General features: G+C 72.1%; 41 protein-coding genes (1 of these 41 running past the window's edge). 17 read left to right on the top strand and 24 right to left on the bottom strand.

Annotation, left to right across the window (positions count from 1 at the left end; all coding sequences use genetic code 11):
- From rfbC to AC4IJH_RS24565, 3 genes are all read right to left on the bottom strand, one after another.
- A protein-coding gene (gene rfbC, locus AC4IJH_RS24575) for a dTDP-4-dehydrorhamnose 3,5-epimerase (protein WP_490854002.1) crosses the window boundary here: on the bottom strand, nt 1-192 show its 5' portion. 420 nt of this gene lie to the left of the window's left edge; only the first 192 of its 612 coding nucleotides appear in the window; it begins with the start codon at nt 190-192; the stop codon falls past the left edge of the window.
- A 94-nt stretch (nt 193-286) separates the two neighbouring features.
- Nucleotides 287-2074 (bottom strand): hypothetical protein, encoded by a 1788-nt coding sequence (locus tag AC4IJH_RS24570; protein ID WP_490854001.1) that lies wholly within the window; start codon nt 2072-2074, stop codon nt 287-289.
- Between the two features lie 2 nt (nt 2075-2076).
- Entirely contained in the window at nt 2077-4332 is a 2256-nt protein-coding gene (locus AC4IJH_RS24565; protein ID WP_490854000.1) for a bifunctional glycosyltransferase/CDP-glycerol:glycerophosphate glycerophosphotransferase, read from the bottom strand.
- 239 nt (nt 4333-4571) lie between these two features.
- Here AC4IJH_RS24565 and AC4IJH_RS24560 point away from each other — a divergent pair, with 239 nt between their 5' ends.
- Complete coding sequence (locus tag AC4IJH_RS24560) at nt 4572-8096, top strand: bifunctional glycosyltransferase/CDP-glycerol:glycerophosphate glycerophosphotransferase (RefSeq protein WP_490853999.1); 3525 nt, start codon at nt 4572-4574, stop codon at nt 8094-8096.
- 14 nt (nt 8097-8110) lie between these two features.
- Here the strand turns inward: AC4IJH_RS24560 and AC4IJH_RS24555 are convergent, their stop codons facing one another.
- Nucleotides 8111-9547 (bottom strand): hypothetical protein, encoded by a 1437-nt coding sequence (locus AC4IJH_RS24555; protein ID WP_490853998.1) that lies wholly within the window; start codon nt 9545-9547, stop codon nt 8111-8113.
- 78 nt (nt 9548-9625) lie between these two features.
- Complete coding sequence (locus AC4IJH_RS24550) at nt 9626-11134, bottom strand: glycosyltransferase family 39 protein (protein ID WP_490853997.1); 1509 nt, start codon at nt 11132-11134, stop codon at nt 9626-9628.
- 244 nt (nt 11135-11378) lie between these two features.
- On the opposite strand from AC4IJH_RS24550, the gene AC4IJH_RS24545 reads away from it, so the two are divergent.
- The gene (locus AC4IJH_RS24545) at nt 11379-13103 is read left to right on the top strand and encodes a glycosyltransferase (protein WP_490854019.1); all 1725 of its coding nucleotides are present in this window, start codon (nt 11379-11381) and stop codon (nt 13101-13103) included.
- Nucleotides 13104-13137: 34 nt separating this feature from the next.
- A complete protein-coding gene (gene galE / locus AC4IJH_RS24540) occupies nt 13138-14106 on the top strand; it encodes a UDP-glucose 4-epimerase GalE (RefSeq protein WP_490853996.1) in 969 nt (322 codons plus the stop codon).
- 156 nt (nt 14107-14262) lie between these two features.
- Here galE and AC4IJH_RS24535 read toward each other — a convergent pair whose 3' ends face one another.
- The 6 genes from AC4IJH_RS24535 to manB form a co-directional block, all read right to left on the bottom strand.
- Complete coding sequence (locus AC4IJH_RS24535; RefSeq protein WP_490853995.1) at nt 14263-15282, bottom strand: glycosyltransferase family 2 protein; 1020 nt, start codon at nt 15280-15282, stop codon at nt 14263-14265.
- A gap of 9 nt (nt 15283-15291) precedes the next feature.
- The gene (locus AC4IJH_RS24530) at nt 15292-16443 is read right to left on the bottom strand and encodes a glycosyltransferase (protein WP_490853994.1); all 1152 of its coding nucleotides are present in this window, start codon (nt 16441-16443) and stop codon (nt 15292-15294) included.
- Nucleotides 16440-19304 (bottom strand): bifunctional glycosyltransferase/CDP-glycerol:glycerophosphate glycerophosphotransferase, encoded by a 2865-nt coding sequence (locus AC4IJH_RS24525; protein ID WP_490853993.1) that lies wholly within the window; start codon nt 19302-19304, stop codon nt 16440-16442. The genes AC4IJH_RS24530 and AC4IJH_RS24525 overlap by 4 nt, the downstream gene beginning before the upstream one ends.
- Nucleotides 19305-19757: 453 nt before the next feature.
- Entirely contained in the window at nt 19758-21077 is a 1320-nt protein-coding gene (locus AC4IJH_RS24520; protein WP_490853992.1) for a hypothetical protein, read from the bottom strand.
- On the bottom strand, nt 21074-21790 hold the full coding sequence (locus tag AC4IJH_RS24515) for a polyprenol monophosphomannose synthase (RefSeq protein ID WP_490854018.1): 717 nt from the start codon (nt 21788-21790) through the stop codon (nt 21074-21076). Before AC4IJH_RS24515 ends, AC4IJH_RS24520 begins: the two co-directional genes overlap by 4 nt.
- A 205-nt stretch (nt 21791-21995) precedes the next feature.
- Nucleotides 21996-23078 carry a mannose-1-phosphate guanylyltransferase gene (gene manB / locus AC4IJH_RS24510; RefSeq protein ID WP_490853991.1) on the bottom strand — a complete coding sequence of 361 codons (1083 nt, stop codon included), beginning with the start codon at nt 23076-23078 and terminating at the stop codon, nt 21996-21998.
- Nucleotides 23079-23247: 169 nt separating this feature from the next.
- On the opposite strand from manB, the gene AC4IJH_RS24505 reads away from it, so the two are divergent.
- Together AC4IJH_RS24505 and AC4IJH_RS24500 are read left to right on the top strand one after the other, a co-directional pair.
- Nucleotides 23248-23742 (top strand): GtrA family protein, encoded by a 495-nt coding sequence (locus tag AC4IJH_RS24505; protein WP_490853990.1) that lies wholly within the window; start codon nt 23248-23250, stop codon nt 23740-23742.
- 330 nt (nt 23743-24072) lie between these two features.
- Nucleotides 24073-26406, top strand: coding sequence for a bifunctional glycosyltransferase/CDP-glycerol:glycerophosphate glycerophosphotransferase (locus AC4IJH_RS24500; protein WP_490853989.1), 2334 nt, complete (start codon nt 24073-24075; stop codon nt 26404-26406).
- An 80-nt stretch (nt 26407-26486) separates the two neighbouring features.
- On the opposite strand, the gene AC4IJH_RS24495 is transcribed toward AC4IJH_RS24500, so the two are convergent.
- The gene (locus AC4IJH_RS24495) at nt 26487-27095 is read right to left on the bottom strand and encodes a TetR/AcrR family transcriptional regulator (protein WP_490853988.1); all 609 of its coding nucleotides are present in this window, start codon (nt 27093-27095) and stop codon (nt 26487-26489) included.
- A 144-nt stretch (nt 27096-27239) separates the two neighbouring features.
- Here AC4IJH_RS24495 and AC4IJH_RS24490 point away from each other — a divergent pair, with 144 nt between their 5' ends.
- The 3 genes from AC4IJH_RS24490 (at nt 27240) to AC4IJH_RS24480 (ending at nt 29218) form a co-directional block, all read left to right on the top strand.
- The gene (locus AC4IJH_RS24490; protein WP_490853987.1) at nt 27240-28142 is read left to right on the top strand and encodes an ABC transporter permease; all 903 of its coding nucleotides are present in this window, start codon (nt 27240-27242) and stop codon (nt 28140-28142) included.
- Nucleotides 28135-28914, top strand: a complete 780-nt coding sequence (locus AC4IJH_RS24485) for an ABC transporter ATP-binding protein (protein WP_490853986.1) — start codon at nt 28135-28137, stop codon at nt 28912-28914. The genes AC4IJH_RS24490 and AC4IJH_RS24485 overlap by 8 nt, the downstream gene beginning before the upstream one ends.
- Nucleotides 28915-29044: 130 nt before the next feature.
- Entirely contained in the window at nt 29045-29218 is a 174-nt protein-coding gene (locus tag AC4IJH_RS24480) for a hypothetical protein (RefSeq protein ID WP_490853985.1), read from the top strand.
- A 25-nt stretch (nt 29219-29243) separates the two neighbouring features.
- Here AC4IJH_RS24480 and AC4IJH_RS24475 read toward each other — a convergent pair whose 3' ends face one another.
- Both AC4IJH_RS24475 and AC4IJH_RS24470 read right to left on the bottom strand, forming a co-directional pair.
- Nucleotides 29244-29426 (bottom strand): hypothetical protein, encoded by a 183-nt coding sequence (locus AC4IJH_RS24475; protein ID WP_490853984.1) that lies wholly within the window; start codon nt 29424-29426, stop codon nt 29244-29246.
- A gap of 267 nt (nt 29427-29693) precedes the next feature.
- The gene (locus AC4IJH_RS24470; protein ID WP_490853983.1) at nt 29694-34715 is read right to left on the bottom strand and encodes an NAD-glutamate dehydrogenase; all 5022 of its coding nucleotides are present in this window, start codon (nt 34713-34715) and stop codon (nt 29694-29696) included.
- Nucleotides 34716-35190: 475 nt separating this feature from the next.
- Here AC4IJH_RS24470 and AC4IJH_RS24465 point away from each other — a divergent pair, with 475 nt between their 5' ends.
- On the top strand, nt 35191-35757 hold the full coding sequence (locus AC4IJH_RS24465; RefSeq protein ID WP_490853982.1) for a DJ-1/PfpI family protein: 567 nt from the start codon (nt 35191-35193) through the stop codon (nt 35755-35757).
- A 167-nt stretch (nt 35758-35924) separates the two neighbouring features.
- Here AC4IJH_RS24465 and AC4IJH_RS24460 read toward each other — a convergent pair whose 3' ends face one another.
- Nucleotides 35925-36623: an HAD family hydrolase gene (locus AC4IJH_RS24460; RefSeq protein WP_490853981.1), complete on the bottom strand. Its 699-nt coding sequence runs from the start codon at nt 36621-36623 to the stop codon at nt 35925-35927.
- Between the two features lie 54 nt (nt 36624-36677).
- A complete protein-coding gene (locus AC4IJH_RS24455) occupies nt 36678-37184 on the bottom strand; it encodes a DUF6912 family protein (RefSeq protein ID WP_490853980.1) in 507 nt (168 codons plus the stop codon).
- 355 nt (nt 37185-37539) lie between these two features.
- Here AC4IJH_RS24455 and AC4IJH_RS24450 point away from each other — a divergent pair, with 355 nt between their 5' ends.
- Nucleotides 37540-38004 (top strand): Rv3235 family protein, encoded by a 465-nt coding sequence (locus tag AC4IJH_RS24450; RefSeq protein ID WP_490853979.1) that lies wholly within the window; start codon nt 37540-37542, stop codon nt 38002-38004.
- Between the two features lie 67 nt (nt 38005-38071).
- On the opposite strand, the gene secA is transcribed toward AC4IJH_RS24450, so the two are convergent.
- Nucleotides 38072-40897 (bottom strand): preprotein translocase subunit SecA, encoded by a 2826-nt coding sequence (gene secA / locus AC4IJH_RS24445; protein ID WP_490853978.1) that lies wholly within the window; start codon nt 40895-40897, stop codon nt 38072-38074.
- 297 nt (nt 40898-41194) lie between these two features.
- Here secA and AC4IJH_RS24440 point away from each other — a divergent pair, with 297 nt between their 5' ends.
- Together AC4IJH_RS24440 and AC4IJH_RS24435 are read left to right on the top strand one after the other, a co-directional pair.
- Entirely contained in the window at nt 41195-41782 is a 588-nt protein-coding gene (locus tag AC4IJH_RS24440) for a GNAT family N-acetyltransferase (protein WP_490853977.1), read from the top strand.
- Nucleotides 41783-41879: 97 nt separating this feature from the next.
- The gene (locus AC4IJH_RS24435) at nt 41880-43076 is read left to right on the top strand and encodes a winged helix-turn-helix domain-containing protein (RefSeq protein WP_490854017.1); all 1197 of its coding nucleotides are present in this window, start codon (nt 41880-41882) and stop codon (nt 43074-43076) included.
- A 39-nt stretch (nt 43077-43115) separates the two neighbouring features.
- Here AC4IJH_RS24435 and AC4IJH_RS24430 read toward each other — a convergent pair whose 3' ends face one another.
- The 7 genes from AC4IJH_RS24430 to mtnA form a co-directional block, all read right to left on the bottom strand.
- A complete protein-coding gene (locus tag AC4IJH_RS24430) occupies nt 43116-43871 on the bottom strand; it encodes a response regulator (RefSeq protein WP_490853976.1) in 756 nt (251 codons plus the stop codon).
- Nucleotides 43872-44104: 233 nt separating this feature from the next.
- Complete coding sequence (hpf, locus tag AC4IJH_RS24425) at nt 44105-44800, bottom strand: ribosome hibernation-promoting factor, HPF/YfiA family (protein WP_490853975.1); 696 nt, start codon at nt 44798-44800, stop codon at nt 44105-44107.
- 330 nt (nt 44801-45130) lie between these two features.
- Nucleotides 45131-45838 (bottom strand): ComF family protein, encoded by a 708-nt coding sequence (locus AC4IJH_RS24420; protein ID WP_490853974.1) that lies wholly within the window; start codon nt 45836-45838, stop codon nt 45131-45133.
- Nucleotides 45839-45960: 122 nt separating this feature from the next.
- Nucleotides 45961-47847, bottom strand: coding sequence for an LpqB family beta-propeller domain-containing protein (locus tag AC4IJH_RS24415; protein ID WP_490853973.1), 1887 nt, complete (start codon nt 47845-47847; stop codon nt 45961-45963).
- Nucleotides 47837-49996 carry an MtrAB system histidine kinase MtrB gene (gene mtrB / locus AC4IJH_RS24410; RefSeq protein WP_490853972.1) on the bottom strand — a complete coding sequence of 720 codons (2160 nt, stop codon included), beginning with the start codon at nt 49994-49996 and terminating at the stop codon, nt 47837-47839. The genes AC4IJH_RS24415 and mtrB overlap by 11 nt, the downstream gene beginning before the upstream one ends.
- Nucleotide 49997: 1 nt before the next feature.
- Nucleotides 49998-50675: a two-component system response regulator MtrA gene (gene mtrA, locus AC4IJH_RS24405; protein WP_490853971.1), complete on the bottom strand. Its 678-nt coding sequence runs from the start codon at nt 50673-50675 to the stop codon at nt 49998-50000.
- The gene (gene mtnA / locus AC4IJH_RS24400) at nt 50672-51844 is read right to left on the bottom strand and encodes an S-methyl-5-thioribose-1-phosphate isomerase (RefSeq protein WP_490853970.1); all 1173 of its coding nucleotides are present in this window, start codon (nt 51842-51844) and stop codon (nt 50672-50674) included. The genes mtrA and mtnA overlap by 4 nt, the downstream gene beginning before the upstream one ends.
- Nucleotides 51845-51996: 152 nt before the next feature.
- Between mtnA and AC4IJH_RS24395 the strand changes: the two genes are divergently transcribed.
- From AC4IJH_RS24395 to AC4IJH_RS24375, 5 genes are read left to right on the top strand one after another with little or no spacing between them, the layout of a single operon-like run.
- Entirely contained in the window at nt 51997-53295 is a 1299-nt protein-coding gene (locus tag AC4IJH_RS24395) for a DUF7847 domain-containing protein (protein ID WP_490853969.1), read from the top strand.
- 4 nt (nt 53296-53299) lie between these two features.
- Nucleotides 53300-53992, top strand: coding sequence for a DUF4129 domain-containing protein (locus AC4IJH_RS24390; protein WP_490853968.1), 693 nt, complete (start codon nt 53300-53302; stop codon nt 53990-53992).
- The gene (locus AC4IJH_RS24385) at nt 53989-55239 is read left to right on the top strand and encodes a DUF4350 domain-containing protein (RefSeq protein ID WP_490853967.1); all 1251 of its coding nucleotides are present in this window, start codon (nt 53989-53991) and stop codon (nt 55237-55239) included. The genes AC4IJH_RS24390 and AC4IJH_RS24385 overlap by 4 nt, the downstream gene beginning before the upstream one ends.
- A complete protein-coding gene (locus AC4IJH_RS24380; RefSeq protein WP_490853966.1) occupies nt 55220-56185 on the top strand; it encodes an AAA family ATPase in 966 nt (321 codons plus the stop codon). The genes AC4IJH_RS24385 and AC4IJH_RS24380 overlap by 20 nt, the downstream gene beginning before the upstream one ends.
- Before the next feature lie 8 nt (nt 56186-56193).
- Entirely contained in the window at nt 56194-57504 is a 1311-nt protein-coding gene (locus tag AC4IJH_RS24375) for a DUF58 domain-containing protein (protein ID WP_490853965.1), read from the top strand.
- Nucleotides 57505-57671 lie beyond the last annotated feature (167 nt).

Below are 57671 nucleotides of genomic sequence, written 5' to 3'. Positions count from 1 at the left end.
AACATCGGCGAAGTGGATGCCGCGCAGCACGCCGCGGCGGGACACCGAGCAGTTGGCCTGCGCGGCGCTGAGCCGGTGTCCGGCCGCGGCGTGGAAGTCCTCCGCCCGCAGCCACTCGTGAAAGGTCCCTCTGTCGTCGGTGAACACCCGGGGCTCCATGACCCAGGCACCTTCGATCGCCAGCGCGCGCAACGGCCGGCACCTCCTCGCTCGGTGTGTACCCATCACACTGTCACTGCGGAGAGTAGTGCTACGACTACACTGCGTCGAAATCGGGGTGTCGGGCTCAGCCCCGGCCGGCGGGCCGCCAGATGACGTAGGTGTAGGGGTGCTTGGGGACCACTGCGGTCATCGACCAGCCGGGCGGGGCCTGTGGCCAGCTCGCGGCGGGCGGCCCGCCGGGCGGGGTGCACACCACGGCGGCGCTCGCCCGGGCGGGCGGCGGACGGCGGTGCAGATCGCGCACCCACACCTGCCCGTCGTACAGCGCGAAGGGCTGCACCGCCCGCAGCCGCCACTCGGCGCAGTCGTCCATGGCCAGCCGCTCGTCGCCGCGCAGCCCGCCCAGGGAGGTGAGCCCGGTGGCGTTCCAGCGCTGCTCGTCCTCGCTGGGGGCGGTGACCCGGCCGGCGATGACCACGCAGGAGAGCGCCGCGAGCAGCGCGCACAGCGCGGGCAGGAGGGCGGCGGCGCGGCGGGTGAGCGCGAGCAGGGCCAGGCAGGCCAAAAGGGCCAGCGCGGCCGCGGTGGTGCGCCACAGGTGGAAGGCCGTCCAGTCGCCGGCCAGCAGCGAGGCGTCGGGCAGCCCCCACAGGATGAACCGCCCGCGGTGCAGCTCACCGCCCGCCCGCAGGGACATCGCCGCGCCGCACACCACGGTCAGGGCCGCGGCGGCGGCGGTGTGCGCCAGGACGCAGCGGCGCGGGGCGCGGACCAGCGCGGTGGCGCCGACGAGGAAGAGCGGCACCATCAGGACGGACAGATAGCGGGCGTAGACGTAGTGGTCGAGCCTGCCCTCCTCCAGCGCCGCCGAGGACAGCAGGGCGATCGCCCCGAGGGAGGCCAGCAGCAGCGCCGCCACGGCCCGTTCGGCGCGGGGGCGGCGCGCGGTGGCCAGCGCCGCCGCGCACACGGTGATGCCGACGGCGCCCACGCCCCAGGAGGAGATGCCGAAGTACCAGATCTGGCCGAGCAGCCGGGCCGCGGTGCGGGTCAGCAGGGCCGGGTCCAGCAGGCCTTCGAGGGCGGCGCCGCCGACCTCGCTGGAGGGGGTGTCGGGGAAGAGCGCGCGCAGGAGGGCGGCCAGGAGCCGGGCGCCCGCCGCGCCGGCGGCGAGCGCGGCGGCGGCCGTCAGCACGCTGCGGCGCGGGGCCCAGCGCCGCAGGGCCGCCACGGCGATCAGTACGGCGGTGAGCCCGGCCGTCACGCTGCCGCGGTCGTGGGTGGCCATGGCGGCGGCCGCGGTCAGGCCCAGCCCGGCCGCGTACGCGCTGCGGCGGCGCGCACTGCCCTCGGTGAGCCAGCCGTGCGCGCACAGCAGCCAGGCCAGGACGAGGACGGGCAGCACGACGTCGGTCATCGCGTACAGCGAGTAGAAGACCACCGGGGACAGCAGCGCGGCGGCGCTCGCCAGGCCGAGCGCGAAGGGCCGTGGCCGGCCCGCTCTGCGCAGCGCCAGGTGGGCGAGCGGCAGGACCAGGGCGTTGACGAAAGCGTTCAGGCCCAGGACGAGGTGGTAGCCGGTGACGGGGTCGTCCGCCAGGCGCAGCACCGGGGAGATCAGCAGCGGGTAGCCGCCGGGGATCAGCACCCCGGCCGGGACGCTGGTGGTGGGGTGCCCGGCCAGCACCTTGGCCAGCGCCAGGTAGGAGCCCTCGTCGGGCTGGACCCGGGGGAAGTCCTGGCCCCAGGACAGCCACAGGCGCAAGGCCACCTGGACGCAGTAGGCGGCGGCCACCAGCAGGACCCACCGCCGGCGGCGGCCCGCGCCGTCCGTGCGCGCCGCGGGCCGTCCGGTGCGCGGCCCGGCGGGCGGGCGCAGGGCTGGGGCCGCCGTGGCGGTGGGTGCTCGCACGCTCAGCTCACCGCGACCGGCGAGGCCGCCGGCACGAAGCCGCGCGCCCCCTCGGCCTCCTTGGGGTTGGGCGCCACGGTGCGGTCGGCCATCGGCACCACGGGCAGCGGCTCGTCCTCGCCGAGGAAGACGCGGCGCACCACGCGCTCGGCGGCCAGCCCGTCGTCGTACGGGCAGAAGCGGGCGCGGAAGGCCGCGCGCAGCTCGGCGGAGCGCGGGCCCTGCCAGTGGCCCGAGCGGAAGGCCTGGGCGATGGCGCTCTCGTCGGCGGCCACCACGCCGGGGGTGTCGCCCATCTCGCCGGAGAGCAGGTCGAAGTAGACGCCGCGGGCGCGCCGGTAGGCCTCCCAGTCGGCGGAGTGCACCACGATCGGCCGGTCCAGGCAGGCGTAGTCGAACATCAGCGAGGAGAAGTCGCACAGCAGCGCGTCGGAGGCCAGGCACAGCTGCTCCACCGACGGGTGGGTGGAGACGTCCAGGATCTTCCCGGTGGCCTGGAGTTCGTCCAGCGCCCGGCTCGCGTCGTAGAAGTAGTGGGCGCGCACCAGGAGTTGGAAGCCCTCGCCCAGCTCGCCGGCCAGGCGCTCGATGTCCAGGGGGGCGTTGAAGCCGCGCTCGTAGTCGCGGTGGGTGGGGGCGTACAGGACGGCGGTGGTGCCCGGTGCGATGCCCAGCTCGGCGCGGGCGCGGCGGACGTCCTCGGCGGTGGCGGTGAAGTAGATGTCGTTGCGCGGGTAGCCGGTGGGCAGCGTCTGGTAGTCGCTGGGGTAGACGCGCTCCCAGACCTCGCTGGAGTGCTGGTTGGAGGAGACGCTGTAGTCCCACTGGTCGGCGTGGCCCAGCAGCCGCAGGAAGCTGATGCCGCTGGCCGCCGCGGGGTGCCGGCGCAGGTCCATGCCCATGGACTTAAGGGGCGTGCCGTGGTGGGTCTGCAGATAGACCTGCTCGGGGCGCTTGAGGACGGTGCCGGTGAAGTTGGCGTTGTTGACGAGGTACTTGGCGCGGGCCATGACCTCCCAGTAGCGGCGGGAGTTGACCAGGACGTGGTCGACGCCGTCGGGCACGTTCTCGCGGTTCTTCTTGTCGACGACCCACACGCCGCGCAGGTGGGGGGCGATCTCCTGGGCCTTGCGGTAGACGGCCGCGGGGTTGCAGGCCACGCCGCGGTTCCAGTAGACGCCGTAGACGACGAGGTTGTCGTCCACGGGGCGGCGCAGCTGCAGGTGGTAGTAGCGCTCGTAGATGCCGCGGGCGGTGGCGTTCTTCTTCGCGCGCAGCTTCTTGGTGGCCGAACTGCGCAGCGCCGCCGCACCCTTGACCGAGCGGTACAGGCCGTAGGAGGCGATGCCGGGCGGCAGTTCGGCGCCGGCGGGGCGGTGGCGGCGCAGACAGCGGGCGGCGGCGCGGAAGAAGTCGGCGCGGTCGGCGACCGGGATGCGGTTGCCGTCGTTGAGCAGTTCCATCAGCCGCCGGGACATCTCCTCGAACAGCGGCCGGCGCAGCGCCTCGGCCGAGCCGCCCTCCTCGCCGGCGAACGTGCCGAGCAGGGCGAAGAGTTCGTCGTAGCGCTCGGTGATCGCGAAGTGGTGGCGGCCGGGGGTGGTGCAGGCGCTGCCCTTGCGGCGGCGGCGCCAGGTGACGCAGACCCGGTCCAGGCAGGCCACCCGATCCGCGGCCAGCAGCGCCTCGTAGACCACGGGTACGTCCTCGTACGGGCCGTCGGCGAAAGCCAGTTGGCGCCCGGTCCACAGCTCGCGGCGCACCACGCGGTTCCAGGAGGCGGGCCTGATCCGCAGGCAGTCGGGGCGCTGGGCGGCGGTGAAGACCTCACCCGACAGGGTTTCGAGCAGCTCCCGGTCGGGGCCCGCCGAAACGCTCTCCCAGACGTTGACCACGTCGTGGCCGTAGAGCAGGACGTCCACGTCGCCCGTCTCGCGCAGGCGCTGGTCGATGGCCGAAAGCGCGTCGGGGGCGAGGAAGTCGTCGCCGTCCAGGAAGAGGAGGTAGTCGCCCTTGGCGCGGGCCGCTCCCGCGTTGCGCGCCGCTCCGGCGCCGGCCGCCCGCTCCAGCCGCACCGGCACCACGCGGGCATCCGCCCCGGCGTACTCCTCGATGATGGCGCCGTCCGCGCCCGGCGAGCAGTCGTCGACCGCGATCAGCTCCACCTCCCGCACGGACTGGGCGAGTACGGAGTCCAGGCAGCGGCGCAGGAATCCCTGAACGCCGCGGGCGGGGACGATGACGCTGAAGCGGGGCATGGCCATCCCGGGGGTCGAGACAAAAATTGCCCCCCGAGGGTAACCACGCGATTACGCAGTGTCGATTTCCCCTGGCGGCGCCGCTCACCCGTTCAGCGGAGCGGCGGTGACCGCACCCCGGCCGCCTCGGTTGAACTTCCGCCCCCGGTGTTCGCCGCCCGCGCCGCGATGCCCGGCCGGGGGCCCGGGGTTCGCCCCCGGCCCAGCCCCCTTCGCCCGGTAAAGGTGTGGTCCCCTTCATGGCTCCCCGGCTCACTGTCGTCGTACCGATCTACAACGTGGAGGAATATCTGGAGGAATGCCTGGAGTCGGTGGCCGCCCAGACGATGACCGATCTCGATGTGGTGCTGGTGGACGACGGTTCGACGGACGGGGGCCCGGCGCTGGCGCAGGCGTTCTGCGAGCGCGACGCGCGCTTCAGGCTCGTACGGCAGGAGAACGGCGGGCTCGGGCACGCCCGCAACACCGGTGCCCGGCACGCCGATCCGCGCACCGGCTACCTCGCCTTCCTGGACAGCGACGACATCGTGCCGCCGCGCGCTTATGAGCAACTGGTGGGCCTGCTGGAGGAGTCCGGCTCGGACTTCGCGACCGGCAATGTGTGGCGGCTGACCTCCGAGGGCCGCAGCCAGGCCTGGCAGCACAAGGACATGACGCGCACCGTCAAGGGCACCCACATCAGCAAGGACTTGACGTTGCTGTCGGACCGGGTGGCCTGGAACAAGGTGTTCCGGCGCAGCTTCTGGGACCGGCACGCGCTCGCCTTCCCCGAAGGCGTGCTCTACGAGGACACCCCGGTGACCATCCCCGCGCACTTCCTGGCGCGCAAGGTGGACGTGCTGCACGAGCACGTCTACTACTGGCGCATCCGGGAGGGCTCGATCACCCGCCGCCGCACCGACGTCAAGGGCGTACGGGACCGGATCGCGGCCGTGGACGGGGTCAGCCGCTTCCTGGCGGACCCCGAGCGCACCTCCTTCACCCACCACAAGCGGGACTACGACCGCTCGGTGCTCACCGACGACCTGCTGTACTTCATCGAGGCGCTGCCGATGGCGGGCGAGGAGTACCGCCGGCTGTTCATGGAGCGCACCCGGGACTTCTTGAGCCGGGTGGACCCCGCCCTCTTCCGCACCCTGCCCGTCGAGCACCGGATGCGCTGGGAGCTGATCCGCCAGGACCGGCTCGCCGATCTGCTGGCCTTCCTGGAGCACGAGAAGCGCAACAACTCCGGCTTCTCGGTTGCGGGTTGGCCCCTGCGCAAGCGCGCCGTGCTGACCTGCGGCGAGGGCCGGCGGGTGCGGCTGCCGGCGCAGACCAGCCGGCTGGAGAAGAAGGACTTCCCCGTGCGCGCCCGGCTCCAGGAGACGGTGTGGCGGGACGGCAAGCTGGTGCTGCGCGGCTACGCCTACATCCGTAACGTGGACGCCTCGGCGCGGCTGAAGTCGCTGAAGACGGCGGTGCTGGTCTCGGGGCGGCGCAAGCTGCTGCTGCCGGTGCGCTCGGTGCCCGCCCCGCAGGCCACCTACAACTCCCGCCAGGAGACGCACTGTTACGACTGGTCGGGCTTCGAGATCACCCTCGACCCCAAGCGGCTGGCCGGCGGCGGGCGGCTGCGCCCCGGCCAGTGGAAGCTGGGGATCGTGGTGGCGGGGCAGGGCGTGGTGCGGGCCGCCGCCCTGCGCGCGTACGAGACCGGCTCCGGCGCCTCCCCCGTGCCGTACGAGGTCAGCGACGGGGTGCGGGTGGTGCCCTGGTACAAGGACGGCCGGCTGCACGTGTCGGTGGAGGAGATCACCCGGCGGCTGACGGGGCTGCGGGCCAAGGACGGCGGCGCGGCCGAGCTGGAGATCTCGGACGCCTCCGCCCGGCCGCCGGTGGCCCTGCGGCTGACCCGGCGCGGCTGCGGGACCACGGTGGAGCGCGAGGTGAGCGCGGCGCCGGGCGGCGCCCCCAAGGGCTCGCGGCTGACCGTCCTCCTCTCCCCCGACGCCCTGGTGGCCGCCCCCGCCGCGAACGGCCCGGTCCCCAAGGAGGTACGGCCCGAGGAGGGCGCCACCTGGGACCCCGTGCTGGTCTACGCCGACGGGCGCACCGCCCGCATCTCGGCCGACCCGCTGGAGCCGGCCGGGCGCTACCACGACGGCGGCGGGCGGGAGTTGGTCGTCACCGCCACCGCGGCCGGCAATCTCGTACTGCACCAGCGCCCCGCCGAGCCGGTCGCCGACCGCTTCACATGGCGCGAGGACGGCGCGCTGCGCCTGGCGGGCACGCTGCCCGGCGGTGCGCCGCGCGACCTGGAGCTGGTGCTGCGGCACAGCCGGCACGCGGCCCTGGCGCGCTTCGCCGTCGCCCGCGACGGGGACCGCTTCAGCGCCGAGGTGAGCGCGGACGCGGTGCCCGCGCCCACCGGGGACCGGCCGCTGCGCGAGGGCCGCTGGTACTTCTCCTTGCGCGAGGCCGGGGTTGAGGACAGCCGCGAGATGTGTCTGCGGGTCTGCCCCACGGCCTTCGTCACGCTCCCGGCCGAGCGGCCCGGTGGCGGGCGGGCGCTGACGGTGCAGCGCCGCTTTCACGACGTGGCGTTCCTGGAGGTGGGCCCGGCGCTGCCCGAGCGGGACCGCGGCCCCTACCGGCAGCGGGTGCTGCGCGAGCGGCACTACCCGGCCCAGCGCTCCCGCGCGCTGCGCGAGGCCGTCCTCTACAGCAGCTTCGGCGGCCGCTCCTACTCCGACTCCCCGCGCGCGATCCACGAGGAACTGCTGCGCAGGGGAACGGAGTCGGAGCACCTGTGGGTGGTGCGCGACGGCGGGTACGAGGTGCCGCCCACCGCGCGGGCGGTGCAGCTGGGCAGCGCGCAGTGGCACGAGGCGCTGGCCCGCAGCCGGCACATCGTCAGCAACACCCAGCTGCCCGCGTGGTTCCGGCGCCGCCCGGACCAGTTCGTGCTGCAGACCTGGCACGGCACCCCGCTCAAGCGCATCGGCCAGGGCCTGGCCGGCACGCTGTGCGCCGACCTCGTCCACCTGTGGCCGCAGCCGCGCCTGGGCCACCAGTGGAGCCTGCTGCTGTCGCCCAACGCGCACAGCACCCGCCTGCTGGGCGAGGCGCTGTCCTACGAGGGCGAGATCGCCGAGACCGGTCTGCCGCGCACCGACCTGCTGTTCGCCGAGGACCGCGAGAAGCTCGCCGAGGCCCTCAAGGAGCAGCTGGGCATCCCGCGGGGCAAGAAGGTGGTGCTGTACGCGCCCACCCAGCGCGACGACAAGGCCTACGACGCCGAGCACTACCAGCTGCATCTGCCGCTGGACGTGGCGCGCGCCCGGGCGGCGCTGGCCCGCGACCACGTACTGCTGGTGCGCAGCCACCCCCTGGTGGCCGACCAACTCCCCTTCGGCGACGACGAGTTCGTACGGGACGTGTCGGGCTTCCCCGACGCGATGCCGCTGCTGCTGGCCGCCGACGTGCTGATCACCGACTACTCCTCGCTGGCCGTGGACTTCGCCAACACCGGCCGCCCGATGCTGTTCCTGACCCCCGATCTGGACAGCTACCGGGACACGGTGCGCGGCTTCACGCTCGACTTCGCCGCGCAGGCGCCGGGCCCGCTGCTGTCGGACACCGGCCAGGTGGTGGACGCGCTGCGCTCCCTGGAGTCGGTCGCCCGCGAGAGCGCCGGCGCCTATGAGCGGTTCCGGTCGGCCTTCTGCCACCTGGACGACGGCCGGGCCGCGGCAAGGGCGGCGGACCGGCTGGCGTTCTGAGCCAGGGCCTGTCGTCAACGTCCCGTCGTCCGCCCGGAGGGCGGGCCCGGCGGCGTCCGGCGCGTGCGATCGCAAGGCGGAGAATCGCCCCGGTACTGGGTGTACCGGGGCGAGCCCGACAACACGGCGAGGTGCCGTGCCAGGTGCCGCCAGGCAGGCGGGACGTTGACGACGGGCCGCGGCCGGGGCCGCGGCACCCGCCGCTGGACGAGCAGCCAGGCCAGTACGGGCATCCCGTACAGCGGCAGGAACCACACCAGGACGATCAGGCGGTCCCCCCAACTGGTCATGTCGGGGTGGGCCGCCTGGTTGAGGACCCCGCTCGCGGCGGTCGCGGTGACGGCGACCGCCCAGCGGGGGCAGCAGCGCCACAGCGCCCAGGCCGACAGCGCGAGCGCCACCAGCAGCAGGGGGGCCATGAGCTGGAGGCGCAGCCACTCCGTCCAGAAGTGGGCCTCCAGGACGAGGAAGTCGCCCCAGGGGTCGGGGACATCGGGCTCGGTGAAGTGGACGGAGGCCAGGTCCTGCAGGCTCTCGTCCGTGGAGGGCCAGCCCAGCGCGGTCACCGCCGCGGTCATGGCTGCCGCCAGGGCGGCGGCGGCCGCGGCCACGGCCGCCTCGACGCGTACCCCCGCCGGTCCGCCCCGTGCGCGGCAGCGCCTGACCACGGCGAACAGGCCGTAGCCCACGGCCAGCGCGGCGCACAGCTGCATCGCCTGGGAGTACTTGACGAAGAACATCGCCACCGCGGCACACAGCGCCAGCGCCGCGCCCGAGGCCGCCTTGCCGCGGGCCATCCGGGCGCAGCCCAGGGCCAGGGCAGCGGCCAGCGTCATGGTGGCGCCCTCGGCCAGCACCCGCATCGACGTCTGGGCCGAGGGCAGCGCGTAGTAGAGCACCTGGGTCAGCAGGACGGCGGGCCGCGGGGCGCCGATGGTCCGCGTCGCCAGCGCGGCCAGGACGCCGCCGAGCGCGGTGAGCACGATGGAGGCGGTCAGGACCCCGGCGGGGATGCCGAGGGCGGCGATGAAGGGCGCCAGCAGGAGCGGGTAGCCGGGGCGGGCGTCGAAGAAGTACGCCATGCGCTCGGGGCCGAAGGCGCCGGAGGGATGGCGGTGCTCCAGTGCCGGGGTGTGGGTGGCGGGCCAGTCGATGCCCTCGCGGCAGCGGTGCCAGGCCTCCGGCCCCTGGCCGGGGCGGCGGTAGCGGGCCGGGTCCAGGCGCTGGGCCCGTTCGGCGGAGACGGCCTCGTTGTCGCAGACGTAGTCGATGGCGCGGCGCATCGCCCGGGTGTCGGACTCGCCGGTGAGGTGCAGCGCGTAGTGGAGGTAGCGCGCCGAGTCCGGTGAGGTGCGGCCCATGGGGGTGACCGTCTGGCACAGCGCGAACACCGCGGCGATCAGGAGCAGCCATACAGCGGTGCGGCGGGCGGTCTTCGGCGGCTGCGTCATGGCTGGAGAACTGGGCGGCACCGGCCAGGTCACACTCGGGTGCGCCGTCCGGGTGCCGGGGGCGCGCAGAAAGGGGGCTCAGCGCCGTACGTAGAGCGCGACCTCGCCGCCGCGTGCCCATTCGGCGTACTGCTCGCGAAAGAGTTCGTGCAGCAGCTCCCACCTGGCGCTCTCGCCGTCGTTGGCGGCGAACCACTCGGTGCGCTCGATCCGGGCGTGCGCGACCACCCACACCCGCTCGGTGCGCAGCAGCCGGGCGCGCAGCTCCTTCAGCGGCGCCTCGCGCCCGTACAGGGTCCCCGAGGCCGGGCCCGAGGTGCCCAGCCGCAGATCGCGCAGGCCCTGGAAGGACGCCGGGTAGGTGAGCATCAGGCGCCGCTCGTAGGCGGGGACGAAGAAGACCGCGTCGCCGGGGCGGGCCTTGTGCGCCACCAGCGCGCAGACCGCGGCCAGGTCGTCGGGGCGGCTGGTGGGCAGCCGCTCCCTGTGGTGGTACGGCAGCTGCCACAGGAAGGCGGCGGCGACACAGGCCGCGCCCGCCGCCGCCAGGACGCCGCGCGCAGGCGCGGTGGGCAGCATCCGTACGAGCCGTTCGGCGCCCGCCGCCGCCAGCGGGGCCACGCCCGTCACCGCGAACAGCACATAGCGGTCGCTGAAGAGCGGGCGGACCTGCGAGAGGAGGAAGAGCAGGGTCGGCGGGAGCAGGGCGAGGGGGGCGGCGACGGCGGTCAGGCCCAGCGCGTGCGGGCGGCGCGGCAGGGGGCGCAGGAGGGCGACGGCCATCAGGAGCAGGGTCACGGCGGCGACCAGGCCCGCCGGGCCGATGAAGGCGTACACCAGCTCCCTGGCCTCGCGCTCCCCCGGGGTGGACAGCCAGCCGACCTGGTCGCTCTGGCCGCGGGAGAGCGCTACCAGGGGCAGCAGGGCGGCGGCGACGGCGCAGACGGCCAGCGCCCAGTGGCGCAGCACGCGCAGGGGTACGCGCGAGAGCAGCAGGGTCAGCGCGTGCGCGAGGAGCAGCAGCAGGGCGAACTCGTGCAGCAGGGCGGTGAGCGCGGTGACGGCGGCGTAGGCGGCCCAGCGGCCCGCCCCCGCCCCCGTCGCCTCGCCCTCGACGGCGCGGGCCAGCAGCAGGGTCGAGAGGGCGGCGCCGGCGGCGACCAGGGCGTAGGAGCGGCCCTCCTGGGCGTAGTGGCCCACCAGCGGCGACACGGCGAACAGCAGCCCCGCCCACAGGCCGACGCGGGGGCTCGCCAGGCGGCAGCCCAGCAGCGCCAGGGTCCCGGCCGTGGCCACCGACGCCAGGACGGAGGGCAGCCGCAGCGCGATTTCGTCCGCGCGCACCGTGAGCACGGCGTGCATGAGCAGGTAGTACAGGCCGTGCACCGCGTCGATGCCGCCGAGCAGATGCCAGATCTCGGCCAGGCTGCGGCGGGCGACCTGGAAGGTGGCGGCCTCGTCCCGCCACATCGTGCCGCGGCGCAGCCCCCACAGGCCCAGGGCGAGCATGACGGCGCAGGGGACGAGGACCGCGACCGTCGTTTTCCGGCCTATGAGGTCCGGCGACAACAGGTGCGTTCTACGCATACACCGCATCCTGCGGCGGCGATTCGATCACGGCATGTGCTGGAGCCCTTACGGAGCAATGACACTGGGCACGGATCAAAGGGTGTCCAAGTCCTGTTCTCCAGCCCGTCACCCCGACGTCAACAAAGGGGAAAACCGTGACGCGAGTGCAACCGCACGGCGGCCGTCGGACTCTTTTCCCCAAAGAGGCCGAAGCGCATCGGCGCCAGTGATCACGTCGACCCGAAATGTAGATTTAGTGACTGTGCAAGAAGCCCTTGAGCCGCGGCCCGGGCCCACCCTCACGCCGAGCGCGCAGGTCAGCATCGTCGTCATCGCGTACAACGACGCCCCGCACATCGGTGCGGCGGTGCGCTCCGCACTGGCCCAGGGCGACGCGGTCACCGAAGTGATCGCCGTGAACGACGCCTCCACCGACGGCACCGGACCCGCGCTGGACGCCCTGGCGCACAGCGAACCGCGGCTGCGGGTGATCCACCGCGCCCGCAACAGCGGCGGCTGCGGCACCCCGCGCAACGAGGGTCTGGGCGCCGCCACCGGCCGATTCGTGATGTTCCTGGACAGCGACGACGTACTGCCCGCCGGCGCGGTCGACGCCCTGCTGAGCGCGGCGCTGCGGCACGGCGCCCCGGTGGCGGCCGGCGCGTGCGTGCGCCGCGAGCTGCCCGATCTGCGCGAGGTGCGCTGGCAGCCGGGCCTGTACCGCGAGGCCGCCGTGCACCCCACCCCCGAGGACCGGCCCGCGCTGGTGCGCGACACGCTGTGCGTCAACAAGCTCTACGACCGCGCCTTCCTCGCCGAGCACCGCATCGCCTTCCCCGAGGGCCGCTTCGTGTACGAGGACTTCGTCTTCACCGCGCGGGTGCTGGCCGCCGCCCCGCGGATCGCGACCGTGCCCGACAGCGTCTACATCTGGCACGTGCGCCGCAGCGCCGCCAAGCCGTCCATCTCCCTGGACCGCAAGGACATCGCCAACTGGCAGGCCCGCATCCAGGCGCACCGCACCGGCGTACAGATCCTGCTGGACGCCGGCGCCGTGCGGCTGGCGCACGCCGCCCGCACCAAGTTCCTCGACCACGACCTGCGGATGTACCTGCGCGAGCTGCACACCCGCGGCGAGGACTACCGCGAGCAGTGGTGGCGCCTGACCGCCGAGTACCTCGCCGGTTTCGACGCCGCCGAGGTGGACGCCGCGCGGGCCCCGGCCCGCTGGGCGGCGCGGGTGCTGCTGGCGAGCGAGCAGGTACGGGACCTGCCGCGGCTGACGCAGCTCGCGGCCCGGCCGGGGCGGCTGCTGCCCCCGTACGCCCGCGACGGCCAGGGGCGGCCCGTGTGGTCCCGGGACCTGCCGCAGGTGGTGCTGGACGGCCTGGGCCAGGAGGCGGCGGGCGGGGCCGCGCCGCTGGACCGGCTGCCGGTGACCATCGACGCCGAGCCGGTGCTGGGCACCCGCTGCCTGCTGCGGCTGCGCCTGCACGAGCTGTACGGGCAGCTGGCCGCGGCGACTCCGGTCAGCGTCGACATCGAGCTGCGCCGTCGCGCCGACGACCGCCAGGGCCCGGTCCACACCGTGGCCCTCACCCCCGCGCCACCCGCCGACTCCCCTGATTCCGGGGCGAGTTGGACCGGCGAGCTGCTGGTGGACCTCGGCTCGCTCGTCCAGCGGGGCGCGCGCGGCCGCACCGAGCCCGACCCCTGGGACCTGGCCGCCACGGTGCGCTGCGCCGACGGCACGTCCCTGACCGCCTCCCTGCGGGCCGTCGGCCCCGGGCTGCGCCGGGCGGTGCTGCCCAGCCGCCGGTACCTGATCGTGCTGGTCCAGCCGTACGCCACCACCGGCGGCGCGCTCGCGCTGCGGATCACCTCCGGGCTGCGCGGCGCGTGGGGCGTCGCCGCGCGCCGGCTGCGCGGCCGGGCGGGCTCGCTGCTTGGCCGAAAAACCTTGCCGAAGAGCCCGGTTGCACACTGACCCCGTCCTTATCTCCCAACCCTAAGATGGCGATATGTCTTACTTGATCACGGGCGGTGCCGGGTACATCGGCGCCCATGTCGTACGAGCCATGGTGCAGGCGGGCGAGCGGGCCGTCGTGCTGGACGACCTGTCCACGGGCGTGGCCGCCCGGGTCCCCGAGGGCGTCCCGATGGTGGTCGGCTCCACCCTGGACCGCGCCCTGCTGGACCGCACCATCGCCGAGCACAACATCAGCTGCGTGATCCACCTGGCCGCCAAGAAGCAGGTCGGCGAGTCGGTCGAGATGCCGCTGCGCTACTACCGGGAGAACGTCCACGGGCTGCAGACCCTCCTGGAGGCCATGGCCGCGGGCGGGGTGGGCCGGTTCGTCTTCTCCTCCTCCGCCGCCGTCTACGGCATGCCGGACGTGGACCTGGTCACCGAGGACACGCCCTGCCTGCCGATGAGCCCGTACGGCGAGACCAAGCTGGTCGGGGAGTGGATGGCGCGCGCGGCCGGCAAGGCGCACGGCATCAGCACCGCGTGCCTGCGCTACTTCAACGTGGCCGGCGCCGCGAGCCCCGAGCTGGCCGACACCGGGATCTTCAACCTCGTCCCGATGGTCTTCGAGAAGCTGACGGAGGGGAAGGCGCCGCGGATCTTCGGAGACGACTACCCCACCCCGGACGGCACCTGCATCCGCGACTACATCCACGTCGCCGACCTCGCCGACGCCCACCTGGCCGCCGCGCGCAAGCTCGCCGAGCCCGGCCCGGTGCGCGATCTGACCCTCAACATCGGCCGCGGCGAGGGCGTTTCGGTCCGCGAGATGGTCGACCTGATCAACGAGGTCACCGGCTACGACACCGCCCCCGAGGTCACCGCCCGCCGCCCCGGCGACCCGGCCCGCGTCGTCGCCGCCGCCGACCGCATCGCCACCGAACTCGCCTGGAAGGCCCACCACGACGTCCGCGCCATGATCACCTCAGCTTGGGCGGGCTGGCAGCTGCATCGCGCGTAGCGCGGCAGTTGGGCCGTACGCGGGACCTGAGGCCGTCGCGGCGGGTTCTTTTCCACCGCGACGGCGAGCAGCCGGGCGACATCGCTGCGCCCCTTAGGGGGCGCGGGGCCGTGTCGAGGTGCGGCTCCGCCGCGTAGCGCCCACCGGCCCGCGGTGTCATGACGGCTCCCCCGGCGGAGCCGAGCGCGCCTCGGACCGTACGGCGAGGGCCAGTTCGGCGGCCTTACCCGCGCGCAGCAGCTCCGCGCGCAGCAGCAGGCGGGCGGGGAGGGCCGCACGGACCCCGTCCGTGAGGTAGGCCTCGACCAGCGGGCGGGCCGCCGCGACGGCGGCCTCGCGGGCGCCCGCGTCCAGGGCGAGATACGGCGCCCCGAAGGGCGCGAGGATCTCGCCGTGGAAGTGGCGCACCATGAGGGCGTCGCGCTCCGCCCCCGCGGGCACCGCGGCGGCCACCCCGGCGAGCACCGTACCGATGTACGCGAGGTGCTCGGCCCAGTCGATGTCGTGCCGGGCCGCCTGCTGCCAGCTCGCGTTGGAGCCGTCGCCGTCCCGGCCCTCCAGGTAGTAGCAGTCGTAGTCCGCGAGGACGGAGACGGTGCGGGCGCGCAGCAGGGCGTGGATGCCGAAGGGCAGGTCCTCGCCCAGCAGCCGCCCCTCCACGAAGCGCAGCCGGTGCTCCTGGACGAAGGAGCGCCTGAAGAGCTTGTAGGCGGCCAGCGTCCAGTAGACCGGTGAGTCGTGGACGGAGACGGCGGCACACGTGGTGCGCAGGTCGACGGGGGCAGCGCGCCCGCCCACGCCCACGATGCGCCCGTAGACGACGTCCGATCCGTGCTCCTCGGCCAGCGCCGTCAGGCGCTGAAGCGCCTCGGGCCCCAGATAGTCGTCGGAGTCGAGGAAGAAGAGGTAGCGGCCGGCGGCCCGGTCGATGCCCACGTTGCGCGGCCGTCCCGCCCCGCCCGACGCCGTCTGGTGAATCACCGTCAGATGCGGGTGGCCGCGCGCCTGTTGGTCCAGCCACGCCCCGCTGCCGTCCGTCGACCCGTCGTCGACGGCGATCACCTCGATGCGGTCGCCGCCCAGGCTCTGGGCGAAGACGGAGCCCAGGCAGCGGTCCAGGAAGCGCAGGGTGTCGTGCACCGGCACGATCACCGTGACCAGCGGCCGCCCGGCCATCGGCGCCGCTCAGCGCTCCAGCAGGGCGAACAGGTCCTCCCAGCGCCCCACGATCCGGTCGGTGGCGTACCGCTGGACGTTCTCCCGCGCGGCCCAGCCCATCGCATCCCGCAGCTCCCGGTCGGTGATCAACCGCTCGATGTGGCGGGCCAGTTCGGCGGTGTTGCCGACCGCGGCCAGCAGCCCGTCCTCGCCGTCGCGGACGATCTCGTGCACGCCGGGCGCGCAGTCGAAGGCGGCGCACGGCACGCCGGAGGCCATCGCCTCCATCAGCGACAGCGGGAAGCCCTCGGCGCGCGAGGCCTGTGCGAAGACGGCGGCGCCGCGCAGCGCGCCGGCCACGTCGTCGGTACGGCCCATGAACTCCACCGAGCCCTCCAGCCCCAGCGCGTCGCGCTGCTTGAGGAGGAGTTCCTCGTCCTCCCCCGAGCCGTAGATCCTCAGGCTCCACTCGGGGTGGCGGGGCGCGAGCAGCGCCCAGGTGTCCAGCAGCAGGTCGACGCCCTTCTCGTCGGCCAGCCGCCCGATGCTGGCGACGACCTTGGCCGAGCGGTCCGAGGGCTGCTCGGGCATCACCGGCAGCGGGTTGGGCATGAAGTCGGCGTTGTCCATGCCCTGCCGGATCCACAGGTCGGCGTCCTCGCGGGTCAGCGCGAGCATCCGGTCCACGTCCGCGTAGTACTTCCGTACGCGCCCGAAGCGGGAGGAGCGGCGGCAGGCCTCGAAGGACTCGTGGCTCATGCCGATGACCGGCATCCCGGCGGTGTCGGCCAGCGCCACCCACTCCATCGCCCACACCTGCGTGACGATGACCATGCCGCCGGGGCGGGCGGCGTTGAACAGCGCGGTGAGCCGGGCGGCCTGGTCGAGCATCCCGGCGTCCCGCTCGGCCCGCCTGCGCCGCTCGGCGAGGTTGACCCGGCCCTTGATGCCGCGCGCCGGGCCGACCTTGGGCGGGTGCCGGTCGTAGAGGGTGGTGGTGGCGTACGGGAGGTCCTCGCCGAGGTCGGCACGCAGGCCCTCGGGGGCGGGGACGATGCCGACGACGTGCACGGTGTGCCCGCGCCCGGCGAACAGGCGGGCCATCTGGTGCGACCAGGTGGTCACCCCGCCCATCTCGTCGACGTTGTTGGAGACGATGAAGATGTCGCGCGCGCTCACTTGCCCACCCCCGGGGTGAAGAACTTCTCGACGATCCGGCGGGCCGCGTCCCCGCGGTCCAGCTCGCCGAATTCGGCGGTGAAGCGGCGCCGGGCCTCGCGGTGCCCGGCGTCCGCCTCCTTGAGTCCGTCGACCGCGGCGAACAGCTCCTCCTGGGTGGCCAGGACCGGCCCCGGGGCCTTCTGCCGCAGGTCGAAGTAGGTGCCGCGGGCCTCGTTCGCGTACTCGTCGTAGTCGTAGGTGAAGAAGAGCATCGGCCGGTCCAGCAGGGCGTAGTCGAACATCACCGAGGAGTAGTCGGTGATCAGCCCGTCGGCCAGGGTCAGCAGCGGGGTGATGTCGTGCTGCCCGGTGACGTCGATGACCTTGCCGCGCACCGAGGGCGGCAGCACCACGTGGTTGAGGTAGTGCGAGCGAATCAGCAGCACGAAGCGGTCGCCGAAGCGGGCGGCGAACTCGTCCACGTCGAAGGGGAGTTCAAAGCCGCGCACCGATCCGCGGGCATCGGCGCGGAAGGTCGGCGCGTACAGCAGCACGGTCTTGTCCGCGGGGATGCCCAACTCATCGGCCAGCGGCCCGCGTTCACGCTCGCCCGAGGCTTCCTCCGCCCGGCGGGCGGCCACCAGCGCGTCGTTGCGGGGGTAGCCGGTGCGCAGCAGCACCTCCTCGCGCAGCCTGAAGGCGCGCGCCAGGGTCCGTACGTCGTGCTCGGAGCGGACCAGGAAGTGGTCGAAGCGGTCCAGGACCTTCTGGTAGGCGTCCTTCTCGGCGCGCGGCTGCATCTTCAGCCGTGGCTCGTCGAAGCCCATGCGCTTGAGCGCGGAGCCGTGCCAGGTCTGGATGTAGGTGGTACCGGGGCGCTTTTCCAGCCGCAGCGGGAAGCCCTGGTTGTCGATCCAGAACTCGGCCTGCGCCAGCGCCCGCAGATACGGCCAGCTCCAGCGGCGCACCAAGGTGGCGTCCTTGGGGAAGCCGTCGGGCTTCTTGCCGTCGTAGGACCACACCGCCTCGAAGTCCACGCCCTGGCGGCGCATCTCCTCGTAGATGGCGCGGGGGCTGTCGCTGTACTGCTTGCCCAGGTGGCTCTCGAAGACCACCAGGCCCTTGCGGTGCGGGAGCTTGCCGAACACCTCGTGGTAGACGCGGAGTTTGGTGGCGCCGGAGTTCATCTCGCGTCTGGCCCGCAGGGCCTTGCGCACCCCGCGCTTGGCGAGGGCGGCGGCCGGGCTGTGCAGGGCCCGGCCCAGGGCCTCCTGGGTGCCGCGGGCCGCCCTGCCCTGAGCGTCCAGGACGAAGGAGAGGTGGCCGCGCTTGGAGACGGAGGGCTCCACGCGGTCGGCGACCAGCCGGGTCAGCCGGGGGCGTACCCGCAGCGCGTGCGCGCCCTGGAGGTCCACGCCGCCGACCGTGATGCGGCTGCGGGTGACGGCGCCGTCCACCTCCAGTACGAGCCTGAGGTCCCACACCGCGTCGATCACGCCCAGTGGGCGCAGCCGGCGGGCCAGGTCCAGCTCGGCGTCCCAGTCCACGCCGCCGGCGCCCACCCGCAGGGTGGTCAGCGGGAAGTGGAAGGTCTGCAGGCTGCGGCGGCGGGCGGCCAGCTCCAGGCGGCCGCGGACCGTGGCGCCGGGGATGATCCTGCCGAGCGGGTTGACCACCCGCCCGGCCAGGCGGACCGTGCCGCGCCCGTCGTCCTCGTAGGAGGTGAGCTGGTTGCGCAGGAAGAGCTTGCCGACGGGGCGGGTGTGGTAGCCGAGGTCGGTGACGTCCAGGACGCGGCGGCCCTCGGGGTCCTCCAGGTGCCGCTCGCTCCAGTAGACGCGGCCGTCGCGCTCGGCCAGCGGCGAGGAGAGCTTGTCGCGGTTGATGAGGGTGTCCACCGCGGGCATCAGGCCCGCCCAGTCCTCCTTGGCCAGGAGGTAGGCGCAGATCGCCTGGATGGGCTGGACCTTCTCGTACGCCTCGGGGGCGATGCCGGCGAGATAGCCGTTGGCCATCGCGGCGAACTCGCGGCGGTAGTCCTCGTCCATCAGCGGCAGGTCGCGCAGGTGCAGCACGAGGTCGTGCTTGAGGAACTTGACGTCCTTGTGGAACTTCAGCTCGGTCAGGCCCTCGCGCTCCAGCAGGTCGTCCACCCTGCGGTGGATGGCCATGCGGTGCGCGAAGTTGGCGATCTCATGGCGCCGGTTGCTGATCGACTTGGTGGCGGCCTTCTCGAAGACGTTCCAGAAGTAGACGTGGTTGGGGATGAGCGTGATGCGCCGGGCGGCGACATAGGCCTGCGCGGAGAAGAGCAGGTCCTCGTAGTGGATGCCCACAGGGAAGGCCAGGCCCGCGTCCAGCAGGAACTGCCGGCGGTAGCACTTGTTGGTCGACAGGGTGTCGAAGACCAGCAGGTCGGGCAGCTCGGAGATGGACTCGATGGTGCGGGTGCGCGCGTAGAGCCAGGGGTACCACTCGATCCGCTTGGTGTGGCGGGAGTCGACGTGGTCGCGTACGCACATGCCCGAGACGAGGTCGGCGCCGCTGCTCTCGGCGGCCTGGAGCATGTTGCGGCAGGCGTTGCGCTCCAGGACGTCGTCGCTGTCCAGGAACATCACGTACGTGCCCAGGGCGTGCTGGACGCCGTGGTTGCGGGGGGCGCCGCAGCCGCCGCTGTTCTCGGGGAGCTGCAGGGCGCGCACCCTGTCCGGGTGGGCGGCGGCGAGCTCCTGGGCGACGGCGAAGGATCTGTCCGTGCTGCAGTCGTCGACGATCACCACTTCGACGCCGTGCAGCGTCTGGTCCAGAACGGACCGGACGGCGATCGGCAGCCGGTCGGCGTCGTTGTAGACGATCACGACCACGGAGACGTCAGGCACGGGCACCCCAATCCTCTTTTCATCACCCTGCGGGCAGTCCAAGCTACCTTGCGGCCAGGTGTTCGCCATCCCGGCTCCGGGCGCCCGCAAGGGGACCTCCGCAAGAAGTACACAGGGGTTCAAGAGTGCGGAAAGAACTGCTTAAGCAGGGGTTTTCCCACCGCCCCACGCCGCTGCCGCGCAACCCGTCCGGCCTGGGGATCACCGGCGTGCGGCCGGTCCGGCGCGGATATGGGAGCGCGATGTTCCGCATGCCCCTTTCTTCCCGGCAATCCCGCAATTGTGCGGCGCGGAAAACACGCCGAATCTGTGGCCGAAAGATGGAGCAGCGGTATACGGACCATTGCAGCGATGACACAGGGAATTCACAGCCTTCCTCGATGTCGCACTTTTTCCCGACGATTCGGCCGTCGGTGTACGGCGCCACTCCAAGGGGGGAATTCTGACGCATCATCAGGTCGACGCCGTCGCGTCCCGCCGCTCCCCGGCGCGCTGGAGGACCTGGTGGACCAGGACCGGCAGGCCCGCCGCCACGATCAGCCACACCGGCGCGTACAGCCGCTCGGCCTGGAACCACACGGGGTGCGCGACGACGGTGGCCAGCCCCGTACCGCCGAGCCCGATGACGACCAGGGCCAGCGGCGCCGATCTGCGCCACAGCCCCCATACGGCCAGCGCCAGCGCGAAGAGCAGGAGAGGGGCCATGGCCTCCTTCTGGAGCCACTGCCACCAGAAGTGGTAGTTCAGCCGGAGCAGGTCCCACCAGGGCTCGGCCACCTCGGGCCGGGTCCAGTGCTTGCTGAAGGTGTCCTGGAGGGTGTCCGCGGTGCCGGGCAGGTCCAGCAGCCGTCCGGCGGCGGCCACCGCGGCGGCCGCGGCGGCGGAGATGCCCAGCAGCCAGTACGTCCCGCGGTGCCGGGTGCGGCGTACGCCCAGCAGCATCACGAGCGTGACGGCCGTCATGCACACCGCGGCCAGCTGCGCGCTGGAGTACTTCACCCCCGCCGACAGGGCCAGCGCCCCCGCGTAGACCATCGCGCCGGGGCCGGTTCTGCCGCGCAGCATCGCCACCGCGCCCAGCAGCATGGACGCCAGCAGCGCCAGCAGCGGCCCCTCGGCCAGCGGCTGCGAGCCCCAGGCGGCCAGCGGTGTCACGTAGTACAGGCACTGGCCGAGCAGGGCCAGGCCCGGGGAGAGGCCCGCCTCGCGCAGCGCGGATCTCAGGAAGAGGCCCCCGGCGAGGGTGAAGGCCAGGGAGACGGCGGTCAGGCCCGCCTTGGCGCCGAACAGGCCCACGAAGGGGGCGGCCAGCAGCGGGTAGAGCGGCCGGGTGTCGAAGATGCGCTCGTAGCGCGCGTCGGTGGGGCCGAGGCCGTTGGGGGAGGCGGCCATGCAGCGGTCGAAGGCGGCCGGGTCGCGCGGGGCTCGGTAGCGCATCTCGTCCACCAGCTGGGCGCGGTAGCGGCGGTCGGCGTCGTCCCGGCAGTAGGCCTCAAGGGCCTTGTGCTGGGCCTGTTCGCGGTCGTCGCCGAGGTACTCGTAGGCCTGGCGCGCATAGCGGTAGGAGTCGTTGGAGAAGGTGGTCGCGGGGAAGGCGAAGATGTGCAGCACCACGAAGACCACCGCGGCCACGGCGGGCAGCAGCCGCGCCGCCCTGCCCGGGGACGGCAGCAGCCGGTGCCGGGGGCCGCGCTCCAGGGGGAGCGGCTCGGCTATCTCCCGCCGCTGCGCGCCCTGCTCGTCCAGGGGGCCTGACGGCGCTCCGGCGCTCACCCGCGGCCCCGCCCGCGCAGCTGGTCCAGCCGCAGCCGCCAGGGCAGCACGGCCGACTCCAGCTGGACGGCGGCCGACATCTTGGAGGCGCCGATCTGCCGTTCCTCGAAGTGGATCGGGATCTCCAGGGCGGTGAATCCGGCGCCGACCGCCCGGTGCTTGAGCTCGACCTGGAAGCTGTAGCCGCTGGAGCGCACGGAATCCAGGTGGGCGGCGCGCACCGCGTCCGCGCGCCACAGGACGAATCCGGCGGTGACATCGCGCAGCCCGGTCTGCAGCACCGTGCCGACGTAGCGGTTGGCCCAGCGCGAGAGCAGCCTGCGGTGCAGTCCCCACTCCTGGGCCAGCCGGCCGCCGCAGACGTACCGGCTGCCGACGACCAGCCCGGCGCCGGTGGCCAGTGCCCCGCCCAGCATCTGCGGCACGTACTCCACCGGGTGGCTGCCGTCGGCGTCCATCTGCAGGACGTACTGAGCGCCGTCCCGGACCGCCCGGGACATGCCCGCCGCGTACGCCCGGCCCAGGCCGTCCTTGGCCGTGCGGTGCAGCACCTGGATCCGGTCCGGGTGCTCCTCGGCCAGCCCCTCGGCGATCTCGCCGGTGCCGTCGGGGCTGTTGTCGTCCACCACCAGCAGACGCAGCCCGGGCAGGTCCAGCGCCATCAGGGCGGCGGCCATGCCGGGGAGGTTGCCCGCCTCGTTGTAGGTGGGCATCACGACGGTCAGCGGTGTACGGGCCCACTCCTGGGGCAGCGGCACGGGGCGCCGGCCGGCCGCGGCGAGCGGCGCCGGGGAAGGGGCGGAAGCTTCGGTGGCGGCCACGTGCATCGTCTCTTTCGTGAGGGGCTGCGGTGCGAAGTGGGCTGTGCGGGCAATCCGTTCGGGGAGGTCGTGCGGTACGGGGGCGGCGGGGGGCCGGTCAGCAGTCGGCGGAGAAGCGCACGGAGCCGTCGGGCAGGCGCGCCTGGCACCACACCCGCAGCCCGGCGCGCAGTTCGTTGCCGGCGCCCACCACCGCGCCGTCGCCGATCACCGCACCGTCCAGGACCGTACGGGCGCCGATGCGGGCCCCGGCGCCGACGAGGCTGTCGGTGATCTGCGCGCCCTCGGCGATCTCGGCGCCGTCCAGCACGACGGAGCCCTCCACGACCGCGCCCGCCGCGACGCGCGCCCCGGCGCCCAGGACCGTGCCGCCGCCGAGCTTGGCGCCCTCGGCGGCGTACGCGCCCGGCAGCAGCAGGTGCTCGCCGGTCGGCCCCGGCACCGCGGGCGAGGCCACCACGCCGCGCACGAGGTCGGCGGAGGCCTGCACGAAGGCGGCGGGGGTGCCCAGGTCGAGCCAGTACGTACGGTCCACCACACCGTGCAGATGGGCGCCGGCGGCCAGCAGAGCGGGGAAGGTCTCGCGCTCCACGGAGACCGGGCGCCCGGTGGGAATGGTGTCGATCACCTCGCGGCGGAAGACGTAGCAGCCCGCGTTGATCTGGTCGGTGACGATCTCCTCGGGGCTGGTGGGCTTCTCCGTGAAGTCCAGCACCCGGCCGTTGTCGTCGGTGGGCACCAGACCGAAGGCGCGCGGATCGGCCACCCGGGTGAGGTGGAGGGTGACGGCGGCGCCCGCCTCCTGGTGGCCGCGGACCAGGGCCTCGATGTCCAGGCCGGTCAGGATGTCGCCGTTGAAGACCAGGACGGGGTCCTGGGGGCCGCAGGTCAGCGCGTCGGCGGCGCTGCGGATGGCGCCGCCGGTGCCCAGCGGTTCCTTCTCGGTGACGTACGTCAGCCGCATCCCCATCGCCGAGCCGTCGCCGAAGTAGGGCTCGAAGACCTCGGCGAGGTAGGAGGTGGCGAGGACCACATGCTCGACGCCGGCGGCCTTGATGCGCGCCAGCTGGTGCGCCAGGAAGGGCACGCCGGCCGCCGGGACCATGGGCTTGGGGGTGTTCAGCGTGAGCGGGCGCAGCCGTGTGCCCTGCCCCCCGACGAGCAGTACCGCTTCCCTCATGCCTGCGTCCCATCTGCCCAAAACGGAGATTGCAGACATTTACACTACAGTAGGTATTTGGCGCTATTGCGGTCGGAGAGTGGCGACGAGGGGCGCCATACGGCAGACCGAAGACCCTGGAGACGAATCCGTGGAACCGACATCACCGATAAACAAGACTGATTCCGGCATGCGCAGGTTGCCTGCGCTGGTCCGTGAAGTCGCGAAGTTCGGGACCGTCGGCGGCCTGGGGATTCTGGTGAATCTCGGGGTCTTCAACCTCTGCCGGGCCGTCACCGACCTCCAGGTCGTACGGTGCAGCGTGATCGCCACGGTCGTGGCCATCTGCTTCAACTACGTGGGACTGCGCTACTTCACCTACCGCGACCGCGACAAGAGCAAGCGCACCCGCGAGATGGTGCTCTTCGCCGCCTTCAGCGCGGTGGGCCTGGTGATCGAGAACGGCGTGCTCTACACCGCCACCTACGGCTTCCACTGGGACAGCCCGTTCCAGAGCAACTTCTTCAAGTTCCTGGGCATCGGCGTCGCCACGCTCTTCCGCTTCTGGACCTACCGCGCGCTGGTCTTCAAGCCGGCCGGCGTCACGGCGCCCAAGGCCGAGGCGTACGGACCCGACGGCGCACCGGAGGCAGCGGCGCGGGAAACCGCGCCCTCCACCACCTGAGCCCCTGTGCGACCATCTGGGTGCCGGACCACCGGCCCCCGGCCCCGCCGGCCCCCGGAAAACCGCCCCGGCCGTGAGAAACACGACAGAGCGGAACGCACCGGGATGATCAACTTGGCCGGCCGCAGTACCCCTGATTCGGTTGCATTCGGTTTCCGGCGTGCCCAAAGGGTCCGTATTTAATCCTGCGCGTGATGAGACCCACACAACTTTCGGTTACGAAGAGGCAACCATCAACCGAATACATCTGTCACATGACCGACAATGATTGCGGCCCTCTCCGGGCTTTACTGCTTTCTGTACTCGGTTCGTCACGAGGAGTAGCCCCACATGCCCGAGATAGACCGCGCCGTGAGCCCGCGCTTCAGCATCGTCGTGCCCGCGTTCAAGGTTCAGGGTTACCTGCGCGAGTGCATGGACTCGGTGCTGGACCAGGACTTCACGGACCTTGAGGTCATCGCGGTCGACGACTGCTCCCCCGACCGCAGCGGCGCGATCCTGGACGAGTACGCCGCCCGCGACGAGCGGGTCCAGGTGCTGCACCTGGAGCAGAACGTCGGCCTGGGCCTGGCGCGCAACGCCGGCCTGGAAAAGGTCACCGGCCAGTACATCCTCTTCCTCGACAGCGACGACACCCTCGTGCCCGGCGCGCTCAGCGCGCTCGACGAGCGGCTGGCCGCCACCGAGGACCCCGAGATCCTGATCTTCGACTACGCCCGGACGTACTGGGACGGCTCCGTCAAGCGCAATCTGCGCTCCGAGCTGCTCTCGGAGTCCGGTCCGGCCTCCTTCTCACTGGCCGAGCGCCCCGAGATCCTGGACCTCCTGCAGATCGTGTGGAACAAGGCGTACAAGCGCGAGTGGGTGGAGAAGCACGGCTTCCAGTTCCCGGTCGGCTACTACGAGGACGCCCCCTGGACGTTCACCACGCTGATCACCGCCGAGACCATCGCGGTCATGGACCGGGTGTGCCTGCACTACCGCCAGCGCCGGCAGGGCGGCAACATCCTGCGCACCACCAGCCGTAAGCACTTCGACGTCTTCGACCAGTACGCCCGGGTCTTCAACTACCTGGACGCGCACCCCGAGCTGAGCCGGTGGCGCCCCCACCTGTTCCGCAAGATGGTCGACCACTACCTGACCATCCTGGACAAGCCCGGCCGCCTCCCGCAGAACGCCACCGCGGAGTTCTTCCACCGCGCCGCGCGCGACTACCAGCGCCTGCTGCCCGCCGGCTTCGTGCGCCCCACCGGTGTCGCGGGCAGCAAGTACGCCCTGCTGGCCAAGGACGCCTACCCGGCGCTGGCCGGCCTCAAGGTCGCCGGCAAGCTCCAGCGCACGGTGCGCAAGCACGCCGGCAAGAAGGTCAAGCAGGCCAAGCGCAAGGCCATGGACCTGCGCTACCAGGCCCTGATGCGCCAGCCCCTGGACGAGAACCTCGCGGTCTACGCGGCGTACTGGAACCGCCTGCCGGCCTGCAACCCCCTCGCGATCTACGAGAAGGCCAAGGAGCTGGCCCCCTCGGTGCACGGCGTGTGGGTGGTCAAGGAGTCGCTGGCCGACCAGGTGCCGGCCGGTATCGACTACGTCGTGGTCAACTCCCCCCGCTACTGGGAGGTCATGGCCCGCGCCAAGTACTTCGTCAACAACGTCAACTTCGCGGACAACGTCGCCAAGCGCGAGGGCCAGATCCACCTGCAGACCCACCACGGCACCCCGCTGAAGACCATGGGCACCGACCAGAAGCGCTACCCGGCCGCCGCCAAGGGCATGAGCTTCCGCAAGCTGCTGGCGCGCGCCGACCGCTGGGACTTCTCCGTCTCCTCCAACCAGCACACCACCGAGCAGTGGGAGCGGGTCTACCCCTGCAACTTCGAGTCGGTGGACGCCGGTTACCCGCGCAACGACGTGTACTACCGCGCGAGCGCGCAGGACGTCCTGGACATCCGCGAGCGCCTGGGCATCGCGCCGGGCAAGACCGCGATCCTGTACGCGCCCACCATGCGCGACTACCAGGTCGGCTACGTCCCGCGCCTGGACCTGGAGAAGATCTCCCGCGAACTGGGCCCGGACGTCGTCCTGTTGGTCCGTACGCACTACTTCTACGACCAGGACACCAGCCTGCAGGCGCTCCAGGAGCGCGGCGCGCTGATCGACGTCTCCGGCCACCCCTCCGTGGAGGAGCTGTGCCTGGCCGCCGACGCACTGGTCACGGACTACTCCTCGATCATGTTCGACTACGCGAGCCTGGACCGCCCGATCGTCAACTACGTCGACGACTGGGACACCTACGTCCGCTCCCGCGGTGTCACCTTCGACCTGCTCTCCGGTGAGCCGGGCGACACCCCGGGCGTCATCGCCACCACCGAGGACGAGCTCATCGAGGCGTTCCGCAGCGGCAGCTGGGACAGCGAGGAGGCCACCAAGCTGCGTGCCGCCTTCCGTGAGCGCTTCTGCCAGTGGGACGACGGCAACGCCGCCGAGCGCGTGGTGCGCCGGGTCTTCCTCGGCCAGGACATGGCCCAGCAGGCCCTGCCGATGGAGGAGCGCACCATCGCTCCCTCGCCGCGCGCCGCGGCCGCCGAGGCCGGGCTCGCCCAGCTTCCCGGCCAGCGCGGCGAGGCGGACTCCGAGGCCGCCTCGGGTGCCGAACTGGCGGGCTGAACCAGGTAGTTGACGACGAAGGGGCCGGGCGGTGATCGCCCGGCCCCTTCGTCATGCCCCGGCCCCCGCGGGCCGCGCCGTCACCGCGCGCCCAGCGCCGAGGCCACCGCCCCCGCCAGCTCGTCCAGATACCCCTGGGGCAGCTCGTCGCGTACGACCAGCAGCCGCCAGTACAGCGGGCCGGTCAGCAGATCCAGCGCGAGGCGCGCGTCCACGCCCTCGGGCAGCTCGCCGCGCGCGACGGCACCGGCCACCACCGCGGCCGCCACGCCCTCCTGGCTGTCGTGCAGGGCCGTGCGCAGCGCCTCGGCGATCTCGGGGCTGCGCGCCGCCTCGGCCAGCAGGTCGGGGATGATCTGCGCGGCCATCGGGTGGCGCAGCGCGCGGGCCGCGACCTCCAGCAGCATCCGTACGTCCCCGCGCAGCGTGCCGGTGTCCGGGACCGGCAGGCCCTCGGCGGCCACCGCGGTGACCACGTCCAGGACCAAGTGCAGCTTGGAGCGCCACCTGCGGTAGACGGCGGTCTTGCCCACTCCGGCCCGCCGCGCGATGCCCTCGATCGACATCCGCGCGAATCCGACGGCCGCCAGTTCCTCGAAGACCGCGGCGCGGATCGCGGCGGTCTTGTCCTCGCGCAGTACGGCCGCGCCGGCCGGGGCCCGGCGGGGCGCGGGTGAGTCCTTTGCCATGCCTTGAGCATAGCGTCACGACGCTACGGTTGCGTTTCGACGTGGGCCGGCCCTACTCTCGACGACGCGACGATACGGACCCGTTCCGTCGTCGTACTGCTGCCGACCGCCCGGCGCCCCGCGTTCCCGTACGAAAGCGGCCCCATGACCCAGACCCTCGCTCCCCCGCCCCCCGCCGCCCCGGACCCCACGCTGCGCGCCCTGGCCGAGCGGCACGGCCTGACGGTGAGCGGCGCCCGCCCGCCCCTGCCCCGCTACACCCGCGAGCTGTGGCACCGGCGGCACTTCATCGCCTCCTTCGCCACCGCCCGGCTGACCGCGCAGTACTCCACGGCCCGGCTCGGCCAGCTCTGGCAGGTGGCCACCCCGCTGCTCAACGCGGCCGTCTACTACTTGATCTTCGGTGTGCTGATGGGCACCCGGGGCGACATCCCCGACTACGTCCCGTTCCTGTGCACCGGCATCTTCGTCTTCACCTTCACCCAGTCCACCGTCCTGGCCGGCACCCGCGCCGTCTCCGGCAGCCTGGAGCTGGTGCGCGCCCTGCACTTCCCGCGCGCCTGCCTGCCCATCGCCGTCACCCTCCTGCAGCTCCAGCAACTGCTGCTGTCCATGGGCGTGCTGGCGGGCATCGTGCTGGCCTGCGGCGTCCCGCTGACCTGGCACTGGCTGCTGATGGTCCCGGCGCTCGCGCTGCAGAGCGTCTTCAACGCCGGGCTCGCGCTGATCATGGCCCGGATCGGCGCGCGGACCGCCGACACCGCCCAGCTGATGCCGTTCGTGCTGCGCACCTGGATGTACGCCTCCGGCATCTTCTACAGCCTGACCACGCTCACCAAGGACGCCCCGCACCTTCTCGCGGTGCTCCTGAACGCCAACCCCGCACTGATCTACATCGACCTGATGCGGTACGCCCTGATCGACAGCGTGCGCGCGGACTCCCTTCCGCCGCACGTCTGGCCGCTGGCGCTCGCCTGGGCCGTGGTCATCGGCACCGCCGGATACGTCTTCTTCTGGAAGGCCGAGGAGGAGTACGGCCGTGGATAGCACCCCCGACGCCTCGCGCACGCCCACCGTCATCTGCGACGACGTCCACATCGTCTACAAGGTGCACGGCACCGGCGGCGGCCGGGGCAGCGCCACCTCCGCACTGAGCCGCATCGTGCGCCGCTCGGCCCCGGCCGGCGTCCGCGAGGTGCACGCGGTCAAGGGCGCCACCTTCGTCGCGTACGAAGGCCAGGCGATCGGCCTGATCGGATCCAACGGGTCGGGAAAGTCGACCCTGTTGCGCGCCGTCGCCGGTCTGCTGCCGCCCGCGCGCGGCCGGATCTACACCCACGGGCAGCCCTCGCTGCTGGGCGTGAACGCCGCGCTGATGAACGATCTGACGGGCGAGAAGAACGTCGTCCTGGGCGGCCTGGCGATGGGCATGTCCCGCCAGGAGGTCCGCGAACGCTACGCCGGCATCGTGGAGTTCTCCGGCATCAACGACAAGGGCGACTTCATCACCCTGCCGATGCGCACGTACTCCTCCGGCATGGCGGCCCGGCTGCGGTTCTCCATCGCCGCCGCCAAGAGCCACGACGTGCTGATGATCGACGAGGCGCTGGCCACCGGCGACCGGAGCTTCCAAAAGCGCTCCGAGGCCCGCATCCGCGAGCTGCGCCAGGAGGCGGGCACGGTCTTCCTGGTCAGCCACAACAACAAGTCGATCAGGGACACCTGCGAGCGGGTGCTGTGGCTGGAGGCCGGCACCATCCGCATGGACGGCCCCACGGACGAAGTCCTCGCCGCCTACGAGCAGTTCACCCGCAAATAGCGGCTCCTGCGGGCGCAACGGCGCAGCATCCGTCCGGCCTCACCCGCACGAGGGACGGCTCGCATCCACCGGAGCGCGCGTGGGCAGCCTTGCCGATGGCCCGAATTCCCCTGCGCAGGAAGGCATGTGCATGCGCCGTCGGCTGACCGCTGTACTGTTCGCGACCCTCGTCATGACCGCCGGGTTCACCGCTCCGGCCGTGGCCGGACCGCTCCCCGTCCTCCCCGCCGCCGAATCGCTGATCACCGAGGGCCTCACCATCGAAGGCCCCCTGGTCAACAACCTTGTACTGCCGCAGCTCTGACGCTTCATCACGGCGCGCGGCCCGTTCACCGGTTCTGCCACCACATCAGCAGCGCGGTGACCGCCGCGCTGCCCGCGGCGTAGGCGGCACCGCGCGCCGCCTGCCCGGAGAGCATCCGTACCCGTCGTACCCACGCGCCGTGCGGAGCCGGGACCGGTCCGCCCGGTGACTGCTGCGGCTGTGCACTGACATCCCTAGACTCACTCATGGGAGTCCCCTTGTCGTGAAGGCAGGTTGGCGTCCCAGCGAAAGAGCCCCACCGTGCCGATGGTTGCGAGCCTCCAGGTACGGCGTCGGGCTCTTTCGCCTGTCTCGACGTTATCGCTGGGTACCCGGTGTGCGGCACGAGCTGTATGTGTACAAAACCGGGGCCCCACTTTGACACTCTGCACAGCGACACACGAACGGCCCCGGAGCATGTGCCCCGGGGCCGTCCCCGGTCTCAACCGGCGCCATCACGCCGGGTGTTGGTCTCTCAGCTGTGCGTCCGCAGCAGCGTGCGCATGGTCCGCATGGCAACCGAGAGGTTCGCCAGGTCGAAGGCGTCCGAGCCCTGGATCTCCTCCAGGGTCGTACGGGCCCGGCCCAGGATCGCGGCGTTCCTGGCCTCCCAGGCCTTGAAGCGCTGCTCCGGGGTCGAGGTGCCGTTGCCCTCGGCGAGCACATCGCTGGTCAGCGCGGCGTGCGCGGCGAAGAGGTCCTCGCGGATGGAGGCGCGGGCCATGGACTGCCAGCGGTCGTTGCGCGGCAACTCCAGGATGCGGTCCAGGAGTTGGTTGATCCGCAGCCGGTCACCCAGGTCGTAGTAGACCTCGGCGACATCCATCGGCTGCTTGCCGGAGCGGTCCGCGATCGCGACGATGTCCAGCGCCGGGAAGACGGAGGAGAAGCCCGCCACCCGGGTGGCCAGCTCGTCCGGCACGCCCGCCTGGGTCAGCTCGTCAAAGATGCGCTGGTGCCACTCCAGGTCCGAGCCGCGCAGCAGCTTGGGCAGTTCGGCCCAGACCCCTTCGACCCGCTCGCCGAAGAAGTCGATGGTCTCCGACAGCTGAAGCGGCTGCGGGCGGTTGTTGAGCAGCCAGCGGGTACCGCGCTCCACCAGGCGCCGCGAGTGCAGCCGGATGCGGGTCTGCAGATCGGCGGCGACCTTGTTGTCCAGCGCCTCGACCTCGTCCCAGACCTGGCCGAGCCGGAAGATCGCGCGGGCCGCGGTGTGCGCCCGTACGACCTCTTCCAGCGAGGCGCCGGTCTCCTCCCGCATGCGGTGCAGGAAGCTCGTACCGCCGCTGTTGACCGTGTCGTTGACCAGCACCGTGGTGATGATCTCGCGGTGCAGCGCGTGGTGGTCGACCTGCTCAGTGAAGCGGGTGCGCAGCGCGGTGGGGAAGTAGGCGTGCAGCAGGCGCTGGAGGTAGGCGTCGTCGGGCAGCTCGGTCTGGATCAGCTCGTCGGCCACCGTGATCTTGGTGTACGCCAGGAGCACCGCGGTCTCGGGCTGGGTCAGCCCGCGCCCGGCGTTGAGCCGCTCGCGGATCTTCTTCTCCGAGGGCAGGAACTCCAGCGCCCGGTCCAGGTGGCCGTCGCGCACCAGGCGGCGGATGAACCGCTGCTGGGCGTGGAGCATGCTGGGCGACTGGGCGATGGCGAGCGCGAGGGCGGTGTTCTGCGCGTAGTTGTTGCGCAGCACCAGCGCGCCGACCTCGTCGGTCATCTCGGCCAGCAGCTTGTTGCGCTGCTTGACCGTCATGTCCCCGTTGGCGACCACGGAGTTGAGCAGGATCTTGATGTTCACCTCGTGGTCGGAGGTGTCCACACCGGCGCTGTTGTCGATCGCGTCGGTGTTGATCCGCCCGCCCTTCTCGGCGAACTCGATACGGCCCAGCTGGGTCAGGCCCAGGTTGCCGCCCTCGCCGACGACCTTGACCCGCAGGTCCTCGCCGTTGACGCGGATCGCGTCGTTGGACTTGTCGCCCACGTCCGCGTTGGACTCCGGGGAGGCCTTCACGTACGTACCGATGCCGCCGTTCCACAGCAGGTCGACCGGCGCCTTCAAAACGGCCTGCATCAGCTCGGCGGGCGTCATCTTCTTCACGCCGGCGTCGATGCCCAGCGCCTCGCGGACCTGCGCGTTGATCGGGATCGACTTGGCGGTACGCGGGTGGATGCCGCCGCCCGGGGAGAGCAGCTTGGCGTCGTAGTCGGCCCAGGAGGAGCGGGGCAGCTCGAACAGGCGGCGGCGCTCGGCGTAGGAGGTGGCCGCGTCCGGGTTCGGGTCGATGAAGATGTGCCGGTGGTCGAAGGCGGCGACCAGGCGGATGTGCTCGCTCAGCAGCATGCCGTTGCCGAAGACGTCACCGGACATGTCGCCGACGCCGACGACGGTGAAGTCCTCGTTCTGGGTGTCGTGGCCCAGCTCACGGAAGTGCCGCTTGACCGACTCCCAGGCGCCGCGGGCGGTGATGCCCATGCCCTTGTGGTCGTAACCGGCCGAGCCGCCCGACGCGAAGGCGTCGCCCAGCCAGAAGCCGTAGGACTCGGCGACCTCGTTGGCGATGTCGGAGAAGGTCGCGGTGCCCTTGTCGGCGGCGACGACCAGGTAGGTGTCGTCCTCGTCGTGGCGTACGACGTCCTTGGGGTGCACGACCTCGCCGCCGACGAGGTTGTCGGTGATGTCCAGCAGACCGGAGATGAAGGTCTTGTAGCAGGCGATGCCCTCGGCCAGCCACGCGTCGCGGTCCACCGACGGGTCCGGCAGGCGCTTGCCGACGAAGCCGCCCTTGGCGCCGACCGGCACGATCACGGTGTTCTTGACCATCTGCGCCTTGACCAGGCCGAGGATCTCCGTACGGAAGTCCTCGCGGCGGTCGGACCAGCGCAGCCCGCCGCGGGCGACCTTGCCGAAGCGCAGGTGGACGCCCTCCACGCGCGGGGAGTACACCCAGATCTCGTACGCCGGGCGGGGCGCGGGCAGGTCCGGGATGGCCTGCGGGTCCAGCTTCATGGACAGGTAGGAGTGCGGCTGCCCGTCCTGCGCCTTCTGACCCCTCTTGTTGCTTCCCTCGCCGGCGCTCTGGAAGTGGTTGGTGCGCAGCGTCGCCTTGATGACGGTCAAAAAGGCCCGCAGGATGCGGTCCTCGTCCAGGGAGGCGACCTGGTCCAGCGCGCCGTCCAGCTCCTCCAGCAGCCCGTCGGTCAGCTCCGTACCGGCCCGCTGCCGCTCCGGGGACATCCGGGCCTCGAAGAGGGAGACCAGCAGGCGGGTGGTGTGGACGTTGTTGGAGAGGGTGTCCTCCATGTACGTCTGGCTGAAGGTCGAACCGGCCTGGCGCAGGTACTTCGCGTACGCCCGCAGCACCATCGCCTGACGCCAGTTCAGACCGGCCCGCAGCACCAGCTTGTTGAAGTTGTCGCTCTCGGCGCGGCCCGTCCACACCGCGCCGAACGCCTCCTGGAAGCGCTCGCGGTAGTCGTCGCCGTTGAGGCGCTCGGGCATCCGCAGGCCGAAGTCGTAGATCCAGGCGGTGGTGCCGTCGGTGCGGCGCAGCTCGTGCGGACGCTCGTCGACGACCTCGACGCCCAGACGGTTCAGGACCGGCAGGACCTTGGACAGCGAGACCGGCTCACCGGTGCGGTAGATCTTGAAGCGGCGCTCGCCGGGGCCCGCGCCGACCGGCTCGTACAGGCTCACCTCGAAGTCGCGCCCGCCGCCCGCAGCGGTCAGCTTCTCCAGGTGCTGGAGGTCGGCGACCGCGCTGCGCGGCGGGTTGTCGGCCTTGTAGCCCTCGGGGAAGGCGTTGTTGTAGCGGCGCAGCAGCTCGGCGGCGCGCTCCTCGCCGACCTCGGCGGTCAGCGCCTCGGCGAAGCCGTCGGCCCAGGAGCGGGCGGCCTCCACCAGACGGGCCTCGATGCGGTCCACGTCGGCGTCGGTGAGGTCGGGCAGCGAGGCGCCGGGCTCGACCCGTACGACGAAGTGCAGCCGGGAGAGGATCGACTCGGTGTTCCAGGCGGTGAAGTCGACGTTGGTGCCGCCCAGTTCCTCCTTGAGGATGTCGATCAGGCGCAGCCGTACGCCGGTGGTGTAGCGGTCGCGCGGGAGGTAGACCAGCGCGGAGTAGTAGCGCCCGTACTCGTCCTGACGCAGGTACAGCCGCAGCCGGCGGCGCTCCTGGAGGTAGAGGACGGAGGTGGCGATCGCGCGCAGCTGGTCGACCGGGGTCTGGAACAGCTCGTCGCGCGGGTAGGTCTCCAGGATCTGGAGCAGGTCGCGGCCGTCGTGGCTGTTGGGCGAGAAGCCCGCGTCGTCCAGCACCTGGGCGACCTTGCGGCGGATGACCGGCACCCGGCGTACGGACTCGGTGTACGCGGCCGAGGAGAACAGGCCCAGGAAGCGGCGCTCACCGACGACGTTGCCCTGGGCGTCGAACTTCTTGACGCCGACGTAGTCGAGGTAGGAGGGGCGGTGCACGGTGGCGCGGCTGTTGGCCTTGGTCAGGACCAGCAGCTTGTGCTCACGCGCCTTGGCGCGGGCGTCCTTGGGCAGCCGGTTGAACGACGGGGAGGCCGGCCGGGTGAGGTGCGAGAAGGGGTGCTGGCCCTTGTCGGCGCCGCCGTGGTCCGGGTCGGAGCGCAGGATGCCCAGGCCGGTGCCGGGCACGGCCGTCAGTACGTCCTCCTCGGTTCCCCCCTCGCCGGGCGCCGAGGTCAGCTCGTACTCGCGGTAGCCCAGGAAGGTGAAGTGGTTGTCGGCCAGCCAGCGCAGCAGCTCGCGGGCCTCCTCGATCTCCTGGTCGCGCAGGTCGTCCGCGGTGGGCTCGCCGGGCAGCTCCTCGGCGATGCGCAGCGCGGACTCGCGCATCTTGTCCCAGTCCTCGACGGCCTCGCGGACGTCGGACAGGACCCGCAGCAGATCGGCGGTGATCTGCTTGAGGTCCGAGCGGTCGGTCTCCCGGTCGATCTCGACGTGGATCCAGGACTCCACCAGCGCGTCGTGCGGCAGCTCGCGGGCCTTGCCCTTGCCGGTGCTGCCGTGCGCGTCGCAGGTGTTGTCCAGCACCTCGATGAGCTTGCCGGTCAGGTCACGGCGGACGATGACCTGCGGGTGGATCACGACGTGGATGCCGCGGCCCTGGCGGGAGAGCTCGTTGGTGACGGAGTCGACGAGGAAGGGCATGTCGTCGGTGACGACCTCGACCACGGAGTGGCTGCAGGTCCAGCCGTTCTCCTCGACGGTCGGGGTGTGCACCCGTACGTTGGCGGTGCCCTGCGGGCGGTTCTCCGCGAGGCGGTAGTGGGAAAGGGCCGCGCCGAAGACGTCGACCGGGTCGCGGTCGGTGAGGTCCTCGGCAGCCGTGTGCAGGTAGTAGCGCTGGAGGTATCCCAGGAGGGTCTCCGGGTCGAGGCCCTGTACCGGGGTCTGTCCCCCGGCCGGGCTGCTCTCAGCGACCCGGGCTGCCCTGGCGAGCAGCTCGGTCTTGGCTTCGTCCAGCTTGTTCTGCATGTCCTCTGGCTCCTGTCGCGCGCCGTTGCGTGACGTCGTGGAAGAACTCCGCAAATGGGGCGGAATCGGCGGAATCTGCGGGAGCGGTACAACGTCGCGACGCGGGGTTTCCGGTCAGGATCGACGCTATGCCGCGGGGCGAGACGACCGGGCGACTATTCGCCAACATTGACAAAATCGACATCCGGTCCGGATTGCGAAGATCAACGACCGCCCGGTCACTGTGGTGCCCCGGGCGCCAGGCGAGGGCCTTGCCGCCCCCGCGGGATATCGCGCTGATCACGGTGCAAGGCTATCGCTCCCGGCACCTGTGTCGTCATGCGCAGTGTGTGGAGATAACCACTTCCTTGCCCTTGACGTACCCGCACCGTTTCGGACAGCGACCGGAACCCCGCACGGGGTCTTGGCAAGCGCGGCGAACCGGAGGACGTTGAGCGGGAAGGCGAGCACGGCACACAGCGCGGAGGTGGACGGCATGGCTGCCAAGATCCTGATCGTGACCGGTGACGCGGCGGAGTCCCTGGAGGTCCTCTACCCCTACCAGCGACTGCGCGAAGAGGGGTACGACGTCCATGTCGCCGCCCCCACCCGCAAGACCCTGCGCTTCGTGGTCCACGACTTCGAGCCCGGCTTCGACACGTACACCGAGAAGCCCGGCTACACCTGGCCCGCCGACCTCGCCTTCGCCGAGGTGGACGCCGGGCAGTACGTCGCCCTGGTCGTCCCCGGCGGCCGGGCGCCCGAGTACCTGCGCAACGACCCGGAGCTGCGCAAGCTCGTCAAGGCCTTCTTCGACGCCGACAAGCCGGTCGCGCAGATCTGCCACGGCCCCCTGCTGACCGCCGCCATCGGCGGCCTCAACGGCCGCCGCCTGACCGCCTACCCGGCCCTCGAACTCGACATGCAGGCCGCCGGCGCCACCTTCCAGGACTCCGAAGTCGTCGTCGACGGCACCCTCGTCTCCTCCCGGGCCTGGCCCGACCACTCCAGCTGGATGCGCGAGTTCCTCACCGTCCTCCGCGCCAAGGCCCCGGTGACGTAGCGCGATCAGGGTCGAACTCCAGCCGCTCCTCGCGGACGAGCCCAGCGAAATCAGCCCCTCCGGCGTTTGAGAAGGCCCGGCCGGCAGGCCCACGTTCCAGCCCGTCCGGCGCTTGAGGACCCCTAGGGCCTGTCGTCAAAGTCCCGTCTGCCTGGCGACGCCTGGCCCTAGGAGGCCAACCCCCGCGCCACCTCCACCGCTTCCGCCAACGTATCCACGATCGGCACCCCCGCCCCTGCGGCGACAAGGCTGTCCCGGGAGTGCGACCCACCCGTATAGAGCACCGCCAGCGCCCCCGCGCCCCGCGCCGCCACCGCGTCGTCCGCCGCGTCCCCGATCACGACCGTGCGCTCCGGCTCCACCCCGTCCCCCGCGAGCGCCGACAGATGCCGCACCATGTGCGCGCTCTTGCTCCCGCCGGACGGCCCCGTCCGCCCCTCCACCCGCACGAAGTGCGACTCGATGCCGAACTCCCGCACGATCGGTATCAGTTCGTCGTGCCCGTACATGCTCAGGATCGACTGGCTGCGGCCCGCCGACTGCCACCCCTCCAGCAGCACCTCGACCCCCTCGGCGAGCCCGCAGGCCGCCCGCCGCAGGGTGTAGTGCCGATGGAACGCCTCGTCCATGAGCTCCCACTCGGCGTCCGTCGGCAGCCGCCCCATCAGCCGCTCGTAGAACTTGGGGATCGGTACGCAGTACAGCTCGCGGTACCGCTCCAGCGTGATCGGCTCCAGCCCGATCTCCGCGAACGCGGCGTTGGTCGCGCCGATCACCGCGTCGAGGTCGTGAAAGAGCGTGCCGTTCCAGTCCCAGACGATGTGCGTCGCGTGCTTCCCCGTACCAAGCCCTGTATCCAGCCCCATATCAAGAAGGTACCCGCGCCCACTGACACCGCGACCGGCCCCCGCCCTCCGGCCTCACTCCACGAGGTGGGGGATCTCCTGCACCCCGAACCACATCAGGTCGTGGTCCTCCGCCCCGTCCACCGTGAACTGCGCGTCGTCATCGCCCAGATCCGCCGCCCCCAGCGCCGCCGCTGCCGCCGCGACATCCGCCTCGGCGTCGTCCGCGTCCACGTGCACCGCCGCCGCCTTGCCCATCGGCACCGGCCCCGCGATCCGCACCTCGCCCAGCGCCGCGGGGTCCAGCCCCCGGTCCGGGTCGGCCACCGCCGCGCCGTCCGGCACGTCCACGGCCACCACGACGCGCCGCCGCGCGGCCTGCGGATCGGCCGCCAGCCGCCGCAGGGAGGCCTGCGCCGCGCGGTTGAGGGCCGCGTACTCCAGCTCCTCGATGTCGTCGGAGACGTACCACTCGCGCAGGGCGGGGGTGACGGCGTACGCGTGCAGCGGGCCGGGGCCCAGCTCTCCGGCCTGGTGCGCCTCCGCCAGAGCAGGAAGGGTCATAGGTACATAGACGCGCATATCCGCCGCTTTCACTCGCTCCACCCAGGCTCGCGAACCACAGGCCGGCAAGCCTTGGCACCGTGGTGAGCACCGCAGTCGTGGACCCGCAGCCGTGGAACCGCGCAGTCAGCATACGGGCGAGAGTCCCCCATCGTGCCCCGGAGCCCCGCGGCGCCCCGCGCCCGGCGCACCGCACCCCCGCTCCCGCCCCGACCGGCCCGCCGCGTCCTCCATCCCCCTGATAGGTGAACTTTCCGCCCGCCGCGGCCGAGCCCATCTCCCCTTGCCGCCCCTTCCGCGCCGCCGGTAGAAGTTCCCCGACACGAAGCTACCGCCCGGTAATTCCGGGCCCGGCACAACGGGGGCGATCAGCATGGACAGGCGCTCGTACAAGGACCGGACCTCCTCGGCACCGCGCAGGGCGGCCGGTCCCGGCAGGACCAGGTCCGCGCCCCCGTCCCGCCGCGACAGCCGGCGCCCGGGCGGCGCGCTCAGGCGCCCGGAGCGCGACCGCCTGCCCCGCTACTGGTTCGCCGAGCGCCTGCTGCTCACCCTCAGCGGCCAGCGCCCCGTCCACGTCCTGCTGGGCCACGCGCTGCCGATCGCCTACGACCGGCTCATCGAGCTGGCCCCGCACGCCCCGCTGCGCCCGGCCGCCGCGTACGCCGGCACCCCTGCCGTACGCCACTGCGACGAGTTCCGCCCCCAGGACGGCGTCATCGAGGCCTTCGCCCGCATCGTCTCCGGCGAGCGGCTGCGCGCCCTGGCCTTCCGCCTGGAGCTCGGCGAGGACGCCCGCTGGCGCTGCGCCGCCTTCGAGCTGGAGTCCCGTACGTAGAGCGGACGCAAGAGGGCGGTCACCGAAGTGGTGACCGCCCTGCGCACCGTGCAGTGCCGGTATCGATCTACTTCTTGCGGCGACGCCCGCCCTTTTGGGCCTTGCGCCGCTCGGCGCGCGTGAGGCCGTCCGACTCCGAACGGGCCGGCGCGCCGTCCTCGTCGCTGGCGAAGTCGCCCTCGACCACGCCGCCCTCACCGTCCACCGTCGGGGCGGAGAAGTGCAGCCGGTCCGGGCGCTGCGGCGCCTCCAGGCCCTTGGCGTGGATCTCCGGGCGCCCGGCGCCCGCGGGGACGGCGTCCTGCGCGTCCTTGTCCAGCGAGGTCTTGGCGTCGGCGTCCACCGGGACCTCCTCGACCTGCTGCTCGACCTGGACCTCCAGGTTGAACAGGTAGCCGACGGACTCCTCCTTGATGCCCTCCATCATGGCGGTGAACATGTCGAAGCCCTCGCGCTGGTACTCCACCAGCGGGTCCTTCTGGGCCATCGCGCGCAGGCCGATGCCCTCCTGGAGGTAGTCCATCTCGTAGAGGTGCTCGCGCCACTTGCGGTCCAGGACCGAGAGCACCACGCGGCGCTCCAGCTCGCGCATGATGTCCGAGCCGAGCTGCTCCTCGCGCGCGGCGTACTGCGCGTGGATGTCCGCCTTGACCGCGTCGCCCAGGTACTCGGCGGTGATGCCGGCCCGGTCGCCGACCTCCTCCTCCAGCTCCTCGATGGTCAGCTTGACCGGGTAGAGCTGCTTGAACGCGCCCCACAGGCGGTCCAGGTCCCACTCCTCGGCGAAGCCCTCGACCGTCTCCGCCTGGACGTAGGCGTCGATGGTGTCGTCCATGAAGTGCTTGATCTGGTCCTGGAGGTCCTCGCCCTCAAGGACGCGGCGGCGCTCGCCGTAGATGACCTCGCGCTGGCGGTTGAGGACCTCGTCGTACTTCAGGACGTTCTTGCGGGTCTCGAAGTTCTGCTGCTCGACCTGCGACTGGGCGGAGGCGATGGCGCGGGTGACCATCTTGTTCTCGATCGGTACGTCGTCGGGAACGTTGGCCATCGCCATGACGCGCTCGACCATCTGGGCCTTGAACAGGCGCATCAGGTCGTCGCCCAGCGACAGGTAGAAGCGGGACTCGCCCGGGTCGCCCTGACGGCCGGAGCGGCCGCGCAGCTGGTTGTCGATACGGCGCGACTCGTGGCGCTCGGTGCCCAGCACGTACAGCCCGCCGAGCTCCTTGACCTCCTCGAACTCCGCCTTGACCGCGGCCTCGGCGCGCTCCAGGGCGGCGGGCAGCGCGGCCGCCCACTCCTCGACGTGCTCCACCGGGTCCAGGCCCATCTGGCGCAGCTCGGCCTCGGCGAGGTCGTCGGGGTTGCCGCCGAGCTTGATGTCCGTACCGCGGCCCGCCATGTTCGTGGCGACGGTGACGGCGCCCTTGCGGCCGGCCTGGGCGACGATGGACGCCTCCCGGTCGTGCTGCTTGGCGTTGAGGACCTCGTGGGCCACGCCGCGCTTGTTGAGCTGCTGGGAGAGGTACTCCGACTTCTCCACGGAGGTCGTGCCGACCAGGATCGGCTGGCCCTTCTCGTGCTTCTCGACGATGTCCTCGACGACCGCGGCGAACTTCGCGGGCTCGGTGCGGTAGATCAGGTCGGCCTGGTCCATGCGGACCATCGGCTTGTTCGTCGGGATCGGGACGACGCCGAGCTTGTAGATCTGGTGGAACTCCGCGGCCTCGGTCATGGCCGTACCGGTCATGCCGGAGAGCTTGTCGTAGAGGCGGAAGAAGTTCTGGAGGGTGATCGTGGCGAGCGTCTGGTTCTCGTCCTTGATCTCCACCCCTTCCTTCGCCTCGATGGCCTGGTGCATGCCCTCGTTGTAGCGGCGGCCGGCGAGGATACGGCCGGTGTGCTCGTCGACGATCATGACCTCGCCGTCGATGACGACGTAGTCCTTGTCCTTCTTGAACAGTTCCTTGGCCTTGATGGCGTTGTTCAGGTAGCCGACGAGGGGGGTGTTCACCGACTCGTAGAGGTTGTCGATGCCCAGCCAGTCCTCGACCTTGGCGACACCGGACTCGTGGATGCCGACGGTGCGCTTCTTCTCGTCGACGTCGTAGTCGCCGCTCTCCTCGATGCCGCGCTGCGGGTTGCCGGCCTCGCCCTTCTTCAGGCGCTTGACCAGCTTGGCGAAGTCGCCGTACCACTTGGTGGCGGAGTCCGCGGGACCGGAGATGATCAGCGGCGTACGGGCCTCGTCGACCAGGATGGAGTCGACCTCGTCCACGACCGCGAAGTTGTGGCCGCGCTGGACCAGCTCGTCCTTCGACCAGGCCATGTTGTCGCGCAGGTAGTCGAAGCCGAACTCGTTGTTCGTGCCGTAGGTGATGTCGCAGTTGTACTGCTCGCGGCGCTGCGCCGGCGTCATGTTGGCCAGAATGCAGCCCACACTCAGGCCCAGGAACTTGTGGACCCGGCCCATCATCTCCGAGTCGCGCTCGGCCAGGTAGTCGTTGACCGTGATCAGGTGGACGCCCTTGCCGGACAGCGCGTTCAGATACGTGGGCAGGGTGCCGACCAGGGTCTTACCCTCACCGGTCTTCATCTCGGCGACGTAGCCCATGTGAAGGGCCGCGCCGCCCATCAGCTGGACGTCGTAGTGGCGCTGGCCCAGCACGCGCTTGGCGGCCTCGCGGACCGTCGCGAAGGCCTCGGGGAGCAGGTCGTCCAGGCTCTCGCCGTCGGCGTACCGCTCCTTGTACTCATCGGTCAGCGCCCGCAGCTCGGCGTCGGAGAGGGCGGCGAAGTCCTCTTCGATGGAGTTGACCTGGCCCGCGATGCGGTGCAGTTTGCGCAGGATCTTTCCTTCGCCTGCACGCATGATCTTCGTCAAGACGGACACTAGGGCTGGTCTCCTTGCCGGTCGGGCTTGGCGCGGTGGGTTCCCCCGCCGCAGGAGGGGGAGGGTGCGCGGGCGCGGCATTTTTCCAGGGGGCAGGCCCCGCCGCAACGGCCATCGTAAGGTAGGACCCCACCCGGCCGGGAGGTCCGCCGCCGCGGAGGCACCGCGAAGGGCGGTATCCCCGGTCTTTCCGTACCGGCCCCTCGCCCCCTAGAACGTGTCAGGCCCGCAGAAGGTGCCGGGCGGTCCGGGAAAAACCCCTCGCCCCGGCCCGGGCCCGCACCGCAGACTCCCCGTATGGAGCCCGTCACTCTCGCCACCGAGCGCCTCGTCCTGCGCCCGCCGGCCCTGTCCGACGCCCCCGATGTGCACGCCGCCTGCCAGGACCCCGACATTCCGCGCTACACGAACGTGCCGTCCCCTTACGGCCTCCAGGACGCGGAGCAGTTCACGGGCACCGTCTCCCCCGAGAACTGGCGCGCGGACACCGGGTACAGCTTCGTCGCCCGCACCCGCGCGGACGGGGCGCTGGTGGGCTGCATCGGCCTGGTCCGCCTGGACCGGCTGCACACCGCCGACCGGCAGGCCGAGATCGGCTACTGGACGGCGAAGGAGCAGCGCGGCAAGGGGTACACCGCCGAGGCGGCCCGCGAGGTGGCGCGCTGGGCGCTGGCCGAGGTCGGCGTGGAGCGCCTGGAGTGGTTCGCCGAGGTCGGCAACGAGGGCTCGCGGGCCGTCGCCCGCAGCGCCGGGTTCCACATGGAGGGCACCCTGCGCGCCCGGCTGCTGCACGGCGGCACCCGCCGGGACGCCTGGGTCGGCTCGCTGCTCCCCGCCGACCTGGGCCTGCCCTCCGCGACGCCCCATCTCCCCTTTCCCCGCTGACCAGTTCGCCGCGCCCGCGGCCAAAGCGCTGCCGCGGGCGTTGTCAGTGGCCGCCCCTACGCTGTCGGGCATGACAGCAGCGAAGTCCCCCAGGCCCATGACCTCTCTGTCCGCCGACGAGGCGCGGCGCCTGGCGCTGCGCGCGCAGGGCCTGCTCGGGGCGCCGGACCGCCGCGCGGGCGTGGGCGGTGTGCTGCGCAGCCTGGGCGCGGTGCAGCTGGACACCATCTCCGTACTGGCCCGCTCCCACGAGCTGATCCCCTACGCCCGCCTCGGCGCGGTCGGCCGCCCGGCCGTGGAGGCCGCCTACTGGACTCCCGGATCGGCGGCGGCGCCCGACGGCGCGCCGTCGCGGCGGCCCCACAGCTTCGAGTACTGGTCGCACGCCGCCTGCATCCTGCCGGTGGAGGAGTGGCCGCACTTCGCCTTCCGTCGCCGGGCCTACCGCGCCAAGGGTCACCGCTGGCACATCATGCAGGACTCCGAGCGCTCCTGCACCGCCGTAGTGGACCGCCTCAAGGCCGACGGCCCGCTGACCACCACCGAGCTGGGCGGCGGCAGGAAGGGCGGCGAGTGGTGGGACTGGTCCGAGACCAAGATCGCGGTGGAGTGGCTGCTGGACACCGGCGCGGTGGTGTGTACGCAGCGCCGCGGCTGGAAGCGCGTGTACGACCTCGCCGAGCGCGCGATCCCCGGCGATCTCCTGCACGACGACCTGGACGACGCCGAGTGCACCCGCCGCCTGGTCGCCCAGGCCGGGGCGGCGATGGGGGTCGCCACCCGCGCGGATCTGGCCGACTACCACCGCCTCAAGGCCGAGCAGGTCGACGCCGTCATCGAGGGCTCGGGCCTGGTGCCAATCGAGGTCGAGGGTTGGGGCAAGCCCGCCTGGGCCGATCCCGCCGCCCTCGCCACCACGCCCCGCGGCCGCCACCGCACGACCCTGCTCTCGCCCTTCGACTCCCTGATCTGGGACCGCCCGCGCACGGAGCGCATCTTCGGCTTCACCCACCGCCTGGAGGCCTATGTGCCCAGGCCCAAGCGGATACACGGCTATTTCGCGATGCCGCTGCTGGCCGGCGGCAGGCTGGTGGGCCGGGTGGACCCGGCCCGCGAGGGCTCCGTGCTCATCGCCCGCCAGGTCTCGATGCGCGATGCCAAGGCGGTGCGCCCCATGGCCCAGGCCCTGCGCGAGGCCGCCGAGTGGGTGGGCTGCGACAGCGTACGCATCGAGCGCTGCGACGACCCCGCCCTGGCCACCGCACTGCGCGCCGAAGTCGCCCAACTCGCCTGACAAAGATGAGGAGTTGCCGCCCGCAGCCCCTGGATTCCGCTAGCGGATCTCCAGGATCTTCTCCCGCATCGCGTAGACCACCGCCTCCATCCTGGAGTGCAGCTGAAGCTTCTCCAGGATGTTGCGGACGTGGTTCTTCACGGTGTTCTCGGAGATGAACAGTTCCTTGGCGATGTCGCGGTTGTTCATGCCCGTGGCGACGAGCTTGAGGACCTCCAGCTCTCGGTCGGTCAGGCGCGGGGCCGGCACGAGCCGGCGTTCGTCCGTGCGCTGGATCATCGACTTGAACTCGGTCAGCAGCTTGGACGCCATCGACGGGCTGATCTGGGACTGGCCGTCGGCGACCGCGCGGATGGCGGTGGCCACCTCGTCGGTGGAGATCTCCTTGAGGAGATATCCCGTGGCCCCGGCCTTGATCGCGTCGTAGAGGTCGGCCTCCTCGTCGCTGATCGTCAGCATGATGATCTTCGCGCTGGGGGCCACCTCCTTGATGGAGGTGCAGGCCTCGATGCCGCCGCGCTTGGGCATCCGTACGTCCATCAGCACGATGTCCGGCAGCAGGTCGGCGGCCTTGTCCACCGCCTCCGCGCCGTCCCCGGCCTCACCGACGACCTGGATGTCCTCCTCCTGGGCGAGCACGATCTCCAGGCCGCGGCGGAAGAGCGCGTGGTCGTCCACCACCAGGACCCTGATCGGCTCCTTGCGCGACAGGCTCGCGTCCATGCCGGCACCACCGCCCCCGGAACCGTCGTCACCGGCGGACGCGCCACGCACGGGACCGAAGCTGTCCCCCATCGTTCCTCCCCGTCAACTACTCGGCCGGAAGGCCAGAGCTTGGAGATAAGGCTGGTTGACAACAGCCCCCTGCGGCCAGCCCGATCAACGCCATACAACGGTCTCCCCGGCTACTCGCCGTTTCGTGCCCACAAGCACCCTGGCTGGCACAGACACTATACGGCCTCAACTCCTGCCTCTCGCAGGCGCAATGGTGCCCCCGGCGTGCACCGGGGGCACCCTGCCGACGGATATCAGCCGCCGAGCGCGCCGCCGGCGCCAGTGGGCGCCTCCTCGGCGAACGGGTCGGAATTCAGCCGGATCACGCCGTAGTCATAGGCGTGGCGCCGGTAGACGACGCTCGGCTGTTTGGTGTCGATGTCGACGAAGAGATAGAAGTCGTGGCCCACCAACTCCATCTCGTACAGCGCCTGGTCCAGCGCCATCGGCGCGGCGGCGTGGGTCTTCTCCCGGACCACCAGGGGGCCTTCACCCTGGATCTCCAGCGAACCCATCCGCGTGGTGGGCACCTTGGCCTCGCCCGCGGACTCCTCCGCCGCGGTCTCCCCGTGGCCGTTCAGGCGCGCGGCGTCGGGGACGGTGACGGCGACCTCGCTCGCCGGGATGCGGCCGTTGCCGCGGCGCGAGTGGCGCTTGTCGTGCTGCTTGCGCAGCCGCGCCTCCAGCTTGGCCGTGGCCAGGTCCAGCGCGGCGTACGGGTCGGCGGCAGATGCCTCGGCCCGGACGACCGGGCCACGGGAGCGGAGGGTGATCTCCACTCGGTCGGAACGGTCGGCCTGCCGCGGGTTGGGCTCCTTGGACACCTCGACGTCCAGGCTGATCACCTTGCCGTCGAGCTTCTGAACCTTGTCCAGCTTCAGCTTCTCGGCCACGTGCTTGCGGAACCGCTCGGGCACCTCGGTCTTGCGGCCCTTGACGACGATGTCCACGCAGAACTCCGTTCCCGGATCGCTCCGCTCAGCGGGCGGAGCAATTCCTTCTTGCACCAGACTCCGGTAATTGCCGAAGCCTCGGACTTGGCGACTTTCACCTCCTCCTCCCCCACTGACAAGATCTCCACGCCAGCGTTTTGCGAGCCACTGCAAGCGTTGCCGCATAAGCCCGTAAGCGCACTTATCCCGGCAAGTGAGGCAAAGCGTCTGCCAAGTCCTCACAACCGAACATAGCTCGCCCGGACGGGTGTCGGCACCCCCTCACGGCCGCTAGCTCCGTTTGGGTGATTTTTCGCCCTCGTTACCTGCAACGATTAATTTTCCCGGTCAGTTCCAGTTGATTTCGAAAGCAGCGTGCGGCGCAGCCACCACTGCGGCACCGGCAACCCTTCCACCAGCGCTCTTCACGGCCCGCGCGGCTTCCGCGAGCGACGCCCCCGTGGTCACCAGGTCGTCCACCAGCACCACTGGAGCCGCCTCCAGCAGCCTTTCGGCACCCCGTACGGCCTCCAGGGCACCCGAGAGATTCTCCAGCCGCTGTCGAGCGCTCAGGCCCGCCTGGTCGGCCACCGGGCGCCGCTGCCGCAGCACCGCCAGCACCCGCGCCGCGGCACCGGCCCCGCGCAGCTCGCCCGCCGCCGCCCGCGCGATCCTGCGCACCGGGTCGTGGCCCCGCCCGGCCACCGAGCGCCGGGCCGAGGGTACCGGCACCAGCAGCAGCGGCCCGCCACCGGGCCCCAGGGCGCGTACGGCACCGGCCAGCGCCGCGCCCAGCGGGCCCGCCAGCCGCAGCGCACCGCGCTCCTTGTGCGCGAGCAGCACGGCGCGCACCTCGTCCGCGTACACGGCGGCGGCGCTCACCCGGGGCAGCCCCGCGGGCACCGGATCGGGCCGCACCCGCCCCGGCCCACGCCCGCCACGGCCGCGCGACAGCACCCGGCGGCACTCCTCGCACAGCTCGGTGCGCGGACGGCCGCACCCGGCGCAGTCGACGGGCAGCACCAGGCCGGTGAATTCCTGCCACAGACCGCGCATGTCTCCACCTTGCCGCCGTCCGCGGGCCGAAACCACCCCCTGTGGAAAACTCCGCGCGGCCGCCCGGGGACGGGCGCAAATGCGGCGCCGCGGTCCGCTCTCCCGCCCCGCGGCCCGCCGCCTCAGCCCGGGTAGACCGGCGCCGTGCCGTCCTTGGCCACCGTCTTCCAGTTCGCGTCCAGCGGCAGCCGTACGATCCCCTCGGCCGCCAGCGCCAGCAGCGGCCGGGACTCGTCCTCCGAGGCCGCCACCGCCTTCACACCGTTGACCCCGGGCAGCGTCTGGGCGTTGGAGGCGGAGCCGTCGGTCTCCATGTACTGCATCTGCTGGACGCCGCCGGACTCCCGCCCGACGACCACCAGGCGGCTGCCGCCCGCCCAGGAAGCGGCCGCCACGTCCTCCAACTGCGGCGCGATGGGCCGCAGTTCCTGGACGGCGAGCTTGGGGTGCTCGGGGGTGCCGCCCCGCTCGACCCGGCCCAGCTGCAGGGTCGTACGCCCCTTCTCCTCCACCAGCAGGGCGATACGGATGCCGTCGGCCGCCATCCGGACGGCCTTGATGCGCCGCTCACCGAGGCCGGGCACCGAGACCTCCTCGGGCTCCTCGGTGCCGTGGCGCAGCCGCAGCAACCGCGAGCCGTCCTCGTCGGCGTCCGCGATCCACAGGTCCCCCAGGCCGTCCCAACTGGGCGCGGTCAGGCCGTAGTTCTTGTCCGAGGACCGGCTGCGCAGGCGCACCTCGCCCTGCTCGGCACCGTCCTGCAGCGGAGCGACGTACAGCGCACGGCCGTTGGTCAGGACGCCGGCCGCGATGTCCTCGCCGCGCGAGACGCCGACCGAGCGCAGATGGAGCTTGGCCCTGCCGAACGGCCCGGGGACGGGAGTCGGTTCCGTACCGCTGTCGCCCGTGCTGACCACCCGGTGGTCCTGGTCGATGAAGTACTCCTTGGGAGTGGCGTGGCCGTAGCGCTTGCGCGGGGCGAACTCCCGGTTGGCCTGATCCTGCGTCAGCACGCACAGCGAGCCGCCGCTCTCGCCCTGGAGCTCCACCTCACTGATCTTGGAGGCGCGCGTCATGTCCTGGACGGTGTAGAGCAGTTGGGCCGCCATCCGCCGGCACTGGCCGGTCTCGATGTGCTCGGCCTGCTTGCTCAGCCGCACCCGCAGGGCGTTGGAGTCGTCCAGGGACAGCCCCTTGTCCTTGAGGGTGGTGCCGGTGGGGAACGCCGTCGAGGTCACCTGGTTCAGCCAGTTGGTGGGGCCCTCCAGGAGGGCCCTGGCGCTGGCGGTGACGGGGTCTATGCGCTGGCGCAGATAGACGGGGTCGGCGACGAGCACGTTCTTGTCCGCCCTGGCCTCCCGCGCCTCGGAGTTGTAGGACGCGAAGTAGTACTTGTTGACGGAGCGGTATATGCGCTGGAAGTCGGAGAGCCCCAGCACCAGCCCGTTGGGCAGCCGGTCGATCCGCCACTGGTCCCCCTCCTTGATGAGGTGGATGCCGACCTTGTACTGCTTCTCCTGCGGCGTATAGGCGTGCTTGCTGTCCACGGTCGCGATCTGGCTGCCCGAGAGGCCGACCGTATAGCCGTCGGAGTCCTCCCGGTTGAGCTGCCCGGTGTCCTTGGCCGTCGGCCGGTCCTGGAGCACGTTGGTGCCCACGAACGGGTCCCAGGTGTCCCGTACCGACTTGGCCAGGTACTGACGGGCCGTGGGGAAACGCTCCTCGTCGCTGGTCGTCGCGTCCAGGAAGCCGCGGACCACCGCGATCGGCGAGGCGCCGTCGCGCGGCGGCACGCCGTAGACCCGCACCTGCGAGTCCCGCTCGGCGCGCGGCGACTGGTCGACCTCCGTGGGGTCCCCGCTGTCCGGCATGGAGGCACAGCCCGCCAGCACCAGCGCGCCGCAGCCGAGCAGCGCGAGGGCGCGGGTACGCGCGCCGCGCGCCCTACGGGGCCCGGCGCCGCCCGTATCCAGGGCGCCGCCTCGCAGCCCGTCACGTTCAGCGCCCACGAAGCTCGCCCTCCTGATGCCCGCCCCGTCCGTCCTCGGCCGTCCCCGCCTCGGCGCGTACGCCACGGCCCGGCCCCCTGCCGTCCCCGGAAACCGCCGGTCCCGCGGTCCCTGTGGGGCGCGGGGTCCGTGTGCCGTCCGCCCGTGCGCCGTCCGCCGGCCTGCCCTCGCCCCGCGCCCCGTCGGCCGTCTCCGCGCCGGGCGCCACCACACGGGCGCCGTTGCCCGGCAGTGCCGCCGGGCCCGCCGTCGAGGAGGTGGCCGCCGCGAGCGGGCCGGGGGCGCGGGACTGGGCGGGGATGGTGGTGTTCTTGCGCCCCGCGCCGCGCGCCTGGCCGTGGTTGCGCTTGCGGTTGCGCCGCGAGTCCTCGGGCTCCAGGGATATCGGGGAGCCGCGCAGCGCCTCGCCCGCCGTACGCGGCAGCGTCAGCCGGAACTGCGAGCCGCCGCCCGGCTCGCCCCAGGCCTGCAGCCAGCCGCCGTGCAGCCGGGCGTCCTCGACCGCGATCGACAGGCCGAGGCCGGTGCCTCCGGTCGTACGAGCCCGGGCCGGGTCCGCGCGCCAGAAACGGTTGAACACCCTGGTCGCCTCGCCGGGCTTGAGGCCCACGCCGTAGTCGCGCACCGCGACCGCCACCGAGCCGCCGCGCCGGTCACCGGCGGAGGCCAGGCGCACCACCACATCGCGCCCCTCGCCGTGCTCGACGGCGTTGACGACCAGGTTGCGCAGCACCCGCTCCACGCGCCGGGCGTCCGCCTCGGCGACCACGGGCTGCTCGGCGCCGCGCACCAGGATGCGGCTGCCCTTGCGCTCGGCCAGCGGCTCGGCGCCTTCGATGACGCGGTGGACGACATCGCGCAGGTCTATCGGCTCGGCCTCCAGCGCGGCCGCTCCCGCGTCAAACCTGCTGATCTCCAGCAGGTCGGCGAGCAGCGACTCGAAGCGGTCCAGCTGGCCGCGCAGCAGCTCCGCCGAGCGGGCGGTGGCCGGGTCGAAGTCCTCCCGCGCCTCGTGGATGACGTCCGCGGCCATCCGTACGGTCGTCAGGGGCGTGCGCAGCTCGTGCGAGACGTCCGAGACGAACCGGCGCTGCATCCGCGACAGCTCCTCCAGCTGCTGGATCTTGACCTGGAGGTTCTGCGCCATCTTGTTGAAGGACTCGCCCAGGCGCGCGATGTCGTCCTCGCCGGTGACCTTCATCCGTTCCTGGAGCAGCCCCGCCGCCAGCCCCTCGGAGATCCCGGCGGCCATCCGTACGGGCGAGACGACCTGGCGCACCACCAGCCAGGCGATCGCCCCGAGCAGCGCCACCAGGAACACCCCTGCCGTGGCCAGGGTGGTCTTCACCAGGGTGAGGGACTTCTCCTCCTGGTCCAGGGGGAAGAGGTAATAGAGCTGGTAGGGGTTGCTGTTGGCGTCGCTCAGCCGCTTGCCGATGACGAGCGCGGGCACCCCCTCCTCGTGCCCCTTGCGCTTGATCTGGGTGTACTGCCGAAAGGACGTACCGGTCTTGCCGTCCAGCTTCTGGCGCAGCTCCAGCGGCACGCTCAGCTCGGGGTCCACATCGCCCGAGGCGCGGGGGCCGCGCGGGCCCTGGGTGCTGTCGCCGAAGGGCTGTTGCACCTCGGAGTCCGTGCTGAGCGCCACGACCGAGAAGACGCCCTTGCCGCCGCTGGCGAGCTGCTCCACCAGGCTGGTCAGCCAGGTCGCCGAGTCCTGCGTGCCGCGGTTTCCGGTCCGCGATCCCTCGTCGGCGCGGGCCTCGCCGACGCCGTCGGCCATCTTCTGCGCGGCCGCGAAGCCTCCGGCTGCCTGACTCTGGGCGGCCTGCCGCTTGGCGTCCATCAGCCCGTTGCGGACCTGCACGATCACCACGATGCCCAGCAGCACCACCACACCCAGCGACATCACCAGGGTGGAGGCGACCACCCGCAGCTGGATGTTGCGCCGCCACAGACGCAGCGCGGGCAGCAGCGGACGGCGGACCCAGCGGCCGAACAGCCGCAGCAGGGGGTGGACAGGGCCGCTCGACGCCCCGTCAGGCAGCAACTGCCCACCCCTCAACAAACGCTCGAAAAGGGACATTCTTCCCGCCGTGCCGACGGTCCGCCCCCGCCTGTTCCCCGGAGCCGAACCGTCCCGGGGCATATCAGCTGGGTCCGGCCTTATAGCCGACGCCGCGCACGGTCACCACGATCTCCGGCCGCTCCGGGTCCTTCTCGACCTTGGAACGCAGCCGCTGCACATGGACGTTGACCAGCCGGGTGTCGGCGGCATGGCGATAGCCCCACACCTGCTCCAGCAGCACCTCACGGGTGAAGACCTGCCACGGCTTGCGGGCCAGCGCCACCAGCAGGTCGAACTCCAGCGGCGTGAGCGCTATCGACTGCCCGTCCCGCTTGACGGAGTGGCCCGCCACATCGATGACGAGGTCACCGATGGCCAGCTGCTCCGGCGCCGGCTCCTCCGACCGCCGCAGCCGCGCCCGGATCCGGGCCACCAGCTCCTTCGGCTTGAACGGCTTGACGATGTAGTCGTCCGCACCCGACTCGAGCCCGACCACCACGTCGACAGTGTCGCTCTTGGCGGTCAGCATCACGATCGGCACCCCGGACTCGGCCCGGATGAGCCGGCACACCTCGATGCCGTCCCGTCCGGGCAGCATGAGGTCCAGGAGTACGAGGTCGGGCTTGGCGTCGCGGAAGGCGGCGAGAGCCTTGTCGCCGTCCGACACGAACGACGGTTCAAAGCCTTCGCCGCGCAGCACGATGCCGAGCATCTCTGCCAGTGCGGTGTCGTCGTCGACGACCAGGACGCGTCCCTTCATTCGGCCATCATCCCATTACCTGATCGTGACTTACCGAATCGTGAGGTGGAACACAGTTCCACAAGATCGTTACCGACCACCGGGGAGATCACTCCGGCCTCCGTGACGATCGCGGTCACCAGCTCGGCCGGCGTGACGTCGAACGCCGGGTTGTAGGCCTGCGCGCCCAGCGGTGCCACCGGTATCCCCACGCCCGCCTCCGCCCCGCCCCCCGGAACCTGCGGCACCATGAATTCCGTCACCTCGTGCCCCGGACGGTGCTCCACCTCGATCAACGCTCCCTCCGCTGTCCCCAGATCCACCGTGCTGGTCGGCGCCACCACCACGAACGGAACGTGGTGATAACGGGCCAGCACCGCCAGCGGATAGCTGCCCACCTTGTTGGCCACCGACCCGTCCGCCGCGATCCGGTCCGCACCGATCAGCACCGCGTCCACCTCACCGGCCGCGAACAGCGACCCCGCCGCCCCGTCGGCGAGCACGGTGTACGCCATGCCGGCCCGCGCCGCCTCGTACGCCGTCAGCCTGGCCCCCTGCAGCAGCGGACGGGTCTCGTCCACCCACAGCCGCCGCAGCTCCCCGGCCCGGTGCACCGCCAGCGCCACCGCCAGGGCGGTCCCCTCGCCCCCGGACACCAGCGCCCCCGTGTTGCAGTGCGTGAGGATCCGGTGGCCGCCACCCGGCAGCAGCTCCCCCAGCAGCGCCCGTCCCAGCTCCGCCATCCGCGCGCTGGCCTCGGCGTCCTCGGCATGCACCGCGCGGGCCTCGGCCAGCGCCGCGGCGGCGGCCTCCCCGCGTCCCGCACCGCCGCCGAGCGCGGCGTGAAAGGCCCCGGCGGCCCGCCGCACGCCGTACCCGAGATTGACGGCGGTCGGCCGCGCGTGCGCCAGGGTCTCGGCGGCGTCGTCCACATCGAAGCCCCGCGCGGCTGCCAGCGCGACGCCGTACGCTCCCGCGATCCCCAGCAGCGGGGCCCCTCGCACGGCCAGCGTCCTGATCGCCTGGACCAGGGCCGGAACATCCGTGCACACCAGCTCCACTTCCTCGGCCGGCAGCCTTGTCTGATCGAGAAGGACCAGTACGGGCCCCTCAGGCGGCTCCTCCCAACGCAACGACGCGACTGCGGGTGCCTCGGCGCCCGCCATGGACAGCTCGTACCGATCGGCCATCCGACCAGTCTGCCGCCGAGAGGCGGTGCAGCAGAAGGTCTCCTCCGGGGAAGGGGCCCGGCACAAAGCCCCGTGCGCCATGACACGATGACTGACACCGCGGACCCCGGACCCCGGCCGCCCTCGCGGACGGGCAGCATGAAGGAGCGACGATGAACAACTCTCCGGGCTGGGCCTCGCCCGGATCCTCCCCCTCCGACGAGCCGGACCGCGGCCCTCAGGAGCAGTCCTCCCCCGCCGACCGGCCCGGCCCCTCCGGTCAGCAGCCCCCGTCGCAGTGGTCCACCCAGCAGCCGCCCTCCGGCCAGTGGTCCGCCCCCACCGGGCCCGGCCCCGGCCAGGACGCCCCCGGACCCCAGAGCGGCTGGGGCGGCGGACCCGGCTGGGGCACCCCCTGGGCCCCGCCCCCGGCCGCCAAACCCGGCGTCATCCCGCTGCGCCCGCTGGGCATAGGCGAGATCCTGGACGGCGCGGTGTCCACCATGCGCGCCCACTGGCGCACGGTGCTGGGCATCTCGCTGGTCGTCGCGGTGTTCACCCAGACCGTCAACACCCTCGTCAGCGGCCTCTTCCTCGACGACGCCGTCAGGATGAGCTCGCTGGAGAACAACCCCGACGTCGCCCTGAGCGAGGCGCTCAGCCAGATGAGCACGGCACTGCTGAGCAGCGGCATCGCCTGGCTGATCAGCATGCTGGGCGTCGTCGTGGTCACCGGGCTGCTCACCATCGTCGTCAGCCGCGCCGTCCTGGGCCGCTCGGTGACCACCGGCGAGGCCTGGCGGGACGCCCGCGGCCAACTGCCGCGTCTGCTGGGCCTCCTCTTCCTGGTCCCGCTCATGATCGTGGCCATCATGGCCGTGTGCATGGCCCCCGGCTTGCTCGTGGCGTCCACCGGCGGTGCCGCCGCCGTGGGCACCGGAGCCCTCCTCGTCGGCCTCGGCGGTCTGGCGGCCGCCGTGGTGGGCGTATGGCTGTGGATCCGCTTCTGCCTCGCCGCCCCGGCGCTGATGCTGGAAAAGCAGGGCGTCCTGACCGCCATGCGGCGCTCGGCCAAGCTCGTACGCGGCAGCTGGTGGCGGGTACTGGGCGTCCAGCTGCTCACGGTGGTCCTGACGATGCTGATCCAGTTCATCGTGCAGATCCCGGCCGCCCTCATCGCCGTTCTCGTCAGCGGCCAGAGCTTCATGGACCTGGCGGAGGGCACCGGCGGCACCGGCTGGACGTTCCTGATCGTCAGCGGCATCGGCGCCGTGATCAGCTCCACCATCGCCTTCCCGATCAGCGCCGGCGTCACCTCGCTCCTCTACATGGACCAGCGCATCCGCCGCGAGGCCCTCGACCTCGAACTGGCCCGCGCCGCCGGCCTGCCCGGCTACGGCAGCGACCCGCAGGGCGCAGCCGGCTCCCCCGCCGCCCCGCAACAGCCCACCGACCCCGCCCCGGAGAGCTGATGCGATGACGGCAGGGGGGAGGAGGGCCGCGCTCGCGCACCTCATGGTGCGCGCCGGCGACGACGTACCGGTGAGGACCCCGCGCGACCCCGCCCGGGAGGCGGCGGAACGCGAACTGTCCAACCCGGCGTACCACCAGAACGACCCCAACCCGCTGATGCGTGCCCTGAACTGGTTCTGGGAACGCATCGACGAACTGTTCAGCGCCGCCGCCGGGGCCACGCCCGGCGGCTGGGCCGGACTCGTGGTCATCGTCGCGGCCGTCCTCCTCCTGGCCGTCGCTCTGCGGCTGCGGCTCGGCGCCCTGCGCCGTACGCCCTCCACCGGGGGGACGCTCTTCGAGGACCGCCCCCGCACCGCCGCCGAACACCGCGCCGCCGCCGAGCACCACGCCTCCCGACTCCAGTGGAGCCAGGCCGTCCAGGAACGCATGCGGGCCATCGTCCGCTCCCTGGAGGAACGCGCCCTGCTCACCCCCGCCCCGGGCCGCACCGCCGACGAGGCCGCCACCGAAGCAGGCCGCACCCTGCCCGGCCACGCGGAGCGCCTGCACTCCGCCGCCCGCGCCTTCGACGACGTCACATACGGCGGCCGCACCGGCACCGAGCGGGAGTACGCCCTGCTGAGCGCCCTCGACACCGACCTGCGGCAGAGCAAGCCCCACCTGGCCACCGCCCCACCCGGGAGCGGCGCATGACCGCACCGCCCACGGCGCCCCCGGCCGAGACGGCCGCCGAGGCCACCTCCGTCTCCCCCACGGCCCGCCGCCTGTGGACCCGCTCCCGCGGCCTGCTGCTCGCTCTGGTCATCCTTCTCGTGGGCGGCGCGATCTTCGCCGCCCTGCGCTCCGGAGAACAGCACGGGCGCCTGGACCCCCGCTCGCCGGACCGCTACGGCAGCCGGGCACTGGCCGCACTGCTCTCCGACCGCGGCGTCACCACCCAGGTGGTGACCACGACCGAGGAGGCCGTCAGTGCGGTCGGCCCCGGCACCACCCTCCTGGTCGCCGCCCCCGACCTCCTCAACTCCCGCCAGCTGGACACCCTCCGCAAGGCCACCCACGACACCGCGGGCCGCACGGTCCTCCTCTCCCCGGGCCCGACAGCGCTCGGCGCCCTCGCCCCCGGCGTCCAGAGCGCACCGCCCACCCAGGTCACGCCCCGCCCCCCGGACTGCTCCCTGCCCGCGGCCCGCAGCGCGGGCGACGCGGAGACCGGCGGCCTGCGCTACTCGAGCACCACTCCCTCCGCCGACCGCTGCTACCTCAGCGACGGCATGGCCACCCTGCTGCGCCTCCCCGCCTCCGCCGACCGCGACACCGTGCTCCTCGGCTCGCCGGACTTCCTCTACAACCACCGCCTGGCCGAGCGCGGCAACGCCTCGCTCGCCCTTCAACTCCTCGGTTCCCAACGGCATCTGGTCTGGTACCTCCCCTCGGTCAGTGACCCCGCGTCCGCCCAGGACGCCGACCGCAACTTCCTCGAACTCATCCCCGCCGGCTGGCGCTGGGCCCTGCTCCAACTCGCCGTCGCCGCCGGCCTCGCCGCCCTCTGGCGCGCCCGCCGCCTGGGCCCCCTGGTCCCCGAACGGCTTCCCGTCGTCGTCCCCGCCGCCGAGACCACCGAGGGCCACGCCCGCCTCTATCAGCAAGCCAACGCCCGCGACCGCGCCGCCGCAGTCCTCCGCTCCGTCACCCGAACCCGGCTCGCTCCCCTCCTGGGCGTGCCTCCCGCGCACGCCCACACCCCCGAAATCCTGCTCCCCTCCATCGCCGCCCATCTCTCCGCGGACGGCACACCCGCCGCCCCGCTCCACTCCCTGCTCTTCGGAGCACCCCCCGTCGACGACAAGGCCCTGGTCCACCTGGCCGACCAACTCGACGACCTGGAACGCTCGATCCTGTCCCAAGAGAGGCACGCCCCCCGTGAGCACCCCGACCGCTGACAGCGCACGCGCTTCCCTTGAGGCCCTGCGCACCGAGATCGCCAAGGCCGTCGTCGGCCAGGACCCCGCCGTCACCGGCCTGGTCGTCGCCCTGCTCTGCCGCGGTCACGTCCTGCTCGAAGGCGTCCCCGGCGTCGCCAAGACCTTGCTCGTACGCTCCCTCGCCGCCACGCTCGAACTCGACACCAAGCGCGTCCAGTTCACCCCCGATCTGATGCCGAGCGACGTCACCGGCTCCCTCGTCTTCGACTCACGCACCGCGGAGTTCTCCTTCCAGCAGGGCCCCGTGTTCACCAACCTCCTGCTCGCCGACGAGATCAACCGCACCCCGCCCAAGACCCAGGCCTCCCTCCTCGAAGCCATGGAGGAACGCCAGGTGACCGTCGACGGCACCCCCCGTCCGCTCCCCGAGCCGTTCCTCGTCGCCGCCACCCAGAACCCCGTCGAGTACGAGGGCACCTATCCCCTCCCCGAAGCCCAACTCGACCGCTTCCTGCTGAAGTTGACGATCCCTCTGCCTGCCCGCCAGGACGAGGTCGACATCCTCACCCGCCATGCCGCGGGCTTCAGCCCCCGCGACCTCGACGGAGCGGGCCTGCGCCCGGTCGCCGGCCCCGCCGACCTGGAAGCGGCCAGGGCCGCCGTCGCCAAGACATCCGTCTCCCCCGAAGTCACCGGCTACATCGTCGATATCTGCCGTGCCACCCGCGAATCCCCCTCGCTCTCCCTCGGCGTCTCCCCCCGAGGCGCCACCGCTCTGCTCTCCACCTCACGGGCCTGGGCCTGGCTCACCGGCCGCGATTACGTCACCCCCGACGACGTAAAGGCCCTCGCTCTCCCCACACTCCGGCACCGCGTCCAGCTCCGCCCCGAAGCCGAGATGGAAGGAGTCACCGCCGACTCCGTCATCAACGCCGTCCTCTCCCACCTCCCCGTCCCCCGCTGAGCGACACCATGACCCTCACCGGACGCACCGCCCTCTTCGCCGCCCTCGGAGCCCTCTTCGTCGGCCTCGTTCTCCCGAGCTGGACCGGCATCCTCACCGCCCAACTCGCCCTGCTGATAGCAATCTTGTGCGACCTGGCACTCGCCGCGCCAGTCCGATCGCTCCGTTTCACCCGATCCGGTGACACAACAGTTCGACTCAATGGCGAAGCCGAGAACCAGCTCACCATCACCAACCCGTCGAACCGCCCGCTCCGCGCCGAAGTCCGCGACGCCTGGCCCCCCAGCACCTTCGCCCCCGGCACCGAAATCGCCGCCTCGCGCCACCGCCTGCGCGTCCCCGCGGCCGAGCGCCGCCGCATCACGACCGCCCTGCGGCCCACCCGCCGCGGCGACCACCAGGCCGTACGCGTCACAGTGCGCTCGTACGGCCCCCTCGGCCTGGCAGCCCGCCAGGGCAGCCACCATGTCCCCTGGACCCTGCGCGCCCTGCCGGCCTTCACCAGCCGCAAGCACCTCCCCGCCAAGCTCGCCCGCCTGCGCGAACTCGACGGCCGCACCAGCATCCTGACCCGCGGCGAGGGCACCGAATTCGACAGCCTCCGCGACTACACCCCCGGCGACGACACCCGCTCCATCGACTGGCGCGCCACCGCCCGCCGGCAGTCCGTCGCCGTCCGCACCTGGCGCCCCGAACGCGACCGCCGCATCCTCCTGGTCCTGGAAACCGGCCGCACCTCGGCCGGCCGCGTCGGCGACACCCCTCGCCTCGACGCCTCCATGGATGCCGCACTCCTCATGGCCGCCCTCGCCACCCGCGCCGGCGACCGCGTCGACCTCCTGGCGTACGACCGCCGGGTACGCGCCTCGGTCCAGGGCCGCACCGCCCGCGACCTCCTGCCCGCCGTCACCAACGCCCTGGCGCCCCTGGAACCTTCGCTCGTCGAGGCAGACGCCCGTGGTCTGGCCGCAGCCATCCACCGCAGCGCCCCCCGCCGTTCCCTCATCGTCCTGTTCACCGGCCTCGACGCCGCCCCCATGGAAGAGGCACTGCTGCCCGTCCTCCCCGGCCTGACCCGGCGCAACGAAGTCGTCGTCGCCGCCGTGGCGGACCCCCGCATCGAAGAAATGGCCTCCTCCCGCCACACCCCCGAAGCCGTTTACGCTGCCGCGGCCGCCGAGCAGACCCGCGCCGAGCGCCGTCGCACCGCGGACCGCCTCCGCCGCCACGGCATCACCGTCGTCGACTCCACCCCGTCCCGCCTCGCCCCTGACCTCGCCGACACCTACCTCACCCTGAAGGCCACCGGCCGCCTCTGACAGATGACAGAACAGTTCCTCACCAAGCCTCGGGGGCGGTCTGGGGATATCTGCCCGTAAACGCGGAAAAGCCCCGCACCATACGGTGCAGGGCTCCCCACAAAAATTGTTCGGCGGCGTCCTACTCTCCCACAGGGTCCCCCCTGCAGTACCATCGGCGCTGAAAG

This window comes from Streptomyces sp. UF-297, from assembly GCF_058245575.1.
This window is presented reverse-complemented; position numbering and strand designations above follow the sequence as displayed.

Bases quoted from the DNA above. Each gene is read 5' to 3' on its own strand.
- AC4IJH_RS24565 (WP_490854000.1), bottom strand. From the start codon at position 4,332: ATGCCCCGCTTCAGCGTCATCGTCCCCGCCCGCGGCGTTCAGGGATTC.
- AC4IJH_RS24560 (WP_490853999.1), top strand. From the start codon at position 4,572: ATGGCTCCCCGGCTCACTGTCGTCGTACCGATCTACAACGTGGAGGAA.
- AC4IJH_RS24555 (WP_490853998.1), bottom strand. From the start codon at position 9,547: ATGACGCAGCCGCCGAAGACCGCCCGCCGCACCGCTGTATGGCTGCTC.
- AC4IJH_RS24550 (WP_490853997.1), bottom strand. From the start codon at position 11,134: ATGCGTAGAACGCACCTGTTGTCGCCGGACCTCATAGGCCGGAAAACG.
- galE (WP_490853996.1), top strand. From the start codon at position 13,138: ATGTCTTACTTGATCACGGGCGGTGCCGGGTACATCGGCGCCCATGTC.
- AC4IJH_RS24535 (WP_490853995.1), bottom strand. From the start codon at position 15,282: ATGGCCGGGCGGCCGCTGGTCACGGTGATCGTGCCGGTGCACGACACC.
- AC4IJH_RS24515 (WP_490854018.1), bottom strand. From the start codon at position 21,790: ATGCCCACCTACAACGAGGCGGGCAACCTCCCCGGCATGGCCGCCGCC.
- manB (WP_490853991.1), bottom strand. From the start codon at position 23,078: ATGAGGGAAGCGGTACTGCTCGTCGGGGGGCAGGGCACACGGCTGCGC.
- AC4IJH_RS24505 (WP_490853990.1), top strand. From the start codon at position 23,248: ATGCGCAGGTTGCCTGCGCTGGTCCGTGAAGTCGCGAAGTTCGGGACC.
- AC4IJH_RS24500 (WP_490853989.1), top strand. From the start codon at position 24,073: ATGCCCGAGATAGACCGCGCCGTGAGCCCGCGCTTCAGCATCGTCGTG.
- AC4IJH_RS24495 (WP_490853988.1), bottom strand. From the start codon at position 27,095: ATGGCAAAGGACTCACCCGCGCCCCGCCGGGCCCCGGCCGGCGCGGCC.
- AC4IJH_RS24490 (WP_490853987.1), top strand. From the start codon at position 27,240: ATGACCCAGACCCTCGCTCCCCCGCCCCCCGCCGCCCCGGACCCCACG.
- AC4IJH_RS24480 (WP_490853985.1), top strand. From the start codon at position 29,045: ATGCGCCGTCGGCTGACCGCTGTACTGTTCGCGACCCTCGTCATGACC.
- AC4IJH_RS24475 (WP_490853984.1), bottom strand. From the start codon at position 29,426: ATGAGTGAGTCTAGGGATGTCAGTGCACAGCCGCAGCAGTCACCGGGC.
- AC4IJH_RS24470 (WP_490853983.1), bottom strand. From the start codon at position 34,715: ATGCAGAACAAGCTGGACGAAGCCAAGACCGAGCTGCTCGCCAGGGCA.
- AC4IJH_RS24465 (WP_490853982.1), top strand. From the start codon at position 35,191: ATGGCTGCCAAGATCCTGATCGTGACCGGTGACGCGGCGGAGTCCCTG.
- AC4IJH_RS24460 (WP_490853981.1), bottom strand. From the start codon at position 36,623: ATGGGGCTGGATACAGGGCTTGGTACGGGGAAGCACGCGACGCACATC.
- AC4IJH_RS24455 (WP_490853980.1), bottom strand. From the start codon at position 37,184: ATGCGCGTCTATGTACCTATGACCCTTCCTGCTCTGGCGGAGGCGCAC.
- AC4IJH_RS24450 (WP_490853979.1), top strand. From the start codon at position 37,540: ATGGACAGGCGCTCGTACAAGGACCGGACCTCCTCGGCACCGCGCAGG.
- AC4IJH_RS24440 (WP_490853977.1), top strand. From the start codon at position 41,195: ATGGAGCCCGTCACTCTCGCCACCGAGCGCCTCGTCCTGCGCCCGCCG.
- AC4IJH_RS24435 (WP_490854017.1), top strand. From the start codon at position 41,880: ATGACCTCTCTGTCCGCCGACGAGGCGCGGCGCCTGGCGCTGCGCGCG.
- AC4IJH_RS24430 (WP_490853976.1), bottom strand. From the start codon at position 43,871: ATGGGGGACAGCTTCGGTCCCGTGCGTGGCGCGTCCGCCGGTGACGAC.
- AC4IJH_RS24420 (WP_490853974.1), bottom strand. From the start codon at position 45,838: ATGCGCGGTCTGTGGCAGGAATTCACCGGCCTGGTGCTGCCCGTCGAC.
- mtrB (WP_490853972.1), bottom strand. From the start codon at position 49,996: ATGCCCCGGGACGGTTCGGCTCCGGGGAACAGGCGGGGGCGGACCGTC.
- mtrA (WP_490853971.1), bottom strand. From the start codon at position 50,675: ATGAAGGGACGCGTCCTGGTCGTCGACGACGACACCGCACTGGCAGAG.
- mtnA (WP_490853970.1), bottom strand. From the start codon at position 51,844: ATGGCCGATCGGTACGAGCTGTCCATGGCGGGCGCCGAGGCACCCGCA.
- AC4IJH_RS24395 (WP_490853969.1), top strand. From the start codon at position 51,997: ATGAACAACTCTCCGGGCTGGGCCTCGCCCGGATCCTCCCCCTCCGAC.
- AC4IJH_RS24390 (WP_490853968.1), top strand. From the start codon at position 53,300: ATGACGGCAGGGGGGAGGAGGGCCGCGCTCGCGCACCTCATGGTGCGC.
- AC4IJH_RS24385 (WP_490853967.1), top strand. From the start codon at position 53,989: ATGACCGCACCGCCCACGGCGCCCCCGGCCGAGACGGCCGCCGAGGCC.
- AC4IJH_RS24375 (WP_490853965.1), top strand. From the start codon at position 56,194: ATGACCCTCACCGGACGCACCGCCCTCTTCGCCGCCCTCGGAGCCCTC.